The 55124-nt window shown below is 66.9% G+C and carries 55 protein-coding genes (2 of these 55 cut by a window edge); 33 read left to right on the top strand and 22 right to left on the bottom strand.

Translation table 11 applies throughout. The annotated features are described in order from the left end of the window. A protein-coding gene (gene ugpB / locus ILT42_RS12250) for a sn-glycerol-3-phosphate ABC transporter substrate-binding protein UgpB (RefSeq protein ID WP_204215896.1) crosses the window boundary here: on the bottom strand, positions 1-359 show its 5' end (the start). Its footprint begins 949 nt before the window's first position; the window shows 359 of its 1308 coding nt (coding positions 1-359); the start codon lies at positions 357-359; its stop codon lies beyond the left edge, outside the window. Positions 360-571: 212 nt separating this feature from the next. Here ugpB and ILT42_RS12245 point away from each other — a divergent pair, with 212 nt between their 5' ends. Beyond that, entirely contained in the window at positions 572-1279 is a 708-nt protein-coding gene (locus ILT42_RS12245) for a hypothetical protein (protein WP_204215895.1), read from the top strand. Positions 1280-1305: 26 nt separating this feature from the next. On the opposite strand, the gene ILT42_RS12240 is transcribed toward ILT42_RS12245, so the two are convergent. Then, a complete protein-coding gene (locus tag ILT42_RS12240; protein ID WP_204215894.1) occupies positions 1306-1731 on the bottom strand; it encodes an Lrp/AsnC family transcriptional regulator in 426 nt (141 codons plus the stop codon). Between the two features lie 117 nt (positions 1732-1848). On the opposite strand from ILT42_RS12240, the gene ILT42_RS12235 reads away from it, so the two are divergent. Together ILT42_RS12235 and amaB are read left to right on the top strand one after the other, a co-directional pair. Then, a complete protein-coding gene (locus ILT42_RS12235) occupies positions 1849-2961 on the top strand; it encodes a saccharopine dehydrogenase family protein (RefSeq protein WP_204215893.1) in 1113 nt (370 codons plus the stop codon). A 124-nt stretch (positions 2962-3085) separates the two neighbouring features. Beyond that, entirely contained in the window at positions 3086-4648 is a 1563-nt protein-coding gene (amaB, locus tag ILT42_RS12230) for an L-piperidine-6-carboxylate dehydrogenase (RefSeq protein WP_204215892.1), read from the top strand. 179 nt (positions 4649-4827) lie between these two features. On the opposite strand, the gene tal is transcribed toward amaB, so the two are convergent. The 3 genes from tal to ILT42_RS12215 all read right to left on the bottom strand — a co-directional run bounded on the left by tal (position 4828) and on the right by ILT42_RS12215 (position 7247). Next, positions 4828-5799, bottom strand: coding sequence for a transaldolase (gene tal, locus ILT42_RS12225; RefSeq protein ID WP_204215891.1), 972 nt, complete (start codon positions 5797-5799; stop codon positions 4828-4830). Positions 5800-5874: 75 nt separating this feature from the next. Continuing rightward, entirely contained in the window at positions 5875-6291 is a 417-nt protein-coding gene (locus tag ILT42_RS12220) for a hypothetical protein (protein WP_204215890.1), read from the bottom strand. A 65-nt stretch (positions 6292-6356) separates the two neighbouring features. Continuing rightward, entirely contained in the window at positions 6357-7247 is an 891-nt protein-coding gene (locus ILT42_RS12215) for a LysR family transcriptional regulator (protein WP_204215889.1), read from the bottom strand. A 111-nt stretch (positions 7248-7358) separates the two neighbouring features. Here ILT42_RS12215 and ILT42_RS12210 point away from each other — a divergent pair, with 111 nt between their 5' ends. From ILT42_RS12210 to ILT42_RS12185, 6 genes are all read left to right on the top strand, one after another. Beyond that, positions 7359-8855 carry a CoA-acylating methylmalonate-semialdehyde dehydrogenase gene (locus ILT42_RS12210; protein WP_204215888.1) on the top strand — a complete coding sequence of 499 codons (1497 nt, stop codon included), beginning with the start codon at positions 7359-7361 and terminating at the stop codon, positions 8853-8855. Positions 8856-9117: 262 nt separating this feature from the next. Next, complete coding sequence (locus ILT42_RS12205) at positions 9118-10269, top strand: isobutyryl-CoA dehydrogenase (protein WP_204215887.1); 1152 nt, start codon at positions 9118-9120, stop codon at positions 10267-10269. After that, positions 10266-10637, top strand: coding sequence for a DUF5367 family protein (locus ILT42_RS12200; RefSeq protein ID WP_204215886.1), 372 nt, complete (start codon positions 10266-10268; stop codon positions 10635-10637). The genes ILT42_RS12205 and ILT42_RS12200 overlap by 4 nt, the downstream gene beginning before the upstream one ends. Before the next feature lie 47 nt (positions 10638-10684). After that, on the top strand, positions 10685-11575 hold the full coding sequence (gene mmsB / locus ILT42_RS12195; RefSeq protein ID WP_204215885.1) for a 3-hydroxyisobutyrate dehydrogenase: 891 nt from the start codon (positions 10685-10687) through the stop codon (positions 11573-11575). 105 nt (positions 11576-11680) lie between these two features. Then, positions 11681-12928, top strand: a complete 1248-nt coding sequence (locus tag ILT42_RS12190; protein WP_204215884.1) for a hypothetical protein — start codon at positions 11681-11683, stop codon at positions 12926-12928. A 64-nt stretch (positions 12929-12992) separates the two neighbouring features. After that, on the top strand, positions 12993-14162 hold the full coding sequence (locus tag ILT42_RS12185) for a M20 aminoacylase family protein (protein WP_204215883.1): 1170 nt from the start codon (positions 12993-12995) through the stop codon (positions 14160-14162). Between the two features lie 176 nt (positions 14163-14338). Here the strand turns inward: ILT42_RS12185 and ILT42_RS12180 are convergent, their stop codons facing one another. After that, positions 14339-16030: an L-lactate permease gene (locus ILT42_RS12180; protein ID WP_204215882.1), complete on the bottom strand. Its 1692-nt coding sequence runs from the start codon at positions 16028-16030 to the stop codon at positions 14339-14341. Positions 16031-16201: 171 nt separating this feature from the next. After that, entirely contained in the window at positions 16202-17314 is a 1113-nt protein-coding gene (gene ribA / locus ILT42_RS12175; protein ID WP_204215881.1) for a GTP cyclohydrolase II RibA, read from the bottom strand. Between the two features lie 211 nt (positions 17315-17525). Between ribA and ILT42_RS12170 the strand changes: the two genes are divergently transcribed. Then, positions 17526-18479 (top strand): hypothetical protein, encoded by a 954-nt coding sequence (locus ILT42_RS12170; RefSeq protein ID WP_204215880.1) that lies wholly within the window; start codon positions 17526-17528, stop codon positions 18477-18479. Here the strand turns inward: ILT42_RS12170 and ILT42_RS12165 are convergent. Then, positions 18442-19395: a DMT family transporter gene (locus ILT42_RS12165; RefSeq protein WP_204215879.1), complete on the bottom strand. Its 954-nt coding sequence runs from the start codon at positions 19393-19395 to the stop codon at positions 18442-18444. The genes ILT42_RS12170 and ILT42_RS12165 overlap by 38 nt on opposite strands. Before the next feature lie 393 nt (positions 19396-19788). On the opposite strand from ILT42_RS12165, the gene ILT42_RS12160 reads away from it, so the two are divergent. Further along, positions 19789-20049 carry a hypothetical protein gene (locus ILT42_RS12160; protein WP_204215878.1) on the top strand — a complete coding sequence of 87 codons (261 nt, stop codon included), beginning with the start codon at positions 19789-19791 and terminating at the stop codon, positions 20047-20049. A 49-nt stretch (positions 20050-20098) separates the two neighbouring features. On the opposite strand, the gene ILT42_RS12155 is transcribed toward ILT42_RS12160, so the two are convergent. The 3 genes from ILT42_RS12155 to ILT42_RS12145 form a co-directional block, all read right to left on the bottom strand. Further along, positions 20099-20299 (bottom strand): hypothetical protein, encoded by a 201-nt coding sequence (locus ILT42_RS12155; RefSeq protein WP_204215877.1) that lies wholly within the window; start codon positions 20297-20299, stop codon positions 20099-20101. 52 nt (positions 20300-20351) lie between these two features. Further along, positions 20352-22130 (bottom strand): SLC13 family permease, encoded by a 1779-nt coding sequence (locus tag ILT42_RS12150; protein ID WP_204215875.1) that lies wholly within the window; start codon positions 22128-22130, stop codon positions 20352-20354. Between the two features lie 63 nt (positions 22131-22193). Beyond that, positions 22194-22652, bottom strand: coding sequence for a CAP domain-containing protein (locus tag ILT42_RS12145; RefSeq protein ID WP_204215874.1), 459 nt, complete (start codon positions 22650-22652; stop codon positions 22194-22196). A 174-nt stretch (positions 22653-22826) separates the two neighbouring features. On the opposite strand from ILT42_RS12145, the gene ILT42_RS12140 reads away from it, so the two are divergent. Both ILT42_RS12140 and recQ read left to right on the top strand, forming a co-directional pair. Beyond that, complete coding sequence (locus ILT42_RS12140) at positions 22827-24095, top strand: BaiN/RdsA family NAD(P)/FAD-dependent oxidoreductase (RefSeq protein ID WP_204215873.1); 1269 nt, start codon at positions 22827-22829, stop codon at positions 24093-24095. Next, positions 24092-25891, top strand: a complete 1800-nt coding sequence (gene recQ / locus ILT42_RS12135) for a DNA helicase RecQ (RefSeq protein WP_204215872.1) — start codon at positions 24092-24094, stop codon at positions 25889-25891. The genes ILT42_RS12140 and recQ overlap by 4 nt, the downstream gene beginning before the upstream one ends. A 39-nt stretch (positions 25892-25930) precedes the next feature. Here the strand turns inward: recQ and ILT42_RS12130 are convergent, their stop codons facing one another. From ILT42_RS12130 to ILT42_RS12115, 4 genes are all read right to left on the bottom strand, one after another. Further along, entirely contained in the window at positions 25931-27046 is a 1116-nt protein-coding gene (locus ILT42_RS12130) for a Gfo/Idh/MocA family protein (RefSeq protein ID WP_204215871.1), read from the bottom strand. Positions 27047-27308: 262 nt separating this feature from the next. After that, entirely contained in the window at positions 27309-28091 is a 783-nt protein-coding gene (locus ILT42_RS12125) for an ATP-binding cassette domain-containing protein (RefSeq protein WP_204215870.1), read from the bottom strand. After that, a complete protein-coding gene (locus ILT42_RS12120; RefSeq protein WP_204215869.1) occupies positions 28091-29230 on the bottom strand; it encodes an ABC transporter permease in 1140 nt (379 codons plus the stop codon). The genes ILT42_RS12125 and ILT42_RS12120 overlap by 1 nt, the downstream gene beginning before the upstream one ends. A gap of 72 nt (positions 29231-29302) precedes the next feature. Continuing rightward, the gene (locus ILT42_RS12115; RefSeq protein WP_204215868.1) at positions 29303-30244 is read right to left on the bottom strand and encodes a sugar ABC transporter substrate-binding protein; all 942 of its coding nucleotides are present in this window, start codon (positions 30242-30244) and stop codon (positions 29303-29305) included. A 276-nt stretch (positions 30245-30520) separates the two neighbouring features. Between ILT42_RS12115 and ILT42_RS12110 the strand changes: the two genes are divergently transcribed. Next, complete coding sequence (locus ILT42_RS12110; protein WP_204215867.1) at positions 30521-31369, top strand: MurR/RpiR family transcriptional regulator; 849 nt, start codon at positions 30521-30523, stop codon at positions 31367-31369. Between the two features lie 106 nt (positions 31370-31475). Here the strand turns inward: ILT42_RS12110 and ILT42_RS12105 are convergent, their stop codons facing one another. Both ILT42_RS12105 and iolG read right to left on the bottom strand, forming a co-directional pair. Beyond that, complete coding sequence (locus ILT42_RS12105; protein WP_204215866.1) at positions 31476-31916, bottom strand: GNAT family N-acetyltransferase; 441 nt, start codon at positions 31914-31916, stop codon at positions 31476-31478. Positions 31917-31961: 45 nt separating this feature from the next. Beyond that, on the bottom strand, positions 31962-32951 hold the full coding sequence (gene iolG, locus ILT42_RS12100; protein WP_204215865.1) for an inositol 2-dehydrogenase: 990 nt from the start codon (positions 32949-32951) through the stop codon (positions 31962-31964). Between the two features lie 145 nt (positions 32952-33096). Between iolG and ILT42_RS12095 the strand changes: the two genes are divergently transcribed. From ILT42_RS12095 to ILT42_RS12050, 11 genes are all read left to right on the top strand, one after another. After that, complete coding sequence (locus ILT42_RS12095) at positions 33097-35010, top strand: bifunctional 5-dehydro-2-deoxygluconokinase/5-dehydro-2-deoxyphosphogluconate aldolase (RefSeq protein WP_204215864.1); 1914 nt, start codon at positions 33097-33099, stop codon at positions 35008-35010. A 95-nt stretch (positions 35011-35105) separates the two neighbouring features. Further along, a complete protein-coding gene (gene iolD / locus ILT42_RS12090) occupies positions 35106-36953 on the top strand; it encodes a 3D-(3,5/4)-trihydroxycyclohexane-1,2-dione acylhydrolase (decyclizing) (RefSeq protein ID WP_204215863.1) in 1848 nt (615 codons plus the stop codon). Positions 36954-37136: 183 nt separating this feature from the next. Continuing rightward, on the top strand, positions 37137-38021 hold the full coding sequence (gene iolE / locus ILT42_RS12085; RefSeq protein ID WP_204215862.1) for a myo-inosose-2 dehydratase: 885 nt from the start codon (positions 37137-37139) through the stop codon (positions 38019-38021). Positions 38022-38041: 20 nt separating this feature from the next. After that, entirely contained in the window at positions 38042-38839 is a 798-nt protein-coding gene (iolB, locus tag ILT42_RS12080; RefSeq protein ID WP_204215861.1) for a 5-deoxy-glucuronate isomerase, read from the top strand. 125 nt (positions 38840-38964) lie between these two features. Further along, complete coding sequence (locus ILT42_RS12075) at positions 38965-39162, top strand: hypothetical protein (RefSeq protein WP_204215860.1); 198 nt, start codon at positions 38965-38967, stop codon at positions 39160-39162. A 208-nt stretch (positions 39163-39370) separates the two neighbouring features. Then, positions 39371-39502, top strand: coding sequence for a hypothetical protein (locus ILT42_RS23085; protein WP_267874454.1), 132 nt, complete (start codon positions 39371-39373; stop codon positions 39500-39502). A gap of 134 nt (positions 39503-39636) precedes the next feature. Continuing rightward, complete coding sequence (locus tag ILT42_RS12070; protein WP_204215859.1) at positions 39637-40362, top strand: FadR/GntR family transcriptional regulator; 726 nt, start codon at positions 39637-39639, stop codon at positions 40360-40362. After that, positions 40362-40901 (top strand): TRAP transporter small permease, encoded by a 540-nt coding sequence (locus ILT42_RS12065; RefSeq protein WP_204215858.1) that lies wholly within the window; start codon positions 40362-40364, stop codon positions 40899-40901. The genes ILT42_RS12070 and ILT42_RS12065 overlap by 1 nt, the downstream gene beginning before the upstream one ends. Beyond that, a complete protein-coding gene (locus ILT42_RS12060; RefSeq protein WP_204215857.1) occupies positions 40898-42181 on the top strand; it encodes a TRAP transporter large permease subunit in 1284 nt (427 codons plus the stop codon). Before ILT42_RS12065 ends, ILT42_RS12060 begins: the two co-directional genes overlap by 4 nt. A gap of 62 nt (positions 42182-42243) precedes the next feature. Beyond that, positions 42244-43257, top strand: coding sequence for a TRAP transporter substrate-binding protein (locus tag ILT42_RS12055; RefSeq protein WP_204215856.1), 1014 nt, complete (start codon positions 42244-42246; stop codon positions 43255-43257). Between the two features lie 76 nt (positions 43258-43333). Beyond that, positions 43334-44533, top strand: coding sequence for a mandelate racemase/muconate lactonizing enzyme family protein (locus ILT42_RS12050; protein ID WP_204215855.1), 1200 nt, complete (start codon positions 43334-43336; stop codon positions 44531-44533). 213 nt (positions 44534-44746) lie between these two features. Here the strand turns inward: ILT42_RS12050 and ILT42_RS12045 are convergent, their stop codons facing one another. Together ILT42_RS12045 and denD are read right to left on the bottom strand one after the other, a co-directional pair. Beyond that, entirely contained in the window at positions 44747-45499 is a 753-nt protein-coding gene (locus ILT42_RS12045) for an SDR family oxidoreductase (RefSeq protein ID WP_204215854.1), read from the bottom strand. A 36-nt stretch (positions 45500-45535) separates the two neighbouring features. Beyond that, positions 45536-46519 (bottom strand): D-erythronate dehydrogenase, encoded by a 984-nt coding sequence (denD, locus tag ILT42_RS12040; protein ID WP_204215853.1) that lies wholly within the window; start codon positions 46517-46519, stop codon positions 45536-45538. 164 nt (positions 46520-46683) lie between these two features. On the opposite strand from denD, the gene ILT42_RS12035 reads away from it, so the two are divergent. The 5 genes from ILT42_RS12035 to ILT42_RS12015 are packed head-to-tail and all read left to right on the top strand — an operon-like array spanning position 46684 to position 50769. After that, positions 46684-47514: an amidohydrolase family protein gene (locus tag ILT42_RS12035; RefSeq protein WP_204215852.1), complete on the top strand. Its 831-nt coding sequence runs from the start codon at positions 46684-46686 to the stop codon at positions 47512-47514. 21 nt (positions 47515-47535) lie between these two features. Further along, positions 47536-48279 (top strand): SDR family oxidoreductase, encoded by a 744-nt coding sequence (locus tag ILT42_RS12030; protein WP_204215851.1) that lies wholly within the window; start codon positions 47536-47538, stop codon positions 48277-48279. Between the two features lie 24 nt (positions 48280-48303). Further along, positions 48304-49293 carry an aldo/keto reductase gene (locus ILT42_RS12025; protein ID WP_204215850.1) on the top strand — a complete coding sequence of 330 codons (990 nt, stop codon included), beginning with the start codon at positions 48304-48306 and terminating at the stop codon, positions 49291-49293. Positions 49294-49303: 10 nt separating this feature from the next. Next, complete coding sequence (locus tag ILT42_RS12020) at positions 49304-49735, top strand: RbsD/FucU family protein (protein WP_204215849.1); 432 nt, start codon at positions 49304-49306, stop codon at positions 49733-49735. 20 nt (positions 49736-49755) lie between these two features. Beyond that, on the top strand, positions 49756-50769 hold the full coding sequence (locus ILT42_RS12015) for a zinc-binding alcohol dehydrogenase family protein (protein WP_204215848.1): 1014 nt from the start codon (positions 49756-49758) through the stop codon (positions 50767-50769). A gap of 22 nt (positions 50770-50791) precedes the next feature. Here ILT42_RS12015 and ILT42_RS12010 read toward each other — a convergent pair whose 3' ends face one another. Next, positions 50792-51091 carry a putative quinol monooxygenase gene (locus ILT42_RS12010; RefSeq protein ID WP_204215847.1) on the bottom strand — a complete coding sequence of 100 codons (300 nt, stop codon included), beginning with the start codon at positions 51089-51091 and terminating at the stop codon, positions 50792-50794. Between the two features lie 252 nt (positions 51092-51343). Between ILT42_RS12010 and ILT42_RS12005 the strand changes: the two genes are divergently transcribed. Both ILT42_RS12005 and ILT42_RS12000 read left to right on the top strand, forming a co-directional pair. Further along, positions 51344-51760: a helix-turn-helix transcriptional regulator gene (locus ILT42_RS12005; RefSeq protein ID WP_204215846.1), complete on the top strand. Its 417-nt coding sequence runs from the start codon at positions 51344-51346 to the stop codon at positions 51758-51760. A gap of 74 nt (positions 51761-51834) precedes the next feature. Beyond that, positions 51835-52311 carry a DUF6790 family protein gene (locus ILT42_RS12000; RefSeq protein WP_204215845.1) on the top strand — a complete coding sequence of 159 codons (477 nt, stop codon included), beginning with the start codon at positions 51835-51837 and terminating at the stop codon, positions 52309-52311. Here ILT42_RS12000 and ILT42_RS11995 read toward each other — a convergent pair. Then, positions 52286-53176 carry an alpha/beta hydrolase gene (locus ILT42_RS11995; RefSeq protein WP_229428614.1) on the bottom strand — a complete coding sequence of 297 codons (891 nt, stop codon included), beginning with the start codon at positions 53174-53176 and terminating at the stop codon, positions 52286-52288. The two genes, ILT42_RS12000 and ILT42_RS11995, sit on opposite strands and share 26 nt — an antisense overlap. Positions 53177-53189: 13 nt before the next feature. Then, positions 53190-54269, bottom strand: a complete 1080-nt coding sequence (locus ILT42_RS11990) for a calcium-binding protein (RefSeq protein ID WP_204215843.1) — start codon at positions 54267-54269, stop codon at positions 53190-53192. A 702-nt stretch (positions 54270-54971) separates the two neighbouring features. Here ILT42_RS11990 and ILT42_RS11985 point away from each other — a divergent pair. Then, positions 54972-55124, top strand: the 5' portion of a protein-coding gene (locus ILT42_RS11985) for a DUF2171 domain-containing protein (protein WP_204215842.1). Its footprint extends 105 nt past the window's final position; the window shows 153 of its 258 coding nt (coding positions 1-153); it begins with the start codon at positions 54972-54974; the stop codon falls past the right edge of the window.

The following is a 55124-nucleotide window of genomic DNA, read 5'->3' as shown; positions in this document are numbered from 1 at the left end:
TAGGCCTTCGGGTCGAACGTCTCGCCGGCTTCCTTCATCAGCTCCGCCACAGGCTTCACGGCGCCCTTGGCGCCCATCATGGTGGCGGTGCCGACCTCGAAGACCTGCAGGATGTGCGGGGCGCCACCGGCCCGGAAGGCCGCGATGCCGGCATTCAGGGTATCGGCGTATTGTCCCTTATAGGTGGGAACGACCTTGTAATCCTTCTGCGAGTTGTTGAACTCTTCCGCCAGCCGGTTCACGACGTCGTTGTTGGCGCCCGTCATGGCGTGCCACCACTGGATCTCGGTCTGTGCAAAAGCCGAAGTGCTCGTCGCGAGGCCAAGGGCCAGGGCGGCGAGAAATGCGCGGTTGGTCATCTCTTGTCTCTCCCATGCGTCCCGTCCGGGACGTTCTTGTCGTTCTGGCCATCCCTCTGCGAAAGGCGGATGACAGCGTTATGACGGAATCATGACAAGCATAGCCGGCTCCAAAATGGAAGCCCTTTCCTTGGGCAAGCTTAACGCCTGAAATGGGAACACCCACAGGTTCCCTTCGTTGGAAGGGGGTCTATCGCAACGGAAGAGTGCCCATGCCCCACTTCGTCACGGCCCTGTTCGACGACCACGCCAAGGCCAGCGCCGCCCTCCAGGCGCTGATCGAGATGGGCGTGACGCGAAATCACATTGTTGCCATCGGGCTGATGGACGGGCGCGATGTCTCCTCCATCTCGGGCTTCCGCAGCCTGTCCGCCCAGGAGGATCCGGGGACCGCCCTGAGCAGCCTCGGCCTCCCGGCGGACGACAGGGCCACGTTCGAGCGGGGCCTTCTGGCGGGCTATGCCCTTGTGGGAGGGCAGGTGACTCCGAGCGAAATGGACCGGGCGATCGACGTGCTCGACATGTTCGGGCCGCTGGAGCTCGACGGTCCCGCCCAGGACAGGCTGGCGAGCCGTCCCGCGGAAGCAGGCGACCTCGGACGCCCGCTCGCGGCCGGAATCACGGGCGGGAACGCCGAGGGCCAGACAAATACGGGCGCCCTCCCCGGCATGAAGTCCATGATCGACGGCAGCGACGATCTCGGCACCGGCGATCTCCAGACGGAGGAATCGGCCCGCTCCCAGGGCGGCGCGGGCAGCACGGTGTCGACCGGCGACCGTCGTGACGACCGGCGGACGGATCTTGAGGGCGTGACGGGTCTCGTGTCGCCCGACCCTGCACCGGTACCGGGCGGCGGCCCCATGCAGCGTGTGACCAATCGGGGCGGGCGGGTTTGGGCCTTCGGGACCCAGGACACCTGATCGCAGGGGACACCGGGTCGAAGCGCTCAGCGCTCGAATTTCGTGGACAGGATGATGGAGGATTGCGTGCGCTCGACGCCGTCGAGCGCCCCGATCCGGTCGATGGCGGCGTCGAGCAGCGGAACGTCCTCTGCCTCCACCTCCGCCAGGAGATCGAACGCTCCCGCCACAGAGTGCAGGGACCTCACCTCCGGCATCTTGCCCAAAGCCGATACCACGGCGGCGGACGCTTTGGGCGCCACCACGATGGTGATGTGAGCCCGCACCATGCGGCGGGTGATCTCCTCCGCCAGCCTGATCGTGTAACCTGTCACGATCCCCCGCCGCTCCAGGCTCTCCACCCGGGCCTGGACGGTGGTGCGCGACAGCCCCAGTTGTCGGGCCGCCTCCGCATGGCCGATCCGGGCGTTCCGGCGCAGGAGCGCGACCAAGGCCCGGTCGGTGGTATCCATCGGCATATTGCTCGACATATTCGGCATAATGCCGAAATCTATCCGGCTTCCCGTCAACATGTCTATGGCGATCTGCCCGGCTTTGCCGTTTCCTGGAGGTGAACACCGGAGGATTCCATGCATTCCATTCTCGTCATCGGCGCCGGCAAGATCGGCTCTACCATCGCCGACATGCTCCAGGAGACGGGCGACTTCACCGTCACGGTGGCCGACATGTCGGCCCAGGCCCTGGAGGCCGTGGCTCATGACGGGATCGGCACGGTCCAGCTCGATTTCAGCGACGCGGTGGCGCTCCAGGCGGCCCTCAAGGGCCATTATGCCGTGCTCAGCGCCGCGCCCTATCACCTGACCGGCAACATCGCCCAGGCCGCGCGGGTCGCGGGCGTGAACTATTTCGACCTCACCGAGGACGTGGCCACCACCCGCATGGTGAAGGAGCTGGCCGAGGGGGCGAATACGGCCTTCGTGCCCCAGTGCGGGCTGGCGCCTGGCTTCATCTCCATCGTGGCTCACGATATCGCCCGCCGCTTCGACAGCCTCGACACGGTGCGGCTGCGCGTTGGCGCCCTGCCGCAATTCCCGTCGAATGCCCTGTCCTATAACCTCACCTGGAGCACGGACGGCGTCATCAACGAGTATATCGAGCGCTGCGAAGCGATCGTGGACGGAAGCCTGCGCGAGGTTCCGGCCATGGAGGAGCTGGAGGAGTTTTCCCTCGACGGCACCCGCTACGAGGCCTTCAATACCTCCGGGGGCCTGGGCACCCTGTGCGAGACCCTGGAAGGCCAAGTGCGCAACCTGAACTACAAGACGATCCGCTATCCCGGCCATTGCGCCCTGATGCGGGTGCTCCTCAACGACCTGCAGCTGCGCCGTCGCCGGGAGGTCCTGAAGGACATCCTCGAGAACGCCGTTCCGGCCACCATGCAGGACATGGTGATCGTGTTCGTGACCGTGACGGGCCAGCGCGACGGCCGCCACGTGCAGGAGACCTTCGCCCGCAACATCTATGGCCAGGACGTCGCCGGGCGAGCCCGCACGGCCATCCAGGTCACCACGGCGGCCGGCATCTGCGCCATGCTGGACCTGCTGATCCAGGGCCAGATCCCGCAGACGGGCTTCCGCCGCCAGGAGGAGGTGCCCCTCGACCTGTTCCTCGCCAACCGCTTCGGGCGGGTCTATGCGGGGGAGCGGATCCGTCACGCGGCGCCCCTCGAGGCCGTGGCCTGAACCACCCGGAGCAACGCCTTCCGATTCCGCATGACCTTATGCCGGAATAGCGGTTTCCCGTTGCCCCTCTCATGCCTTAAGACGGGGGCAGCCTGACGCTGCCCTTTTTCCTGGGAGATCCTCCATGTCCGCCCGCGACCAAGCCGCCCTGAAGGCGGTCCCGTCCACCCCCGCCTCCGTGGCCGATGAAGCCCGCGCCATCCTGAAGCGCCTGGGCGTGCCCGAGGCCGCCTATGCGACGGGCGGCCACTCGACCCGCTCCCCCATCACGGGGGAGGCCATCGTGTCCCTGCGCGAGACGACGCCGGACGAGGCCAAGGCCGCCATCGGCCGGGCCCACGAGGCCTTCAAGGCTTGGCGCAAGGTGCCGGCCCCCAAGCGCGGCGAGTTCGTGCGCCTCATCGGCGAGGAGTTGCGCGCCGCCAAGGACGACCTCGGCCGCCTCGTCACCATCGAGGCCGGCAAGGTCACGTCCGAGGGGCTGGGCGAGGTGCAGGAGATGATCGACATCTGCGATTTCGCGGTCGGTCTCTCCCGCCAGCTCTACGGCCTGACCATCGCCACCGAGCGCGCCGACCACCGTATGATGGAAACCTGGCACCCCTTGGGCGTCTGCGGCGTCATTTCGGCCTTCAACTTCCCCGTGGCCGTCTGGTCCTGGAACGCCGCCCTGGCCTTCGTGTGCGGCGACCCGGTGGTGTGGAAGCCCTCCGAGAAGACCCTTTTGACCGCGCTCGCCACCCAGGCCATCGTGGACCGGGCCGCCGCCCGTTTCGGCGAGATGCCGGAGGGCCTGTCGCAGGTGCTCGTGGGTGGGCGCCATCTCGGTGAGATCCTGGTGGAGGACGAGCGCGTGCCGGTCCTGTCCGCCACGGGCTCCACCGCCATGGGCCGCCAGGTCGGCCCGAAGCTCGCGGCGCGCTTCGCCCGCGCGATCCTGGAGCTCGGCGGCAACAATGCCGCCATCGTGGCGCCCTCCGCGGATCTCGATCTCGCCCTGCGCGGCATCGCCTTCGCGGCCATGGGCACGGCGGGCCAGCGCTGCACGACCCTGCGCCGCCTCTTCGTTCACGAGAGCGTCTACGACCAACTCGTGCCTCGCCTGAAAAAGGTCTATGGCAACGTGACCATTGGCGACCCGCGCGCCGAGGGCGTTCTGGTCGGCCCGCTCATCGACAAGGCCGCTTTCGACGGCATGGAGCGCGCGCTCGACGAGGCCCGCGCGGCGGGCGGGCAGGTGACCGGCGGCGGCCGTCACGGCACCGACAACGCTGACGCCTATTACGCTCGTCCGGCCCTGGTCGAGATGCCAGAGCAGACCGGTCCGGTCACCCGCGAGACCTTCGCGCCGATCCTGTACGTGATGCGCTATACGGACTTCGACGCCGTGATCGAGGATCACAACGCGGTGGGGGCTGGCCTGTCTTCGTCGATCTTCACGCTCGACATGCGCGAGGCCGAGAGCTTCATCTCGGCGGCGGGCTCGGATTGCGGCATCGCCAACGTGAACATCGGCCCCTCCGGCGCCGAGATCGGCGGAGCGTTCGGCGGCGAGAAGGAGACGGGCGGCGGCCGTGAGGCGGGCTCGGATGCCTGGAAGGCCTATATGCGCCGCGCCACCAACACGCTCAATTACGGCAAGACCCTGCCGCTGGCCCAGGGCGTCACCTTCGACGTGGACGCGTAAGGAATCATCCTTTGCCGTCATGGCCGGGCTTGACCCGGCCACCCATTGGCCACCTCAAGACGTGGATGCCCGCCTTGGTCCTCGGATCAAGTCCGAGGAGGGCATGACGATGGAGAGATCAAACGAAAAGGGCGGTGGATCACTCCACCGCCCTTTTGCATTCAAGCCGAAGCGGCGGCTCAGGCCGCCTTCGCCTCATCGAGCCGCCGCGCCACGAGGCCCCGCAGCGAGCGCAGGTCCTTCACGAAGGAGTGGATGCCCTCGGCGAGCTTCTCGGTCGCCATCGCGTCTTCGTTCAGCGCAAACCGGAACGCCTTCTCGTCGAGACGCGGGAGGGGCGCGGTCCTGGCCACACCCTCGCCCGAGAGCTTGCGGGGCAACTCGCCCGTGTCCTTCGCCAGCTCGTCCAACAGGGCGGGCGAGATGGTGAGGCGGTCGCAGCCCGCCAGGGCCTCGATCTCGCCGATATTGCGGAAGGACGCGCCCATCACGACGGTGCCGATCCCTTGCGCCTTATACGACTCGTAGATCCTCCGCACGGAGAGCACGCCCGGATCGGTCTCGCCCGTATAGGGACCGCCGCCCGCCTTCACGTGCCAGTCGAGGATGCGGCCGACGAAGGGCGAGATCAGGAACACGCCGGCTTCCGCGCAGGCCTGGGCCTGGGCCTGGCAGAACAGGAGCGTCAGGTTGCAGTCGATGCCTTCCTTCTGAAGCACTTCCGCGGCGCGGATCCCCTCCCAGGTGGAGGCAATCTTGACCAGGATCCTGTCGCGCCCGACGCCCCGGGCCTCGTAGGCCTTGATGACGCCCCGGGCCTTCTCGACGGTGGCCTCCGTGTCGAAGGACAGGTCCGCGTCCACCTCCGTGGAGACCCGGCCCGGCACGATCCCGGCAAGCTCCGCCCCGAAGGCCACGGCGAGCCGGTCGCAGATTGCCCCGACGGCGCCCTCGCGGGAACCGCCCTGGCCCCGGCCCCAGGCCAGCGCCTCGTCCACGAGATGGGCATAGGCGGGGGTCTCGACCGCCTTCAGGATCAGGGTCGGGTTGGTGGTGCAGTCCTGCGGCTTCAGGCGCCGGACCGCATCGAGATCGCCCGTATCGGCGACCACGACCGTCATGGCACGCAGCCGGTCGAGCTTCGAGGTCATGGGACACTCCCTTGTCTGTTGCGCCAGCCTTAGCCCTTTGGGGGTCGGGCGTGAAGGGTGTTGTCAACGGAGCCACTAATTTGCATTCCGGCGGGGCGCGGCAGGACGCTGATAAGGGTTGAGCGGATAAGTGATCTCCCAGATGAAGCGCCGCCTGAATTCGGCGATCATCATGCTTGTTGGTATTCGACCATACGGGTCCGAGCTTGCATTGTGTCTCGGGTCGCTTTTAATCTGATCGAGCAATTTCCGAACTTCATTTTCTTCCGTCATGCAGTTGAGCGTGGCTGCTTCGGCATCGGCCTGCGCAGGTTTTTTGCCCCCGGCCAAGAGCTTGGCATTGGTGTTCAGACAATTGAACCATGCCTTGCCTCGTCTATCCGCTTCCTGGAATGATGGATCAGCCGTCCGCCCCTCTTGAGCCCATGCTGGCCACTGGCTGCCGGAGAATAAGGTTAGCGCGGCCGCGAAACCCACCCCAACAATCCGCATGATGTAACTTTCTAGCAAATAACATCTATAAACCACGCTAGAAATGGCAGGGCAAGCCGGCCCGATCACACAAAAATCCCCCGCTGCGCCTTCACCCGCTCGACGATGAAATCGTGCACCTCGGCGATGCGCTGGAGGCTGCGCACCTCCGCATGCGTCACGAGCCAATAGGTGCGGGTGAAGGACAAATCGGGCAGGACGACCCGCAGGTCCGGGTGCTGGCGGGCGGCGTAATCGTGCAGGATGCCGATGCCGACCCCAGCCCGCACCGCCTCGAGCTGGGCCACCACGCTCGCGACCTCGTAGCGGCGGGGCCCGTATTTCTCGAGCGCGCCGAAATAATCCAGCACCGGGCTGTAGACGAGGTCCATCACGTAGGTGACGAAGAGCCGCCCCCGCAGATCTCCCTGATCGGCCACCGGACCCTGGCGGTCGAGATAGTCCTTCGAGGCATACAGACGCAGGCGGTAATCCGTGAGCTTGCGTGAGACGAGACGGCCCTCGGTCGGCTGCTCCAGGGTGATCGCGATGTCGGCCTCGCGCTTGGAGAGGGAGAACACGCGGGGCAGGGCCACGAGCTGCAGCGTCAGGTTCGGGTGGAGCTCCGCAAGGCGACCGAGTTCCGGCGCCAGGAAGTAGGTGCCGAACCCGTCCGGCGCCCCCACCCGCACGGTACCGGAGAGCGCGAGATCCGAGCCGCCCACCTCCGCCGAGACCGCCAGGGCCTGACTTTCCATGCTCTCGGCCTTTGCCAGCAACCGCTCGCCCTGCTCGGTGAGGCCGTACCCTTGCGGCTTGCGCTCGAACAGCTTGGCCTGGAGCGCGGCTTCCAGGGACGCGAGGCGGCGCGAAACCGTGGTATGGTCGGCCCCGAGCCGCCGGGCCGCCACCGTCAGGCGGCCCGCGCGGGCGACCGCCAGGAAGTAGCGCAGGTCGTCCCAGTCGAATGCACTCATGAACCCTCTCCGGTATGGGGATTTTCGCACAGGCGCGCCTCACTTTCACCCATAGCCGTGCGATTTCGACAATGATAGGAGAGGCCAACCCAGCCAGGAGAGGATACGCCCATGCGCGAAGTCGGACATTTCATCGGCGGCAAGCACGTCGCCGGACAATCGGGCCGCACCACCGAGTTCTTCCAGCCCATGACCGGCGAGCCCATCGGCCGGGTGGCGCTCGCCTCCAAGACCGAGCTGCGCCAGGCGGTGGAAAACGCCAAGGCGGCGCAGCCCGCTTGGGCGGCCACCAACCCGCAGCGCCGCGCCCGCGTGCTCATGCGGTTCCTGGAGCTCATCGCCGCGGAGACCGACTCCCTCGCCGAGCTGCTCGCCCGCGAGCACGGCAAGACCATCTCGGATGCCAAGGGCGACATTCAGCGCGGTGTCGAAGTGGCCGAGTTCTGCACCGGCATCCCGCACCTCCTGAAGGGCGAGTTCACGGAAGGCGCCGGCCCCGGCATCGACATGTATTCGATCCGCCAGCCGCTGGGCGTGGTGGCGGGCATCACGCCCTTCAACTTCCCGGCCATGATCCCGCTCTGGAAGCTCTCGCCCGCCATCGCCTGCGGCAACGCCTTCATCCTCAAGCCCTCCGAGCGCGCGCCCGGCGTGCCGCTGCGCCTCGCCGAGCTGATGATGGAAGCGGGCCTGCCCGCCGGCATCCTCAACGTGGTCAACGGCGACAAGGAATCGGTGGACGGCATCCTGGACGACCACGACATCAAGGCCGTGGGCTTCGTGGGCTCGTCGCCGATCGCCCAATACGTCTATGCCCGCGCCGCCGCCAACGGCAAGCGCGCGCAGTGCTTCGGCGGCGCCAAGAACCACATGATCATCATGCCGGACGCCGACATCGACCAGGCCGCCGACGCCCTCATCGGCGCGGGCTACGGCTCGGCGGGCGAGCGCTGCATGGCGATCTCGGTCGCGGTGCCCGTGGGCAAGGCCACGGCCGACGCCCTCATGGACCGCCTCATCCCCCGCGTCGAGAGCCTGAAGGTCGGCCCCTCCACCGATCCGAGCGCGGATTTCGGCCCCATGGTCACGCGGGCCCACATGGAGAAGGTCCGCTCCTACGTGGATCTCGGCGTCCAGGAAGGCGCCAAGCTCGTGGTCGACGGCCGGAACTTCAAGATGCAAGGCTACGAGGACGGCTTCTATATGGGCGGCTGCCTCTTCGATGACGTGAAGCCGGAGATGCGCATCTACAAGGAAGAGATCTTCGGTCCCGTCCTGTCCGTGGTGCGCGCCGCGAACTACGACGAAGCCCTGCGGCTCCCCAACGAGCATGAATACGGCAACGGCGTCGCGATCTACACCCGCGACGGCGATGCGGCCCGCGACTTCGCGTCCAAGGTGCAGGTCGGCATGGTGGGCATCAACGTGCCGATCCCGGTGCCGCTGGCCTATTACACCTTCGGCGGCTGGAAGGCCTCCGGCTTCGGCGACCTGAACCAGCACGGCCCCGATGCGGTGCGCTTCTACACCAAGACCAAGACGGTCACGTCCCGCTGGCCGTCCGGCATCAAGGACGGCGCGGAGTTCGTCATCCCGACGATGCAGTAAGACGATGAGAAATGGCCGGGCTTGTCCCGGCCATTTCTCGTTTTCGGCGCCCTATAAGAATCCCCCAAACCTCATCCTGAGGAGCCGCGAAAGCGGCGTCTCGAAGGAGGGCTCCAGCGGAGTGCATCCGGTGCGAACTGGATCATCCTTCGAGACGGGCCTGCGGCTCTCTCAGAATGAGGTTTGCGGAATCACGGCACACTCTGCCTCTTCACCCAAAGTCGGGGTGCACGAACCAAAAAACACGCGCGATGGAGGAAGCATGAACTCCTTTTCCCTCACCGACGACCAGATCGCCATCCGGGACATGGCCCGCGACTTCGCGGCCGAGAACCTCGCGCCTCACGCCATCGAATGGGACGAGAAAAAGCATTTCCCGGTCGATGTGATGCGGGAAGCAGCCGCGCTGGGCATGGGCGCGATTTATGTCGGCGACGATGTGGGCGGTTCGGGCATGAGCCGCCTCGACGCGGCCCTGATCTTCGAGGCGCTGGCGACGGGCTGCCCGACGGTGGCGGCCTATATCTCGATCCACAACATGGCGGCCTGGATGATCGACCGCTTCGGTTCGGACGAGCAGCGGCACCGCTGCCTGCCGAAGCTCGCCACCATGGAGCATCTGGCGAGCTATTGCCTCACGGAACCCGGCGCGGGCTCGGACGCCGCGGCCTTGAAGACCCGCGCGGTGCGCGAGGGCGATCATTACGTGGTCAACGGCGTGAAGCAGTTCATCTCGGGCGCCGGCGTGTCGGACGTGTACGTCACCATGGTGCGCACGAACGAGAGCGGCGCGGCCGGCATCTCGACCCTGGTCATCGAAAAGGACACGCCCGGTCTCTCCTTCGGGGCCAACGAGCGCAAGATGGGCTGGAATGCCCAGCCCACCCGCGCCGTGATCCTGGAGGATGCCCGCGTGCCCGTCGCGAACCGTCTCGGCGAGGAGGGCATCGGCTTCAAGATCGCCATGGCGGGCCTCGACGGCGGGCGGCTCAATATCGGAGCGTGCTCGCTCGGCGGCGCGCAGGCGGCCCTCGACAAGTCCCTCGCCTACACGGCGGACCGCAAGGCCTTCGGCCGGAGCCTGTCGGACTTCCAGGCCCTGCAGTTCCGCCTCGCCGACATGGCGACGGAGCTGGAGGCCGCCCGTTCCTTCCTGTGGCGCGCGGCATCCGCCCTCGACGCCAAAGCCCTGGACGCCACCAGGCTCTGCGCCATGGCCAAGCGCGTGGCCACCGACCGCGGCTTCGAGATCGCCAACGACGCGCTCCAGCTCCACGGCGGCTACGGATACCTGGCGGATTACGGCATCGAGAAGATCGTGCGGGACCTGCGCGTCCACCAGATCCTGGAGGGCACCAACGAGATCATGCGGCTGATCGTGGCCCGCGATCTCGTGGGCCGCGGCAACCGATGATCCCCCGTTCGCTCGGCCTGGGCTTTGCTCTCGCGGCTGCCATCTTCGCCCTGTTCTCGTTCGCCGGACACCTGTTCTTCCTGGACGGACGGCGTCCGTTCCAGCTCAACTTCGCGGCGGGCGGGGCGCTGGGGCTCGCGCTCGGGTTCCTCGTTCACCGCATCCTGCGCATCCCGGCCGCCAAGGCCGTGACGGCGATGGCCCTCGTGGCGGTTCCGGGCATGCTGATCATGGCGGCGGTCGGCTCGCATTTCGCGGTCTTCTTCCCGGCCCTCGACCCCGCCCTCGACAAGGTTTTCGGCTCCCTCATGCTCTGGTTCTACGGCTTCGGCCTGGCCGGAGCCCTGTGGAGCGCACGCGGCGCATGACGGTGAGACGGCCGGCCATCACCAGACCATTCCAAGGGAGAATCACCATGACCAACATCGCCTTCATCGGCCTCGGCAACATGGGCGGCCCCATGGCGGCCAATCTCGTGGCGGCGGGCCACAGGGTTACCGGTTTCGACCTCTCGCCCGCCTCCTGTGACCAGGGCCGCGCCGACGGGCTGGCCATCGCGGGTTCGGCCGGCGAGGCCGTGCGGGACGCCGAGGTGATCGTCACGATGCTGCCCGCCGGAAAGCACGTGCTGGCCGTGTGGGGCGACATCCTGACGGCCGCGCGGGGCGATGCCCTGTTCATCGACTGCTCCACCATCGACGTGGACAGCGCCCGCAAGGCCCACGAGCTTGCCCGCCAGCAGGGCGTGCTGTCCCTCGACGCGCCGGTCTCCGGGGGCGTCGGCGGCGCCAAGGGCGCGACGCTGACCTTCATGGCGGGCGGTTCCAAGGAGGCCTTCGACAAAGCGGAGCCTTTCCTGTCCCAGATGGGCAAGAAGGTGGTCCATTGCGGCGAGGCGGGCGCCGGGCAGGCCGCCAAGATCTGCAACAACATGATTCTCGGCATCTCCATGATCGGCGTGGCCGAGGCCTTCGTGCTGGGCGAGAAGCTGGGTCTCTCGCATCAGGCCCTGTTCGACGTGGCCTCGACCTCCTCAGGCCAGTGCTGGTCCGTGACCACCTATTGCCCCGTGCCCGGCCCGGTGCCTGCCTCGCCCGCCAATAACGGCTACAAGCCGGGCTTCGCGGCGGCCCTGATGCTCAAGGACCTGAAGCTCGCCCAGGAGGCGGCGCTGGCCTCCGGAGCCGCCACGCCCCTCGGCGCGGAGGCCGCGCAGCTCTACGACCTGTTCAACAAGGCGGGCCATGCGGGCGCGGATTTCTCCGGAATCATCAACTTTCTGCGTGGCGAAAGCCCTCAGGGCTGAGGTCTGCTCTAAGCCGAAAGAGGCATGGGCCGGGATACATGTTCGCAGGGGTGTTGCAACACACCTACAGCTTTCAGGGGCGGCGTCGGCTAAGCTTCTGAAACGATGAACGTTCAATCGAAGATTGCCCGCCCCCGTCCCATGGCTCGCCTGTCCCCGACCCTGGCCGACCCGTCCTCCGATGCCGCAGCGGTCCTGAGGCGTCTGGGCTTCTGGCTGCTCTTCTTCGCCACCCCGCTGGCGGCCCTGTTCGCGCGCCGGGCCGTGGTGGTGGTCGCCCCCCTCGCCATCGGGCTCCTGGCCCTGGCGGCCGCCCTGGACGGGGGGTCAAAGCTCTCGGGGCCCCGCCTGCGGCATATCCTCGTCTCCCCCGGCAGCGTCGCGGGATTCCTCCTGCTGTTCTGGACCGTCCTGTCCCTGGTCTGGACCCCGTTCCTTCCCGAGGCGTCCGAGCGGCTGCTCAACATCGTCGGGATGCTGCTTCTGGCCGCCATCGGCTATCTGGCCCTGCCCGACCGGATGCGCTCGGCCAACCTCTACATCCTTCCCGTGGGCGTCGCCCTGACGGCCCTGGCGGCGCTCGGCCTCGCCCTTCGCCCTGCCCCCATGAGCGATCCGGACGGCCAGAGCCTGGAGCGCGGCCTCGTGGTGCTCGTGCTCTTCGTCTGGCCCGCGATCTCGTGGCTGCACTCCCGCGGCCGCAACATGGAGGCGCTCCTCCTGGCGGTGGCGGTCGCCCTCGCCTCCCTCGTCGCGCCGACGCCCCTGCCCTTCCAGGGGCTGGCGGTGGGCGCCCTGGTTTTCGCCGTCGCGGCGATCGCCCCGAAGACCGGCACCGTGCTGACGGCCTCGGTCATGGCGGGCCTGCTGCTGCTCGCGCCTCTGATCCCCTTCGTGCTGAAGCCGCTCGCGGCCGGTTTCCTGGGCACCCCCTCCGCACTGACGGCCGAGCTCGAAGTCTGGCGCTCCATCGTCCTGGGCGAGCCCTTGCGCCTCGTCACGGGCCATGGGCTGGAGACCGCCCTGCGGGGGCGGTTCGTCGGCCTCCTGCCGGCCAATGCGCCGAGCACGATCCTGTTCGAGATCTGGTATGAACTCGGCCTCGTGGGTGCCGCCGCGGGCGCCGTCGTGCTCTTCGCCGCAGTCACGGGGGCGGTGGGCGAGCGCCCGCCCCTGATCCCCGGCATCATGGCGACCTTCGCGACGGCCTATGCCTTCGGGTGCCTCGGCATCGGCACCGCCCAGGTCTGGTGGTTCACGGCCCTCGTGATCGTGGGGCTGATCTTCGTGGCCATCGAGCGCGGCCAGTTCCGCACCAAGCGTCCCAAGGCGATCCTGCGCACCGGGCGATAGAGGTTGACGCTGCGGCCGCTTCTCTGCTTCGCTGCGCCCTCCACTCGCACGAGCAGAGACGTCCATGCCCATCATCAACCGCGTCGCCGACCTCACCGATGAAATCACCGCCTGGCGCCGGGATTTCCACGAGAATCCGGAGCTTCTCTACGACGTCCACCGCACGGCCGGCATCGTGGCCGAGAAGCTGAAGGAGTTCGGCTGCGACGAGGTGGTCACGGGCCTCGGCCAGACCGGCGTCGTCGGGGTCATCAAAGGCCGGTCCAACGCCTCCGGCCGCGTGATCGGCTTGCGGGCCGACATGGATGCGCTTCCCATCGAGGAGGCCACGGACGTTCCCTACAAATCCAAGGTTCCCGGCAAGATGCATGCCTGCGGCCATGACGGCCACACCGCCATGCTGCTCGGCGCCGCGAAGTACCTTGCCGAAACCCGCAATTTCGACGGCACCGCCATCGTGATCTTCCAGCCCGCCGAGGAGGGCGGCGGAGGTGCGGCCGCCATGATGCGGGACGGCGTGCTCGACCGCTTCGGCATCCAGGAGGTCTACGGCATGCACAACATGCCCGGCATCGCGGTGGGCCAGTTCGCGATCCGGCCCGGCGCCATGATGGCGGCGGCGGACCGCTTCGTCATCACGGTGGAGGGCAAGGGCGGCCACGCCGCGCGGCCTCACGACACTATCGACCCCGTGGTGGTGTCGGCTCACCTGATCACCGCCCTGCAATCGGTCGCCTCGCGCAACGTCGATCCGCTCGAATCCGCCGTGGTGTCGGTGTGTTCGGTCAAGGCGGGCGATGCCTTCAATGTCATCCCGCAGACCGCGACCCTGCTGGGCACCGTGCGCACCCTCTCGCCCGAGGTGCGCGACCTGTGCGAGACCCGCATCAAATCCATCGCGGAGCATGTGGGCAACGCCTTCGGAGCCAAGGTCGGGGTGGAGTATGACCGGGGCTATCCGGTCACCATGAACGATCCGGACAAGACCGGGTTCATGGCCGAGGTCGCCAAGGCGGTGGCGGGCGAGAGCGGCGTCGACCTCACCGTGCCGCCCCTCATGGGCGCGGAGGACTTCTCGTTCATGCTGGAGGAGCGCCCGGGCGCCTACATCTTCATCGGCAACGGGGACACGGCGGGCGTCCATCACCCGGCCTACGACTTCAACGACGAGGCCTCGCCCTATGGGGTGTCGCTCTGGGCGAAGATCGTCGAGACCGGCATGCCGGCGCGCTAAATCTAACGCGACCTCATCCTGAGGAGGCCGTCAGGCCGTCTCGAAGGATGGTCCAGTTGGCACCGGAAACACTCCGCTAGAGCCCTCCTTCGAGACGCCGCTAAAGCGGCTCCTCAGGATGAGGTTGAACAAAAAGGCCGCCGGAAAACCTGGCGGCCTTCTTGCATCACTTGACGTCAATGCACCACCATGGCGGTGAACGGATACACGTAGGCCTGCAGCATCACGAGGCAGCCCACGAGGGATGCCAGCGCGATAGAGTGCCAGAACACGAAGCGCAGGATCTCGCTCTCGTGCCCGAACCAGTTGGTGGCCGTGGACGCCACGACGATGGACTGGGCGTCGATCATCTTGCCCATGACGCCGCCCGTGGAGTTCGACGCGCACATGAGGATCTCGGACAGGCCGAGCTGGCCCGCCGTCACCTTCTGCAACCCGCCGAACAGCACGTTCGAGGCCGTGTCCGAGCCCGTGAGCGCCACGCCGAGCCAGCCGAGCATGGCGGCGAAGAACGGGTAGAGAAAGCCCGTCTGCGCGAAGGCGAGGCCCAGGGTCGCGTCGACGCCGGAATAGCGGGTGAGCGTGCCCAGCGCCAGCATGGCCGCGATCGTGATCAGCGAGTAGCGCACCACCCAGATCGTCTCAAAATAGGCCGTGATGAGCCGCAGCGGCGAGAACCGCATCACGAGGCCCGACACGAGCGCGGCGAGCAGGATGCTCGTGCCCGTCATGGTCAGGATGTTGAAGTTGAACACCGCCGCCTCCTTGACCGGAGCCGCGACCACGGGGGGCACCTTCTGGATGAGGTTGTGCAGGCCCTCGAAGGTCCATTTCGGGAAGAAGAGCGGGTTCACGAGGTCCTTGAAGGTCTGCGTGCCCCACAGGAACACGAACCCGCACAGGATGATCCAAGGCAGCCAGGCCCGGAAGACTTCGCCGGAGCGATACTTCTGACCGCCGAGCATCTGGCCGGTCGCACCCGAGCTCAAGGAGGCGGGAGCGGGGCCCGTGGCGGCGGGCTCGCCGCCGCTGCGCAAGGCCGGGCTCGTCCAGATGGCGGCGGGCTGCCAGACCCTCAAGAAAGCCACGAGGGCCGCCATGGACACGAGCGACGCGATGATGTCCACGAGCCAGGGCCCGTGATAGTTCGAGACCAGGAATTGCGGGAACGCGAAGGCGGCGCCGCAAACCAGGATGGCGGGCCAGATCTGCACCATGCCGCGCCAGCCCGCGAAGGTCCAGATCAGCCAGAACGGCACGATCAGCGAGAAGAACGGCAATTGCCGTCCCGCCATCGCGCCGAGCGAGAACACGTCGAGGCCCGTCACGGCGCCCAGCGTCACGATGGGGGTGCCGAGCGCCCCGTAGGCCACGGGCGCCGTGTTGGCGATGAGCGACAGGCCCGAGGCCGCAAGCGGCGAGAAGCCGAGGCCGATCAGGATCGCGCCCGTCACGGCCACCGGCGTTCCGAAGCCGCCCGCGCCTTCGAAGAAGGCCCCGAACGCGAAGGCCACGAGGAGCAATTGCAGGCGCCGGTCGGGCGTGATCCCGGCGATGGAATCCTGGAGGACCTTGAACGAGCCGTTCTCCACCGTGAGCCGGTAGAGGAAGATCACGTTGAGAATGATCCAGCCGATGGGAAACAATCCCGTCAGCGCACCGAGCCCCGCGGACTGGAACGCCATGCCGGCCGGCATGCCGAAGGCCACGATGGCGATGAACAGCGAGACGGCGAGCGCGGCCAGGGCCGCGAGATGGGCCTGCATCTTGGCGAAGGCGATGAGGCCGAGCAGGCAGAAGATCGGCAAAGCCGCGACGATGGTCGAGAGCACGGCGCTCCCGAACGGATCATAGACCTGATTCCACATGAGAATCCTCCCGTGATCGCCGGAACCGGGCCGGCGGGTCGTGGAGGCGGTCAGGCCGAACGGGGCATGAGCCAGACGGACATTCACCAAGCGGACTTGGCCGCCACGAGAGAAATTAGGCGATCACGAGAATGTGACAAGCTGAACTTAAGGTGCAACCGCTGGCGGCAGTCAGTCCGGCTTGGAGCAGATCTGCGGCCCGTCGAGATCGATGAGGTGACCCGCCCGGTCCCGCTTCGAGGCCAGGTAGCGAACGTTCTCAGCGGTGCGGCGGCCGAAGACGCGCTCGTCCGACATGACGTCGAGGCCGGCCTTGCGCAGGGCCCGGATCTTTTCCGGGTTATTGGTCATGATCCGCACGGCCGAGACGCCGAGCTGCCTCAGCATGGCGGCCGCGAAATCGAAGCGGCGCTGATCGGCATCGAAGCCCAGAACCTCGTCGGCGTCATAGGTGTCGTAGCCCTGCGCCTGGAGCTTGTAGGCCCGGATCTTGTTGGCGAGGCCGTTCCCGCGCCCCTCCTGGTCGAGGTAGAGGAGAATTCCCCCCTCATGCTCGGCCATGAGGCGCACGGTCTCGCGCAGCTGGTCGCCGCAATCGCATTTCAGGCTGCCGAACAGGTCGCCGGTGAGGCAGGCCGAATGAAGCCGCACGGTGACGGGCTTGGCCAGGTCCGGCTTGCCCACGATGACCGCCACCTGGTCGCGCAGGCCCTCGCCACCGCGAAACACCGCGAACTCGCTCGCGGGAGCACCCTCCAGGGGCACGGGCGCCCGGCTGACGAGCTTCAGGTCGGTGGCCTTGGCGCGCCGGTAATCCCGGATCGCGGCGCCCGGCACCCGCAGGAGAGAGGGGTCGATCTCGATGCCGACCGAGACCGGCACCACCACCACGGCGGGCAGCACCAGGGACAGGCGGGCGAGTTCCAGGGCCTCCTCGTCGAGGCCGTCGGCGGGCTGGACGGGCGCATCGATACGGCTGTCGATCTTGAGCGCGAGATTCTCGATCCGGTCCCGGTCGACGCGAGGCAGAGCCACGCGGCCGGGAGTCTTTCGGTCGAGGCCCAGACGGCGCAGGCGAGCGGCGGGCAGGACCAGATGGGCATGCCCCCCGGCCACGGCCTCGAGGCGGCAGCCCATATCCCCGTCCAGGTGCTCGACGCCCACCACGAGGGCGCTGCCCGACGCACCGTCGATCACCACGGGCCGGGCGCTGCGGAACTCCATGATGGCCCGCTCGACCATGGTGGCGGCGGGATCGTCGGACAGGCTGAGAACTACACGCATCGTCGTCACTGCCAAAGGACCGGCGCGGCGGCCGGACGGATCGTGCCCCGCCATAGCACGGACGGCGGCGGGCCCCTAACCCTAGATGGGATGGCAGCCATGCCGGGGCAACGCAAGACCCCGCAAGCGCACCCTTCGCTCGACGCAAGGTTCCGCACGGGGTATGCCTTGCGCCAGCCAAGATCCACAAGCCTCCGGTGAGTTCTCCCTGATGCGCCTTGCCCTTCTCGCGACCTTCGGATTCCTCAACCTCGCGGTGCCGTCCATGGCCGCGACCCTCGATGGCTTGGCCGTGGACGTGACCAACACCAGCGAGCCGATCCTCTGCGCCGAGAAGGACAACGTGGCGATCAATTTCGCGTCGCCCGAGGTACGCAACTTCAAGATCGAAGCCGTTCATCCGGCCTATATCGGCAACATGCGCCAGGACCGCTGGGAGCCCGACTGGACCGCCTGCGAGGACATTTCGGAGGAGACCTCCAACCACACCCAGCCCCGCATGCAGATCCTCCACGAGGACGACAAGGTGCGGGTGACAGGCCTGTCCTTCCACTCCTTCTGGCGCCCCACCGACGTGACCGTGCGGGTGGGCGAGCGGACCGAGAAGGATATCCACATGATGCAGATCCTCGTGCGCCGGGAGGGCGAGTTCGAGGAGGTGGCCGTGCTCTATCCGGGCGACGGCTACTGGCGCATCCATCCCCAGGCGCCGGATCACCTGGGCTTCGTGGCCTACGGGTCGTCATTCCTGGTGGGACCTGTGGAATTCGACCAGCGCCCCGTGGTGAACATCAAGGAGGTGGTGTTCGATCCGAAGGCCATGACCTTCGCGCTCGCCTTCAAGGACGGCAGCAGCGGCCGCGTCGCTGTCGAGAACCTGAACACGGAGCGCCTGCGCCTCGACGTCACCTTCGACCGGCCCGTCAAGGACCGGCCCTTCGCGGCCCTGCGCTCCATGTACGTGACCGAGTTCAACGCGGACGTGGCCCGGATCGCGGCCCGCGAGGCGGGCGCCAAGTCCTGGCGGGAGGAGTCCGTGATGGGCTTCAAGGACGCCCGCGCGACGGATGTGTGGCTCGGCCGTCTCCTGCCGTCGCGCCATAACACGAGCGCGCCGGACATGATGTTCAACGGCTTCCGGGCCGAGCCGCGGCCCTCCCGCTAGGCTTCCACCCGCCGAAGACGCGCCCGTCCAGCACGACGAGCCCCGCCGCGATCAGCGCCATTCCGGCGATCTGGCGCGGCTCCAGGGCCTCGCCCAGAAGGAGCGTGCCGAACAGGATGGCGCTGACCGGGATCAGGAAGGTGACGAGACCGGTATTGGTGGCTCCGGTGCGGGCCAGGAGGCGGAAGAACAGGATGTAGGCGAAGGCGGTCGAGACCAGCGCGAGAGCGACGATCGACACGATTACGGACAGGCCAGGCGCCGGCAGGGACCAGGGCCGGTCGAGAGAGAGGGAGGCCGGCACCAGCACGAGGCTCGACATCGTCACCTGCCCCGCCGCAATGGTGACCGGCGCCACGCCCCAGGCCTTGAAGCGCCGCCCGAACACGCTCGCGAACGCATAGGACAGGGCCGCCCCCATGACGGCGCACTGCGCCAGGATGCCGGTATCGAACGCCTTCAGAGCCGCGCCGCCCAGCATCACCACGACGCCCGAGAACCCGACGAGGACGCCCGCCAGCCGCCGGGCCGTCATGGGTTCGTCCGGGGTGAGACAATGAGCCACGATCACGGTGAACAGGGGCGTGGTGGCATTCAGGATCGAGGCCAGACCGCTCGGGATATGGCCCTGCGCCCACACGATGAGCGTGAACGGGATCATGTTGTTCAACAAGCCCATGATCAGGAACGCGCCCCAGATGCGAGGCCCGCGCGGAAGGCTCGACCCCATCACGCGCAGCACGATCAGGAGCGCGACGGCCGCCAGGGCGACCCGCGCCGCCACGATGGTCAAGGGCGGAAGCTCCCCGACGGCGACGCCGACGAACAGGAAGGAGCCGCCCCAAACGACGGATAAGAGCCCCAGGAGCGCCCAGTCCGACGCCGCCATGGTGGTCCTGATGGCTTGCTTCGTCATGCCGTCCCCCGCGCTCCTAGGTGCAGTCTCGCGTTCGGGCACCGTACGCGATCCGATTCTTGCGCTGGATTCGTTGTTTCAGGTCGGATCATACCGGCTGCCATCCTCATCGCAGAGCGCCGCGTCGCCCTGGCGCATGTCGGATTCGTAATCACGGGAAAACCTCGGCCTCCACCTATCAAACGAAATATCATGTCGTAAGATGGCTTCAAACAAGGAGGCGGGTCCGGCGTGACCCGTCTCGCCAAGACCGCGCACCGGGACGGAAACCTTTGATTTACGAAGACCTTGAGTTCATGGGCGGAATTTACCGTCCCTTCACCGGCCGAGGTTCACCTGATCGGAGCGCGCGCAGACGGCGCGTGGTCCGCGTGGAGAGGTCAGGTCCCGCCCATGTTCGATGATGCTTCGATGCGCTCCTCGGCCCGTGCCGATCGGGAGGCCCGCCATGGGGGCCTGGATCTCGGGTTCCGATTCACGGCATCGTCCCGCCGCCCCGGCCGCAGGCTTTTCGCTCTGGCCGGTTCTCCCCTCCGGCCACGCCCGATCCTGTCCCAGCAGGAGCCCGACCGGCTCAACCGGCTCGCGCTCCTCGTGGCCCTGGCCTCTGCCGTGACGGGCCTTACGGTTCTGATCTCCGCCACCCCGTCCTGATCCGACAGTTTTCAACGAAAAGCCCGGCGGAAGGCCGGGCTTTTGCGCGTCACGCGATGGGGCTGGGATTGGGCTGCCCCGGATCCGGATTCGTCATCGGGCCGGCGGGGACCCGGTCCGGGTCGGTGGCCGGGATCTCGGACGGCTGCCGGAGGGGCACTTCCGTCGGGGTATGACCCGGCAGAACCGGGTCCGGATTGGGGCTCGCCGGTTTCGGCTGCGGGTCGTAGGGGCCTGGGCCTGGCTGCATGGGGCGGACTCCTCTGGTTGGAGAGTCAACAGGCAGCCTCCGGCTCCGTTCCTTACCGCAGCGGCCAGACCAGCATGATGAGCGGGATGCCCACCACGATCACGATGATCGACAGCGGCAGGCCCAGCCGCCAGTAATCCCCGAAACGGTAGCCGCCCGGACCCATGACCAAGGTGTTGCACTGGTGCCCGATGGGCGTGAGGAAGTCGCAGGCCGCTCCGATGGCCACCGCCATGAGGAACGCGTCCGGCCGGAAGCCGAGCTGCGTGGCGAAGCTCGCCGCGATGGGCGCCATCACCAGCACCGTCGCGGCGTTGTTCAGGAACGGCGTGACCGCCATGGCCGTGACCATGATCAGCACGAGGGCGCCCGTGGGCGGCAGGGCCCCGGCCGCCGCCGACAGCCAGCCCGCGATGAGATCGGTGCCGCCCGTGGTGCGCACCGCCTCGCTGACGGGAATCAGCGCGCCGAGCATCACGAGGATCGGCCATTCGATGGTCTCGTAGGCCTCCCGCAGGGTCAGGGCCCCGAACAGCACGAGCAGCACGCCCGCCCCGAAGAACGCGATGGCGACCGGCACCACGTCGAAGGCCACGAGCCCCATGGCGGCCGCCAGGACCGCGATGGGGATGAGGCTGCGCCGGGCGCTCCCGAGACGAATGTCGCGCTCGGCCAGGGGAAGGCAGCCAAGCTCCTTGAGCGTGTCGGGCAGCTTCTTGAGATTGCCCTGGAGCACGATCACGTCGCCGGGTTTGAGCGCGATGGTGCGCAGCCGCTCCTTGAAGCGCTGTCCCCGGCGGCTCACCGCGATAAGGTTCACCTGGAAGCGCTCGAACAGGCCGAGCCGCTCGGCCGAGCTGCCCGTGAGAACCGAGTTCGGCCCCACGACCGCCTCGATGACGCCGATCTCGTCCGTGGCTTCGTCGGTCGCGGGGATCCGGTGCTCGCGGCTGAGCCTGAGGCCGCCGCTGGCCACCGCGCGCTCGAGGGCCTCGGGTTCGCCCTCCAGCATGAGAAGGTCGTTCGCCTGCAGGGCCGCGTCCGGCAGCGGCTGGGCGCTGCGCTTCTCCTGCCGGATGATGGCCGTGACCTTGATCTCGTTGTTGGCGAGCTTGAGGAGGTCGGCCACGGTCGCGCCCGCGACCTCGGATTCATCCGTGACGCGGGCCTCGGTGACGTAGTCCTTGATCTCCAGCGCCGCATGAAGGGACGCCGCGCCCTTGCGGTCCTTCGGCAGGAGGCGATAGCCGAAGGCCAGGAAGGCGACGCCCGCGACCGCGATGCCGAGCCCCACGGGCGTGAAGTCGAACATCGTGAAGGGCTCGCCCAGGAGCTCGGCGCGCATGCGGGCCACGATGATGTTGGGCGAGGTGCCCACCAGCGTGACGATGCCGCCGAGCAGGGACCCGAAGGCCATGGGCATCAGGAACTGGGACGGGGACGTGTTGGTGCGCCGGGCGATCTGGAACGCCACCGGAATCATCATGGCGAGCGCCCCGATGTTCTTCACGAAGGCCGACAGGATCGTCACGGTGCCGACAAGCACAACGATCTGCATCTGGGTGGTGCGCAGGTAGGGCCCGAGGCGGTTGAGGCCGGCCTCCAGCACGCCGGACTTGGCCACCGCGGCGCTGACCAGGAGCGCGCTCGCCACGATCACCACGATGTCATCGCTGAAGCCCGAGAAGGCTTTGTCGGGCGGCACGATGCCCACGCCGACGGAGACCAGGAGGGCCAGGGCGGCCACCACGTCATAGCGGAAGCGGCCCCAGATGAAGAGCGCCATCATCCCGGCGACGACGGAAAAGGCGAGGATTTGGGGGAGGGTCATGCGGCCCGTTGAGGAAGAGATGCAACCTCTAACGCCGGACGCCCATCTTTGGTGCCAAGCTTCTTACTGTCCCAGCACGAGAGCCCAGTAGCGGCCGTAGCCGCCCTTGGCGTCGGCGCGGGCCAGGCCGATCTTGCGGGCCTGGGGCATCAAGAGGTTGCTGTTGTGGCCGGGCGAGGCCTTCCAACGGGCGATGGCGCCGTCCACCGTGGGCGAGCCCGCGCTCAGGTTCTCGGCCGAATAGCCCGCGATGCCATATTCATCCATGCGGCTCCCGAAATTGCCGTGGCTGAGCTTGCCCGCCCCGGCGACCGCGCGGGCCTGATGCTCGGCCGCCCGGTTGAGGCGGGAATCGACCGTGACGGGGCTCAACCCATGGGCGACCCGGTAGGCCGAGATCATGGTGGCGGCCGACCCGGCATCCGTGGTCGAGACCGCCGTCACGGTATCGCGTGGCGACAGGTCGGACGCGCAACCTGCCAGGGCCAGAACGGCCAGGGCTCCAAACGCAATGGCTTTCACGCGGCAATCCCTCGATGGACGAACAGCGATCGATCGCTGTTCCACTTGAAAATCTCGCGCCGGGCGGTCATGTCCGGGTGACCCGGAACCGCCCCGGCCGACGGCCGCTGCATGGCATGTTGCCGGGGCCCGGTCCAGAACCCTCCCGCCCTCATCGCCGCGTCAGCTGATCGCATGTCCGCCTCCTCTCCCTCCCGCACAGCCGCGATCGTCGGCGGCGGCCCCGCCGGGCTCATGGCGGCCGAGGCGCTGGCGTCCGCCGGCGTCGCCGTGACGGTCTATGACGCGATGCCGTCGCTCGGCCGCAAGTTCCTGATGGCGGGACGGGGCGGCCTCAACCTGACCCATTCCGAGGATCTGAGCCGTTTCCTGGCCCGTTACCGGGAGGGGCAGGCCCCGCTCCGTCCCATGGTGGAGACCTTCACGCCCGGCGATCTGCGCGCCTGGTGCGAGGGCTTAGGGCAAGAGACTTTCGTGGGGTCGAGCGGGAGGGTGTTTCCTAAGGCCTTCAAGGCCTCGCCGCTCCTGCGGGCCTGGCTCGCGCGCCTCGACGGGCTTGGGGTCCGTTTCGCCCTGCGCTATCGCTGGGAGGGCTGGGATCCGGATGGAGCCCTCGCGTTCTCGACACCCTCGGGTGAAACGACCACAGCCCGGCCCGACGCCACGATCCTGGCTCTGGGCGGTGCGAGCTGGCCCCGGCTCGGCTCGGACGGCGCCTGGACCCGCATCCTGGCCGGACGCGACATCGCCGTCGCGCCGCTCAAGCCTGCCAATATGGGCGTCACGGTGGCGTGGTCCGACGTGATCCGGGCCCGCTTCGAGGGTGAGCCTCTGAAACGGATCGCCCTGAGCTTCGCGGGCCGGACCGTGCGCGGCGAGGCCATCCTGACGGCGGACGGCCTGGAGGGCGGGGCCGTCTATGCCCTGTCGGCGGAGCTGCGCGAGGCGGTGCTGCGGGATGGGCAGGCCGTCATGCAGGTGGATCTCAGGCCCGACCTGACCCTGGAGGCCTTGGAAACCCGGCTCAAGACCCCGCGCAAAGGCCAGTCGGCCGCCACCTTCCTGCGCAAGGCGGCGGGCCTCTCGCCGGTGAGCATCGCCCTCCTGCGCGAGCCCGGCCCCTTGCCCGCCGAACCCGAGGCCCTGGCCCGGCTCGTCAAAGCCGTTCCGGTGACGGTGAAAGGGGTCAAGCCCCTCGACCGGGCCATCTCGTCAGCGGGCGGCATTCCCTTCTCGGAGCTGGACGGGCACCTGATGCTGCGGCGGATGCCCGGCGTGTTCGCGGCGGGCGAAATGCTGGACTGGGAGGCCCCCACGGGCGGCTACCTGCTCCAGGCGACCTTCGCGACGGGCCTCGCGGCCGCAAGGGGCGTTCTCGTCTATCTTGGGATTCCGATTGCCGCATTGACGGATTCGAGCCGCTCCGCCACACCCCTCCCGTGATCGACCCGCAGCAGATTCTCCACGACGTTTTCGGTTTCTCCACCTTCCGCGAAGGGCAGGAAGAGATCATTCGCGCCGTGCTGGCCGGTGAGGATGTGCTGGCCGTGATGCCCACGGGCGCGGGCAAATCCCTCTGCTTCCAGCTGCCCACGCTCGCCCGGGAGGGCCTGACGCTGGTGGTGTCGCCGCTGATCGCCCTCATGCGCGACCAGGTCTCGGCCCTGCGCCATTTCGGCATCGAGGCCGGGAGCCTGAACTCCGCCAACGACCAAGCCGAGAATCGCCGCGTGGCCGATGCGGTGCGCGACGGTTCCATGCGGCTGCTTTACGCCTCGCCCGAGCGCCTGGCGAACACCAACACCACCGAATGGCTCGCCCGCTCCGGCGTCAGCCTGCTGGCCATCGACGAGGCCCATTGCGTCTCGCAATGGGGCCACGATTTCCGTCCCGAATATGCGCTTCTGGGCGAGGTGCGCCAGCGGCTCGGCGGCGTGCAGACCATCGCGCTCACGGCCACCGCCGACGTGGCGACGCGGGGCGACATCGCCATGCGGCTGTTCGAGACCGAGCCGCGCACCTTCATCCACGGCTTCGACCGTCCCAACCTGCGCCTGGCCATGCAGGCCAAGGAGAATACCAAGCGCCAGCTCCTCGATTTCCTCGACAAGCACCGCTTCGAGAGCGGCGTGGTCTATTGCTCGTCCCGCAACCAGACCGAAAAGCTCGCCGAGAACCTGTCGCAGGCCGGCTACAACGCGCTGGCCTACCATGCGGGCATGACCCAGGACGTGCGGGCCAAGAACCAGGACACCTTCCTGCAGGAGGACGGGGTCGTGATGGTGGCGACGGTGGCCTTCGGCATGGGCATCGACAAGCCGGACGTGCGCTTCGTGGCGCACGCGGCCCTGCCGAAATCCATCGAGGCCTACTACCAGGAGATCGGCCGCGCGGGCCGCGACGGCGCGCCCGCCGACACGCTCACGCTCTACGGCCTCGACGACATGCGCCTGCGCCGCCTCCAGATCGAGGACAGCGACGCGTCCGACGACCAGAAGCGCATCGAGCGCCAGCGGCTCAACGCGCTGGTGGCCCTGTGCGAAGCCCCGAGATGCCGCCGCCAGACCCTGCTGGCCTATTTCGGCGAGACCACGGAGCCGTGCGGCAACTGCGACCTGTGCATCGACGGCGTCATGTCCTTCGACGGCACCGTCGAGGCCCAGAAGCTTCTCTCGGCCATCGTGCGCACGGGCGAGCGCTTCGGCACCGAGCACCTCATCTCGCTCCTCGTGGGCGAGAGCACCGATTCGATGCGCCGCTTCGGCCACGACAAGCTGAAGACCTTCGGGGTCGGCCAGGACCGGTCCAAGGCCGAGTGGCGCTCCCTGCTTCGCCAGATCTACGCCGCCGGGCTCGTGGCTCTCGAACTCTCCGAGTATGGCCGCTGGACCCTCACGGACAGGGGCGTGGCGGTGCTGAAGGGCCAGGAGGGGATCGAGCTGCGCTCCGACGTGCTCATGAAGCCCCGCGAGCGCCGCCGCCGTCGCGGCATGGTGGCGGAGGCGGCCGTGCCGAGCGACGATCCGCTGCTCCTCGCCCTCAAGGCCCTGCGCACCCGTTTCGCCAAGGAGGAGGGCGTTCCGGCCTACGTGATCTTCTCGGACCGCAGCCTCATCGACATGGCGGCCAAGCGCCCGACCTCGACCCGGGCCTTCGGCGAGGTGCACGGGGTCGGCCAGGCCAAGCTCGACCGCTACGCGGACGCTTTCCTGGACGTCGTGAAGGAGCACGCGGCCTGATCCGCTTCTCCACGCTCATGCGTCGCGGATCGCCAACGCTCAACCGACATCCACCCACGCTCCCGCATGCGCGCTGCGGGCCACCGCGTCCACGGTGCGCTCGATGCGGATGCCGTCCTCGAAATCGATCAGCACGGCGGGATCGCCGTCGATGCGGGCGATGAGCTGGCGGCATTCGACGATCTTCAGCTCGTTGAAGCCTAAGCCATGGCCCGGCGCCGGGATGAACCGGTCGTAGGGCGGGTGCTGCGGGCCCGCCAGGATGGTGCGGAAGCCCTGAGTCTCCCGGTCGCCGTCCGTCGTATAGAGCTGCACCTCGTTCATGCGCTCCTGGTCGTACGCGATGGTGCCTTTGGGCCCGAAGAGCTGGACGGCGATGCGCCCCTTGCGGCCCCAGGCGGAGCGGTTGAGGGCAATCATTCCGGACGCGCCGTTCTCCAGTTCGATCAGCGTGGTGGCGATGTCATAGGTCTCCACCGCACGCCGCCCGCCATCCGGCAGAGGCCTGTCCGGATAGGGCCTCGCCATGTGGCCGCAGACCCGGCGCACGCCGCCGAACAGGGTCCAGACGAGGCTGAGCGCGTGCACGCCGAAATCGTCGAGAGCCCCATGGCCCGAGGTCGCCTCGCTCTTCCAGTAGAAGAGGGCCTCCGGATCGGCCATGAAGTCCTCGTCCATCTCGATGCGAACGTGGTTCACCGGGCCGATGCGATCCTCATCCAGCAGTTTCCGGATGAGGCGGATGACCGGGTTCTGGATGTAGTTGTAGCCGAGCGCCGCGACCTTGCCCGACGCGCGGGCGGCGGCGAGCATGCGCTCCGCGTCGGCGAGCCCCGTCGCCATGGGCTTCTCGCACCAGACATGCTTGCCCGCCTCCAGCGCCGCAATCGCCATGTCGGGGTGGAAGGCGTTCGGCGTCGTGATCGATACCACGTCGACGGCTGGATCGCTGACCAGCGAACGCCAGTCGCCCGTCGCGCGCTCGAACCCAAGTTCCCGCGCCTTCGTTTCCGCCAGACCTTGTGAACTTTCCGCCAGAACCGCTAGGCGCGGGCGCGGCACGTCACCGAAGACGGGCGCGACCGCGTTCCAGGCCAGCGCATGGCACTTGCCCATGTAGCCCGTGCCGATGAGACCGATTCCGAGTGATTTCATGCGGCGCCCCTTCTTGATCGGTGAAAGTCTTCTTCGGCTCTCATGCTGAGGAGCCGCTTGAGCGGCATCTCGAAGACCTCATCCTGAGGAGGCCGGTAGGCCGTCTCGAAGGAGGGCTCCAGACGGCACTGGAAACACTTCGCTGGATCATCCTTCGAGACGCCCGCTGCGCGGGCCCTCAGGATGAGGCTTCGAGACCATGGCTCCGCCATTCCCTCAGGATGAGGCTGCGCGACGAGGGACGCGGATCCCCGAAAGAGACCTACACCATCCCGCCCAGCTCTTCCGACACCGCCTGCAGCTCCTTGCCGCCCGCCATCAGGTTCTGCAGCTCGTCGATCTTGATCTCGGACTTGGCGTGGGTGCCCAGCGTCTTGCCCCGGTTGAGCACGGTGAAGCGGTCGCCCACCGCGTAGGCGTGGCGAACGTTGTGGGTGATGAAGATGACGCCGAGGCCTTTGCTCCGCACCTGATGGATGTATTTCAGCACCATGGAGGTCTGCGCCACGCCGAGCGCCGAGGTGGGCTCGTCGAGGATCAGCACCTTGGCGCCGAAATAGACCGCTCGCGCGATGGCCACGCATTGGCGCTCGCCGCCCGAAAGCGTGCCGACCGCCTGGTGCGGGTCGCGCACGTCGATGCCGATCCGGTGCATCTCCTCGCGGGTCACCGTATCGCAATGGTCGAAATCCACGTAGCGGAAGGGCCAGACGCCCTTCACGGGCTCGCGGCCCATGAAGAAGTTGCGGGTCACCGACATGAGCGGGATCATCGCGAGGTCCTGGTAGACCGTGGCGATGCCCGCATCGAGGGCATCGCGCGGACTCGCGAAGGCGACGGACCGCCCTTCCACGAGATACTCGCCGCTGGTGGGCTTGTGAACGCCCGACAGAGTCTTGATGAGCGTGGACTTTCCCGCGCCGTTGTCGCCCAGCAGGCAGAGCACCTCGCCCCGGCCCACCGACATGGACACGCCCGACAGCGCGATGACGGAGCCGAAATGCTTGACGAGATTGCGGATCTCGATGAGCGGAGAATCTGCCATCACCGTTCTCCCGTGACCTTCTTGCGGATGAAGTTGTTGAACAGCACCGCCAGCAGCAGCATGCCGCCGAGGAAGACCTGGAACCAATCGGAATCGAAGCGCGTGTAGGTGAGCCCGATCGACACCATGCCGAAGATGATGGCCCCAAAAAACGCCCCGATGGCCGAGCCGTAGCCGCCGGTGAGCAGGCAGCCGCCGATCACCGCCGCGATGATGGCCTCGAACTCCTTCTGGAAGCCGCGCCGCGCGTCCGTCGAGCCCGCGTCGATCACCGTCAGGATGGCGACGAGCGCCGCCGCGCAGGCGGTGAGCATGAACAGCACTGTCTTCACCCGGTCCACCGGCACGCCGGAATTACGGGCCGCGTTGGCGTCGCCGCCCGCCGCAAAGATCCAGTTTCCGGCGCGGGTGCGCAGGAGCACCCAGGTGGCGAGGAGCGCCAGCCCGATGAACCACAGGATCGAAACCGGCACGCCCGTGACGGTGGGCGTGCCGTTGGGAAACTTGGCGATGATGTTGTTGGCCGCCAGCCACGAGAACAGGCCTTCCAGGGCGTTGCCGGAGAAGATTTCCCGCACGATGCCGTCGCCCGCCCGCTCACCCACACCGCGCAGCTGGGTCGAGCCGCCAGTGGCCCATTTGAGGCCCACGAGCGAGAGGCCGCGCAGGATGAACAGGAACGCCAGCGTCACGATGAAGGACGGCAGCCGGGTGCGGATGACGAGCTGCCCGTTGAGTCCGCCGAGAAGCGCCGCCACCGCGAAGGTGGCGGTGATAGCTAAGAGCAGCGGCCAGCCCGACAGCACGAGGAAGCCGCCGAAGATCAGGCCCGCGAAGGCCACCATGGAGCCGATGGAGAGATCGAACTCGCCCCCGATCATCAGGAGCGCCGCCGCGATGGCCAGGATGCCGAGCTGGGAGGCGGGGGACAGGATGTTCATGAGCCCCGCCAGCGAGAACATCGAGGCGTCGGCGGTGGACAGGAAGAAGATCGTCACGAGCACGAGGCCCGCCATGGCGCCGAGCTCGGGGCGGCGCATGATTTTCGTGATGAGAGAGACTTCCTTCAGGCGCTCATCCTGAAGGGCTTTGACAGTATTGGCGGGCGATGCGGCGGCGGGCTGACTGGCGGTGACCATGGACCCCTCCCCTGTTCGGACCGATCTGAATGAAAAAGGCCCGCGTCGCCCGGACGCGGGCCTCAAGAATCGTCAGCGGATGCCCTGCGCCGACAGGTCGACCACCTGGGCGGCCTTCTCCTTGGTGATCAGGTTCGGGCCGGACGGGACGTTGCCGCCGGGCACCAGGCCGTACTTGGCGTTGAGGGCCAGGAAGGTCACCGGCAGGTAGCCTTGCAGGTATTGCTGCTGGTCGATGGCGAAGGTGGCCTCGCCCGCCGCCACGGCCTTCAGGAAGCCTGCGGAGAGGTCGAAGGTCGCGACCCGCACCGCGCCCGTCTTGCCGACGTCCTTCACGGCCGCCACGGAGGGCTCGCCCGCCGTACCGGCGCCGAGCGCCAGAACTGTATCGACCGTTCCGTCAGCCGAGAGAGCCGCCTTGACCTTGGCGCGGATGTCGGTGGGATCGTTGGAGACCGGCAGCACCGTCACCTTGCCGCCGAAGCCTTCCGTGAAGCCCTTGCAGCGCAGGTCGAGGGAGACGTTGCCGACCTCCTGGTTGACGCAGATGCCGACCTTGCCGCCCATTTCCTTGAGCCGCGCGCCGGCGATGCGCCCGGCCTCGACCTCGTCCTGGCCCACATGGAGCAGGGCGCCGAGCTTCTTGGACACGTCCGAGCCCGAATTCATGGAGATGACCGGAATACCGGCCGCCACGGCCTTCTGGATCGAGGGACCCAGCGCCGAGGAATCCGGGATCGACACGATGAGGCCCGCGGGCTTCTGGTTGACGGCTGCGTCGATGAGCTGGGCCATCGCCACCATGTCGAAGGTTTCGGGCGCCCGGTAATCGACCTGGACGTTCATGTCCTTTCCGGCCGCCGCGACGCCGTTCTTGACCACGGACCAGAACGGGTCGTTGGCCTGCCCGTGGCTGACCACGATGATGCGCCCGCCCTGCTGGGCGGAGGCCGGAGCGATGGCCGCCAGCGTCAGTGCCGCCGCCGTCGCCAAGCCTGCTACGAATGCTTTCATGTTGTCCTCCCTGTGAAGCTGCCTCAGCGTGCGCCGGGCCGAGGCCGCGGGTTGTCCCGCGCGGCCTCGGTCATGTTCTCCGCGGAGGGCGTAGGCCGGTCCTTGGCCGAAAGGCCGCGACCGCTTTGGCTTTCCTCCGCTCTCCGCCCCTCCGGAATGGAATGAACAGGATTATTATTTCTTCTTATGGAATTTTTATTCCATTTATGTCGAAACGGTGTCAAGCTCCCCCACCTAAGCCTAAGGTAGGGCATCACGCGGAGCGGGACAGGACGGATGGAGGAGCAGGCGGAGACGATGCCGGGGGCAGCGCCGCAGGATTACGAGAGCCTTCGGGCTCTCCTGTCCAGCCGCCGGGACACCATGCCCAAGCGTCTCAAGCAGCTCGCCTCCTTTGCCATGCAGCACCCGGAGGAGGTCGCCTTTGGCACCGTGGCGGGGATCGCCGAGCATGCGGGCGTGCAACCCTCGACCTTGATCCGCTTCGCCAAGAGCCTCGGCTACGAGGGCTTCTCGCACCTCCAGCAGATTTTTCGCGACCGCCTGCGCGAGCGCTTTCCCGACTACCGCGAGCGGCTTCAAACCTTGCGCGAGACGGAAGGCCATCACCTGCACGCGGCCTCTCTCCTGGAGGGCTTCGCGGGCGCAGCCGTCGTCTCCTTGGAGAGGATGCGGGATTCCGTCAGCCTGGAGGAACTCTCCCGGGCCATCGAGACGCTGGCCAAGGCGGACACGGTCTACCTGCTCGGCGCCCGGCGGGTTTTTCCCATTGCGGCCTATTGCGCCTACGCGTTCGGCAAGCTCGGCGTGCGCGCCATCCTGATCGATCACATCGCCCAGCTCGGCCCTGAACAGCTCGCCACCGCAACGGACCGGGACGCGGTGCTGGCCATCAGCTTCACGCCCTACGCGCCCGTGACGGCGGACCTCGCCGCCGTTGCGGCCCGTCGCAACATCCCCGTGGTGGCGATCACCGACTCGGCTTTCTCGCCGCTCGTGACCAGCGCGGATGTCTGGCTCGAGGTCGCGGAAGCGGATTTCGGCGCGTTCCGGTCCCTGTCGGCGTCGTTCGCGCTCGCGATGGCGCTGGCGGTGGGCACGGCCGAGAAGCGGGCGGAGAGGTAGGGGATCGCGTCGGGACGCATGCGTCCATCCTCTCCTCAAAGAGGAAAACAAAAGCGCCTCGACCAAGGCCCGCTTCCTGATCGCCCTTACGGGAGAGGGAGACGCGCTACGGCAGCATCTTCCGGTATTGAATGAATCCGCTCTTGTCGGCGACCCGGTCGTAGAGCGCCATGGCGGTGGCATTGGTCCCGTGAGTCAGCCAATAGACCCGCGCGGCGCCGGCCTGTTCAGCCGCCTCGTACACGTGTTCGATGAGCGCGCGCCCGAACCCGGTTCCGCGCGCCGCATCGTCCACGAACAAATCCTGCAGGTAGCAATAATCGCCTGTCGTCCAGGTGGAACGGTGAAAGATGTAGTTCACCATCCCGAGCGCCCGCCCGTCCTTCCAGGCCAGCGCACTCCAGATCGGCTCAGCGGGATCGAGCATCCGCTTCCAGGTCGTGCGCGACACCGCGTCGGGGATCTCAGCCTTGTAGAAGCGCTGGTAGCCCTGCCACAGGGGCATCCAGGCGTCGAAATCGTCCGGGGTGACGGGGCGGATGGCCATGAATCCTCTCACCAAGAAGAAGGGCGCCGCAGCGCCCCTGTAGTCCTAAACCCTCACAGGCTTTCCGCTCTGGGCCGACTCGGTGGCGGCGTCCGCCAGCCGCTGCGCCATCAGGCCGTCGCGGCCCGTGGGCTCGCAGGTCTTGCCGTCGCGCACGGCGTTGAGGAACGATTCCAGCTCGTGCCGGTAGGCCTCCGCGTAGCGCTCCAGGAAGAAATCCTGCACCGGATCCGCCGCGATGCCGGAGGCGGTCGCCACCTCGACGGTGGTGCGGTGGATGTTGCCGGCCCGGATCATGCCCTTGGAGCCATGCACCTCCACGCGCTGGTCGTAGCCGTAGGTGGCGCGGCGGGAATTGGAGATCTGCACGATGCGGCCCTTCGCCGTCTTCAGCAGCACGGCGGCGGTGTCCACATCACCCGCCTGGCCGATAGCGGGATCCACCAGCGCGGACCCGACCGCATGCACCTCCACGGGTTCATCTCCCAGGAGCAGGAAACGCGCCATGTCGAGATCGTGGATCATCATGTCCCGGAACAGCCCGCCCGAGGTGGCGATGTAGCTCACGGGCGGGGGACCTGGATCGCGGGACAGGATCGTGACGAGCTCGACCTCGCCCACCTCGCCGTCCGCGAGGCGCTGGCGAAGGCTTGCGAAGTTCGGATCGAAGCGGCGGTTGAAGCCGATCATGAGAGGCGTGCGGGCCTTCTCGACCGTGGCGAGGCAGGCCTCGATGCGGGCGCTCGACAGGTCGACGGGCTTCTCGCAGAACACCGCCTTGCCGGCCTTGGCGCCCCGCTCGATGAGGTCCGCGTGGGTCGTGGTGGGCGTGCAGATCAGGATAGCGTCCACGTCGGGGCGCTCGACGATCTCATCGAGGGATGCCACCTCGGCGCCAGTGGCGCCGGCCAGCTCCGCGGCTGCCGGCGCATGCGGGTCGGCCACGGCCACGAGGCGCGCATCGGGATGGCTGGCGGCGTTACGCCCGTGAATGCGGCCGATGCGGCCCGCGCCGAGAACTGCGATCCTGATCATGCTTTCCCTCGAACTGTTTTGCCGGCTCAGGGCAATTTTGGAATTGATGTTCCGGCCCGAGGTGCTAATAGAATAAACGTTCCATAGCCGCAAGGGCCGCGACAAGGCCTGACATGCCGCCTCGCCCGCGGCCGGGAGGGATAACATGAAGCCGACCCTGGATGTCATCACCATCGGCCGCTCATCGGTGGATCTTTATGGCCAGCAGGTCGGCGGGCGGCTGGAAGACATGGCGTCCTTCTCCAAGGCGGTGGGCGGATGCCCCTCCAACATCGCCATCGGGACCGCGCGGCTCGGGCTGAAATCCGGCGTGATCACCCGGGTGGGCGACGAGGCCATGGGCCGCTTCATCCGCGAGCAGATGGAACGCGAGGGCGTCTCGACCCAGGGCATCGTCACCGACGAGGCGCGCCTGACCGCCCTCGTGATCCTCGGCGTGCGGGACGAAGACTCGTTCCCGTTGATCTTCTATCGCGACAACTGCGCCGACATGGCCCTCGACGAGGGCGATGTCGACGAGAGCTTCGTGGCCTCCGCGGCCGCCGTCGTGGTCACGGGCACTCACTTCTCCCGCGAGAACACGGCCGCCGCGCAGAAGAAGGCGATCCGCATCGCCAAGGCGCATGGTCGCCGGGTGGTGTTCGACGTGGATTACCGGCCCAATCTCTGGGGCCTGCTCGGCCACGGCGCGGGCGAGTCCCGCTATGTCCGGTCCGACACCGTCACCGAACTGCTCAAGCCCATCCTGCCCGATTGCGACCTCATCGTGGGCACCGAGGAGGAGTTGCACATCGCAGGCGGCTCGGAGGATACCCTCACGGCGATCCGCGCCATCCGGGCGATCTCGAAGGCCACCATCGTGTGCAAGCGCGGCCCCATGGGCTGCGTGGTGTTTCCGGGCGAGATCCCGGATTCGCTCGATGCGGGCGTAAAGGGGCCGGGCTTCCCGGTGGAGGTCTACAACGTGCTCGGCGCGGGCGACGCCTTCATGTCGGGCTTCCTGCGCGGCTGGCTGCGCGACGAGCCCCTGGAGACCGCCTGCGCCTATGCCAATGCCAGCGGGGCCTTCGCGGTGTCGCGCCTGCTCTGTTCGCCGGAGATCCCGACCTTCCCGGAGCTGCAATATTTCCTGAAGACGGGAAGCCGCCACAAGGCCCTGCGTTTCGATCGGGACATCAACCACATCCACTGGGCCACCACGCGCCGTCCTGCGAGCGACACCCTGATGGCGCTGGCCATCGACCACCGGATGCAGTTGGAGGCGATGGCCAAGGAGGTGGGCGCCCCCGTCGAACGTGTGCCGGACTTCAAGGTCCTGGCCGTCCAGGCTGCCGCCCGGGTGGCGGACGGGCGCCCCGGCTTCGGCATGCTCATCGACGGCACCTATGGGCGCGAGGCGCTGTTCCGCGCCGCCGATCACCCGTTCTGGATCGGCCGTCCGGTCGAGCTGCCGGGATCGCGCCCGCTCGATTTCGAGAACGGCGGCTCGCTCGGCGCGCAGCTCATCGAATGGCCCGTGGGACACACCATCAAGTGCCTGTGCTTCTACCATCCGGACGACCCTCCGGAGCTGAAGGAGCAACAGGAGCGCGAATTGCTGCGCCTCTACGATGCGGCGCAACGCGTCGGGCGCGAGCTCCTGGTGGAAATCATCGCCGGCAAGCACGGGCCTTTGAAAACCGACACGGTGGCGGGGATCCTCCAGCGCCTGTACGATCTCGGCATCAAGCCCGATTGGTGGAAGCTGGAACCGCAGAGCGACGTCGCGGCCTGGCGCGCCATCGGCCGCGTCATCACGGCGAACGACCCCTTTTGCCGGGGTATCGTCCTCTTGGGGCTCGAGGCGCCGGAGGCGGAGCTCGAAGCCGCCTTCGCGGCCGCCGCCCAGGAGCCGCAGGTCAAGGGCTTCGCGGTCGGGCGCACGATCTTCAACGACGCAGCGCGACGCTGGCTCAAGGGCGAGATCACGGACGAAGCCGCCATCGCCGACATGGCGGGCCGGTTCCAGCGCCTCGTCGATGCCTGGGAGCGCGTGGCCGCGCGGGCGAAGGCGGCCTGACCGCCTCACCCTTTCGGCTGACTGACAAGAGCCTGCCTCCCCTCTAAAAGCGGCTGCCGCGGTACGAGACGGCGCCAGTTTCCAACGGAGCAATCATGAGCACGATCCGCCTCACGATGGCGCAAGCGATCACCCGCTTCCTGGCGGCCCAGAAGACCGAGATCGACGGCAAGGTTCTGCCGCTCTTCGGTGGGGTCTGGGCCATTTTCGGGCACGGCAACGTGGCCGCCATGGGCGAGGCCCTGCACGGGATGCGCGACACGCTTCCGACCTTCCGGGGCCATAACGAGCAGGGCATGGCGCACGCGGCCGTGGCCTTCGCGAAAGCCTCGCGGCGGCGCCGCATGATGGCCTGCACCACCTCCATCGGTCCGGGCGCCACCAACATGGTGACGGCCGCCGCCGTGGCGCACGTGAACCGCCTGCCGGTGCTGCTGCTGCCCGGCGACGTGTTCGCCAACCGGTTGCCCGACCCGGTCCTGCAGCAGATCGAGAATTTCGGCGACGGCACGATGTCGGCCAACGACTGCTTCAAGCCCGTCTCGCGCTATTTCGACCGCATCGCGCGCCCCGAACAGATCATCCCGGCGCTCCAGCGCGCCATGGCGGTGCTCACCGATCCGGCCGATTGCGGGCCCGTGACGCTGGCGCTCTGCCAGGATACCCAGGCCGAGGCCTACGACTACCCCGAGAGTTTCTTCGCCGAGAAGACCTGGACGCCGCGCCGCATTCGCCCGGACGCCGAGGAGCTGCGCCGGGCCGCTGACCTCATCCGCAAGGCCAAGAAGCCGTTCATCGTATCGGGCGGCGGCGTGCTGTATTCGGCCGCCGATGCTGCGCTCGCCGAGTTCGCCACCCGTCATGGCCTGCCGGTGGGCGAGACCCAAGCCGGCAAGTCGAGCCTGCCCCACGATCACGCGGCCAATCTCGGGGCGCTCGGCGTCACGGGCACCGCCGCCGCCAATGCGCTGGCCGAGGAGGCCGACGTGGTAATCGCGGTGGGCACGCGCCTGCAGGATTTCACCACCGGGTCCTGGGCCCTGTTCAAGAACCCGGACCGCCGCATCGTGGGGCTCAACGTGCAGGCGTTCGACGCCACCAAGCACAACGCCCTGCCGCTCGTGGCGGATGCGCGGGCGGGCCTTGAGGAGCTGAGCGCGGCGCTCGCCGGCTGGAAGGCGCCCGCCTCCTGGACCGCCAAGGCCGCCGACGAGAAAACGCGCTGGTTCGAGATCGCCGCGCGCTTCACCGACCCGACCAATGCGGAGCTGCCCTCCGACGCGCAGGTGATCGGTGCCGTTCAGCGCGCGAGCCAGCCCACCGACGTGGTGGTCTGCGCGGCGGGCGGGCTGCCAGGCGAGCTGCACAAGCACTGGAAGGCGAGCCAGGCGCTGGGCTACCACATGGAATACGGCTTCTCGTGCATGGGCTACGAGATCGCGGGCGGACTTGGCGTCAAGATGGCGGATCCGTCCCGCGAGGTGATCGTCATGGTGGGCGACGGCTCCTACCTGATGATGAACTCGGAACTGGCCTCCTCCGTGATGCTCGGCCAGAAGCTGACCGTGGTGCTGCTCGACAATCGCGGTTATGGCTGCATCAACCGCCTCCAGCGCGCCACCGGCGGCGAGAGCTTTAACAACCTGCTGAAGGACACCAACCACGTGGCCCTGCCGAACGTCGATTTCGCCGCCCATGCGGCGAGCCTCGGCGCGCAATCCTTGAAGGTTTCAAGCATCGCGGATCTGGAAGATGCGCTGAAAAAGGCGCGGGCGGCCAAGACCAGCACGGTGATCGTCATCGACACCGATCCGCTCGTGATCACGGATGAGGGCGGGCATTGGTGGGACGTGGCGGTGCCGGAAGTCTCCGTGCGCAGCCAAGTGAACGAGGCTCGCAAGAATTATGAAGTCGCCCTCGCCGATCAGCGGGTGGGCGATTGATGATCGCTCTCAATACACACAGTCCTCATCCTGAGGAGGGCCTTCAGGCCCGTCTCGAAGGAGGGCTCCAGCGAAGTGTTTCCGGTGCCAACTGGATTCATCCTTCGAGACGAATTGCTTCGCAATTCCCTCAGGATGAGGCTGTGAAAAGCTTTTGAATAATATAAGCAAGGACAAACAATCATGACGATCCGCATCGGGGCCAATCCCATCGGCTGGTCCAACGACGACATGCAGGAACTCGGCGGCGAGACGCCGCTGGAGGTATGCCTCGGCGAGGCCAAGGAGGCCGGCTTCGAGGGCATGGAGCTCGGCAACAAGTTTCCGCGCCAGGCCGACGCCCTGAAGAAGGCCCTGGCGCCCTTCGGGCTCGCCTGCGTGTCGGGCTGGTACTCGGCCGAACTCTTGAAGCGCGACGCCGACGAGGAGATGAAGCACCTGCGGCCGCATCTCGACCTGCTCAAGGCCATGGGCTCGAACGTGCTGGTCTTCGCCGAAACGTCGAACGCCATTCACGGCGACCGCTCCAAGCCGCTCTCCGAGAGGCCTGTCATGAAGGACGGCGATTGGGCCGAATGGGGCCGCCGCGTCACGCAGGTGGCCGAGAAGACCCTCCAGGAAGGCGTGCGCCTCGTCTACCATCATCACATGGGCACCATCGTGGAATCGCAGGCCGATATCGACGCCTACATGGCCAACACGGGCGAGGCCGCGCATCTGCTGCTCGATACGGGCCACGCCACCTGGGGCGGGGCGGATCCGGCGGCATTGGCGCGGCGCTATCGCAGCCGCATCAGCCACGTGCACACCAAGGACGTGCGCAAGGCCGTCATGGAGCGGTCGAAGGCCGGGAACTGGAGCTTCCTCGATTCTGTCATCGAGGGCGTCTATACGGTGCCGGGCGACGGCATGGTGGATTTCGTGTCGGTGTTCAAGGAACTGCCGGGCTATAGCGGCTGGGTGGTGATCGAGGCCGAGCAGGACCCGAAGAAGGCCCATCCGCTCACCTATGCCAAGATGGGCTACGCCAACCTGACCCGCTATCTCGCGGAAGCCGGGCTGCGCTGACAGGACAAGGACGCAAGACGATGTCGAACCTTCTCGTAAAGCCGAGCCAGCCGGACGCCCATGGGCGCATCCACTCCGTCACGCCGGCCTCCGCCGGCTGGACCTATGTGGGCTTCGAGGTCTACCGCCTGGGGGCAGGCCAGACCTTAAGCCAGGACACCGGCGACCGGGAGGCCTGCATCGTCATGCTGTCCGGACAGGCGCGCGTCGGCGCCGGAGGTCAGGATTTCGGCGTGATCGGCGGGCGCGCCTCGCCCTTCGAGCCGGACCCGTGGTCTCTCTACGCGCCCGCGCGCTCGTCCTGGACGCTTGCGGCCGAGACCGATTGCGAGATCGGCGTGTGCACGGCGCCCGCCGAGGGCAAGCTTCCGGCCCGCATTATCCGGCCCGATCAGGTCGGCCAGGAGACGCGCGGCAAGGGCACCAACACCCGCCACGTGCGTAACATCCTGCCCGAGACCGAGCCCGCCGAGAGCTTGCTCGTGGTGGAGGTGATCACGCCTTCGGGCAACTGGTCGAGCTATCCGCCGCACAAGCACGACCGGGACGCGCTGCCCAACGAATCCTTCCTGGAAGAGACCTATTATCACCGTCTTAACCCGCCTTCCGGCTTCGCGCTGCAGCGGGTCTACACGGACGACCGATCGCTCGATGAGACGCTCGCGGCGTCCGACGGCGACGTGGTGCTGGTGCCCAAGGGCTATCACCCGGTCGGTGCGCCGCACGGATACGATTTATACTATCTCAACGTGATGGCGGGCCCGAAGCGGATCTGGAAGTTTCACAACGATCCGGCCCATGCCTGGATGGTGGCCTGATCGACGAGAGGCCATGGAAGCTTCTCGCGCCGCCGGCGTCTGCGTCTTGCGGCCGCCGCGCCTCGTGGCCTAAAGGGATTCCCGAGAGGATCGCGGGCCCGCGATCCCGTCACGTCCGGCGTTTCATGACCCTGCCCGACATCGCCACGCGCCTGTTCAAGTCCGTTCTCGCCCTCGTGGGGGCGATTGCGATGGACTACGCCTTTCTTCAGGGCCGCATGACCCGGCAGGCGGTTGCAGGCTTCGAGCGCGCGGCGGCCGACGCACCCGTTCTGGTCGACCGCCTTTTGACCAGCATCAGGACCATACGGTTCGACCGCTGATCGCCTTCCGCCCGTCACGCCGTGGAACTTCAGGCTCGGGTCCCGTCTCCTCCGGGGTATGCTTTCGGGAGGGCTACGGCCTTCCGCCATCTGCGAATGCTGGGCTTTCGGCGCCGCCTTAACTTTTGACGTCACGACGGGCCCGTTGCCGGGATGCGAGGCAGCCTATAACTCTTCCCCAACGACAACCGGGAGGACATCAACCGCCATGCCGCAGCGATCCCGATCCGCGCGCCCCATCATCGACCGGCCGCATGTGCGCCGCATGGCGATCTTCGTCCTGGCCGTGACCGCGGGCGCCCTTGCCACCTACGGCTATCGGTTCTGGTGGCTGCAGTAGTTTTCAGGACCTTCCGTAGATGACTCCCTAGCGTCGATGGAAAGCCGCGCCGTGCATCCAAAGTCTAAGGGGGCTTTCGTTGCGGTGCACGACAACCGCCTTGCCGCGCTTTCATAGTACCATAAGATGATTGCATGGGAGTTCGAACCGCACACCGGGCCGTCGTCGATGCCATAGCCTCCGACATCGCTGCCGGGCGCTATCGGCCGGGTGACACCTTGCCGGTGGAACAGGACCTGTGCGCCGCGTTCTCGGTCAGCCGCACGACGATCCGCGAGGCGCTGAAAACGTTGAGCGCCAAGGGGATCGTGTCCGTGAGACCCAAGACGGGCACCCGCATCCTGCCGCGCGAATGCTGGAGCCTGCTGGATCCCGACGTGTTCGCCTGGCGCATGTCCGGCATCGTGGACGACGAGCTGATCCACGATCTCATCGACACCCGCTTCGTCATCGAGCCCGAGGCGGCGGCGCTGGCCGCCAAGCGTGCCACGCCGGACGACCGCGCGGCCCTTCAGGCGGCCTTCGATGCCATGACGACGGCGGCCTACGGCGAGGGCAGCTACGTCGACGCCGACCTGCAGTTCCATACGCGCCTGCTCCACGCGACCCACAACCAGTTCCTGATGCAGCTCGTGCCGGTCATCGCCAACATGCTGCGCTTCTCCTTCAGCCTGTCGATCCTGTCCCGCGCCACGGCCATCGCATCCCTGCCCCTGCACGAGGCGATGCTGTCCGCCGTGATGCGGGGCGAACCGGCGGCAGCCCGCGAGGCCACCCGGGTGCTCATCGGCAGCGCCGAGGTCGACATCCGGAACCGGACCGGGTCCCTGTCCGACAACGTCCACGCATGGGAGGCTTGATGGCTCGCGGGATCGATTGGTTCTTCAAGGCCCTGGAGGCTTTGCTCGTCCTTCTCCTGGCCGCCATGGTGGTCATGGTCTTCGGCAACGTGGTGCTGCGCTATCTGTTCGATACGGGCATCGACGTCTCCGAGGAGCTGTCGCGCTATTTCTTCGTGTGGCTCACCTTCATCGGCGCTGTGGTGGTGGCACGGGAGAACGCGCATCTGGGCGTGGAAACCCTCGTGGTGCGCTTCGGTGACCGGGGCCGCAAGGTCTGCATGGTGCTCTCCGACATCTTCATCGTCATCTGCTGCGCCGTGTTCTTCTGGGGCACCTGGCAGCAGGCGGAGATCAACGCCACGAACTACGCGCCCATCACCGAGATTTCCATGCTGTGGGTCTACGGGGTCGGGTACTTCACCAGCATCGGACTCGGTCTCATGGCGGTGCTGCGCATCCTGCGGGTCCTGACGGGACGCCTCACCGAGAGGGAGCTCAACGCCTTCGCGGGCCAGTACGACGAGGAAACCGCCGCCATCAAGGAGCGGCTCGAATGACCATCATCGTCTTCCTGTTCTCCCTCCTGGGCGCCATGGCGCTCGGCATGCCCATCGCCTTCGCGCTCATCGTCTGCGCGCTCGCCCTCATGATCTGGCTCGGCAATTTCGACAGCCAGATCGTGGCCCAGAACCTGATCATCGGCGCCGACAACTTCCAGCTCCTGGCCGTGCCATTCTTCATCCTGGCCGGGGAGCTCATGAATGTGGGCGGGCTTTCCAAGCGCATCGTCGCCTTCGCGCTTGCCTGCCTCGGACACTTCCGGGGCGGCCTCGGCTACGTGGCGATCGCGGCGGCCCTGATCCTGGCGGCCCTATCGGGCTCGGCGGCGGCCGACACGGCGGCGCTGGCCGCGATCCTGATCCCGATGATGCGAAATGCCGGCTACGACCTCCCGCGCTCCGCCGGCCTGATCGCGGCGGGCGGCATCATCGCGCCCGTCATCCCGCCTTCCATCGGGTTCATCGTGTTCGGCGTCGCCGCCAACGTGTCGATCTCGCAGCTCTTCCTGGCCGGCGTCTTTCCGGGCCTCCTGATGGGCCTGTCCCTCGTGGTGGCGTGGGCCATCGTCAGCCGCCGCGACAAGGTCGCGACCCTGCCCCGCGCCACCATGAAAGAGCGCGGCAAGGCCTTCGTGGACGGCTTCTTCGCCCTGCTCATGCCCGTCATGATCCTGGGCGGCATCAAATGGGGCATCGTGACGCCCACCGAGGCCGCCGTGCTGGCCGCCGTCTACGCGCTGCTGGTGGGCATGTTCATCTACCGCGAGCTGAAGATCTCCATGCTCTACGGCGTCTTCCTGGCCGCGGCCAAGACCACAGCCGTGGTGATGTTCCTGGTGGCGGCCGCCCTGGTCTCGGCGTGGCTCATCACCCAGGCCAACATTCCGGCCGAGGTGAGCGGGCTCATCGAACCGCTGCTCGAGCACAAGACTCTCCTGATGTTCGCGCTGATGTTCCTGGTGCTCATCGTCGGAACGGCCCTCGACTTCACGCCGACCGTACTGATCCTGACGCCGGTGCTCATGCCCATCGTCAAGCAGGCCGGGATCGACCCGGTCTATTTCGGGGTGCTGTTCATCATGAACAATGCCATCGGGCTCATCACGCCTCCCGTGGGCATCGTGCTCAACGTGGTGAGCGGGGTCGCCCGCGTGCCGATGGGCGCCGTCATCCGGGGTGTCAATCCGTTTCTGATCGCCCAGACGATCGTGCTCTTCCTGCTCATCATCTTCCCCGAACTCGTAACGGTGCCGCTGGCCTTTTTGCGAGGACGATGAGGATGAGCCGGTTGCCAAGGAGCCAACAGAGTACCAACGACCAAAACTGGAGAGGAACCACCATGAAAGCACTCAAGTTCACCCTCGCGGCCGCGACGGCCGCAGCCGCCCTCACGGCCCTGCCGGCCATGGCCCAGTTCCAGGAGCGCAACATCCGCATCTCGAACGGCGTGAACGAGGACCATCCCAACGGCAAGGGCGTCCAGGTCTTCCGGGCCTGCCTCGCGGAGAAGTCCGGCGGCAAAATGAAGGTACAGGGCTTCTGGGGCGGCGCCCTCGGCGGCGACCTTCAGGCCACCCAGGCCCTGCGCTCCGGCACCCAGGAGATGGTGGTGACGTCCTCGTCGCCCCTGATCGGCATCCTGCCGGAACTCGGCGTGTTCGACCTGCCCTTCCTGTTCACCAACGAGAAAGAGGCCGACACGGTTCTCGACGGCTCCTTCGGCAAGCACATCAGCGACAAGCTCCAGACCGTCGGGCTCGTCAACATCGCGTATTGGGAGAACGGCTTCCGCAATATGACGAACTCGCGCCGTCCCATCGACAAATGGGAAGACTTCAAGGGCATGAAGGTGCGCGTCATGCAGAACAACGTGTTCCTCGACACCTTCAAAAACATGGGCGCCAACGCGGTGCCGATGGCCTTCGGCGAGGTGTTCACGGCCCTGGAGACCAAGGCCATCGACGGGCAGGAGAATCCCTTCGTGACCATCGACACCTCGAAGTTCTACGAGGTGCAGAAATACCTCTCGGTCACCAAGCACGCCTACACGCCGTTCCTCGTCCTCTATTCCAAGAAGCTGTGGGATGGACTCTCGGCCGATGAGCAGAAGGCCCTGACGGATTGCGCCGTGCTGGGACGCGACGAGCAGCGGAAGCTGGGACGCGAATTGTCCGCCAAGTCGCTCGCCACCATCAAGGGTGGCGGCACCATCGTCAACGAGCTTAACGCGCAGGAGCAGGAGCGCATGCGCGAGCAGGCCAAGCCGGTCTGGGAAAAGCACGCGCCGACCATTGGGGCGGAAACCGTCAAGCTGATTCAGGACGAGATCGGCAAGATGCGCAAGACGAACTGAACCTTCGACGCATGCCCGCGCCCCGGACGTTTGCGGGGCGCGGCTTTTTTCCATCCCTCAAGGTCCTCGCGATTCCATGAAGATCACTGCCGTTGAAACCATCCGTCTGACGGAGTTTTCCAACATCATCTGGATCCGTCTTCACACGGACGAGGGCTTGGTGGGATTGGGTGAAACCTTCATGGGGGCCGAGGCCGTCGAGGCCTATCTGCACGAGACGGCGGCGGTCAAATTGCTGGGACACGATCCCCTGCGGATCGAGGGCATCAACCGCGATCTCCAAAATTACCTCGGCTGGCGATCCGCCGGCGTGGAGACCCGGGGCAACTCCGCCATCGACATTGCCCTCTGGGACCTGTTCGGCAAGGCGCATGGCAGGCCCGTCTGCGACATGTTGGGCGGTCGCTCCCGGGACAAGATCCGCGTCTACAACACCTGCGCGGGCTATCGCTACATCCGTGACAGCCGCGCCCAGAAGGTGGCGAACTGGGGCACGGGCGAGACCGGCGGTCCTTACGAGGATCTCGACGGCTTCCTGTACCGCGCCGACGAGCTGGCGCATTCTCTGCTGGAGCAGGGCATCACCGGCATGAAGATCTGGCCCTTCGACATGGCGGCCGAGCGCACCCACGGCTACGACATCTCACCCGCGGAGTTGCGCCACGCGCTGGAGCCCTTCGCCAAGATCAGGAAGGCGGTGGGCGACCGCATGGACATCATGGTCGAGTTCCACTCCCTGTGGAGCCTGCCCATGGCCAAGAAGCTCGCTCATGCGCTGGCGGATTACGACACCTACTGGCACGAGGACCCGTTCCGCCTCGACAATGTGGGCGACCTCAAGGATTACGCGCAGCACTCCAAAGCCTGGGTCTGCGCCTCGGAAACCCTGTCCTATACCCACGCCTTCCGGGAATATCTGGAGACGGGCGCGGCGGGCGTGGCCATGCTGGACCTGTCCTGGTGCGGCGGCCTCACGGAAGCGCGCAAGATCGCCGCCCTGGCGGAGGCCTGGCACGTGCCCGTGGCGCCGCACGATTGCACCGGCCCCGTGGTCTATGCGGCGTCCTGCCATTTCTCGCTGCACGCCCGCAATGCACTGATCCAGGAGAGCGTGCGCGCCTTCTACACGGGCTGGTACACGGAGCTCGTCACGGATCTTCCCGTCGTCACGAATGGCGAGGTGACGGTGAACATGCAGCCGGGCTTAGGCATCGAACTGCTGCCAGGGCTGACGGAACGCCCCGACGCCATCGTGCGCGTGTCGCAGATGACGTGAGGGGCATGTCTATCCTCCCCACAGATATCGGGCCTGCCCGATATCTGCATCCAAGTGCGCAAGTCGGAAACATCCGACTTGCGCCGGGGGAGGATCGGCCAATGGCCGAGGTGGGGTGGGAAACACGACATCTCAGAGCGTAGCGTTTCCCACCCCATCCCGCCGCTTCGCGGCGACCTTCCCCCTCAAGGGGAAGGTGAGTGGCCGCATTGCTCACCCCCGACCAATGAACGGCATCTTGGTGGCCATCACGGTGAGGAACTGCACGTTCGCGTCGAGCGGCAAGCTCGCCATATAGACCACCGCGTCGGCCACGTGCCGCACGTCCATGGTCGGCTCGGGCCGGAGGGAACCGTCGGCCTGGGGCACGCCCTTGGACATCTTCTCGGTCATGTTCGTGGCGGCGTTGCCGATGTCGATCTGTCCGCAGGCGATGTCATAGGCGCGCCCGTCGAGGGAGGTCGATTTGGTCAGGCCCGTGATGGCGTGCTTGGTGGCCGTGTAAGGCGCCGAGAAGGGACGTGGCGCATGCGACGAGACCGAGCCGTTATTGATGATCCGCCCGCCGCGCGGGTTCTGGTCCTTCATGATCCGGAAAGCCTCCTGGGTGCACAGGAACGCTCCGGTGAGGTTCGTGTCCACCACAGCCTTCCACTGCTCGTAGGGAATATCCTCCAGGGGCACCGCCGGGGCGCCGACACCCGCGTTGTTGAACAGCAGGTCGAGACGTCCGAACGTTTTCCTTACCCCGGCGAACATGGCCCGCACCGAGGCCGGATCCGTGATGTCTGCCGTCGCCACGTGGGTCCTGGCCTGCGGGTGTTCCGCCGCCGACTGGTCCAGCGGTTCGCGCCGCCGTCCGGCCAGCACGACCGCGTAGCCCGCCTCGATCAACCCATGGGCGACGGCCTTGCCGATCCCCGTTCCGGCGCCCGTGACGAGCGCAACCTTCTGTACAGCTTCCATGGATGGTGTCCTCGATGATGGGCCAGTCTTGCGCGATCAGGCGACCCAGGTTCCGCCCAGTTCGTCGTCGATGTGGGCACGCACGATCTCCTCGAACGACCGCTCGGCCGTGAAACCGAGGGTTTCGGCCCGCCGCGCGTCGAACCGGCGCGGCCAGCCCGACACCATGCGCATGATCGCCGGATCGGGCTCGCGCCGGATACGCCCCGCGACGCCCTCCCCGGCCACCCGGCGCAAGGTCTCGATCTGCTCCGCCACGGTGACGGAGACGGATGGCATGGTGAGGCTGCGCCTGGGCCCCAGGGCCTCGCCGTCGAGGGTGGCCGCATGGATCAGGAAGTTGACCGCCGAACGGGGCGATGCATGCGCGTGGCGCACATCCTCCGGCACGGGCAGAATCGCGTCCTGGCCGTTGAGCGGCTCGCGGATGATGTTGGAGAAGAAGCCTGACGCCGCCTTGTTGGGCTTACCCGGCCGCACGCAGATCGTCGGAAGGCGGATGCCGACCCCGTCGAAGAAGCCGCGCCGGGTGTAGTCGGCCAGCAGCAGCTCGCCGATGGCCTTCTGGGTGCCGTAGCTCGTGAGCGGCGTGAGGAAGAACTCGTCGCCGATGGCCTCAGGATAGGGCGCGCCGAACACCGCGATGGAGGACGTGAACACGACCCTGGGCTTGTACCCGTCACCGATCCGGCGGATCGCTTCGAACAGGTCGCGCGTTCCGTCGAGGTTGATGCGATAGCCTTTGTCGAAGTCCGCTTCAGCCTCCCCGGACACGATGGCGGCCAAGTGGAAGATCACGTCCGGGCGGCTGGCCACCAACGCATCGGCAGCACCCGGGACGGCAAAGTCGGAGATCAGGGTCTCGACCGGGAATTCGGCGCCCGCTGGCGCCTGCGGCTCGACCACGTCATGGAGGGTGAGATGCCCCACAGGACGACCACCCAGCGCGCCGTCGCGCGCCAGACGCTCGGCGAGCTTGCGCCCGACCATGCCGCCGCCGCCGAGAATCAGAATCCGCATGCCCGCTCACTCCGCCAGATGGGTCCGCCGCCTTTCTAGAGCATCCTCGCCCTGATCCGACAGGCCCGAACCCTCTTCCACAGGCTAGGCCCTTAGTATACTGCCATGGGGCGAGCCGGTTCGCATCGGGCCTGTTCGCTTCGGACCATGGGAGCGCGGGGTTCATGATCGTCGATGCCCATCAGCATTTCTGGTCCCTCGGCGCACCGTATTTCGACTGGCCGACACCCGATCTCGCCGCGATCTACCGGGATTATGATCCCGCCGACCTGGATGCCCTGATCCGGCCCGCGGATGTGGACAAGACCATCCTGGTGCAGGTGGCGCCCCGCACGGAGGAAACGACGGTCTTCCTCGACCTCGCGGCGCGCACGGATTTCGTCGCGGGCGTCGTGGGCTGGGTGGATCTCGATGGAGACGCAGACCGAGAGACGCTGCAGCGTTTCGCAGTTCATCCGAAATTTCGGGGCGTGCGGCCGATGCTTCAGGCGATCCCGGACGTGGACTGGATCCTGCGCCCCGGACTCGAGCCCATGCTGGCCGAGGTGCAACGCCTGGGGCTGACCTTCGATGCCCTGGTGAAGCCGCCTCATCTCGACGCCCTGACCACCTTCATCGATCGTCATCCGAACCTAGCCGTCGTGGTGGATCACGGAGCCAAGCCCGAGATCGCGCGGGGCCGGGAGGGCTTCGACGTCTGGGCGCCGAAGATCACCGCGATCGCCGAGCGCCCACAGGTTCATTGCAAGCTGTCCGGCCTCCTGACGGAGGCGGGGACCCGCACCGGCGCGGAGGACCTGCGCCCCTTCGTCGAGCACCTCGTTGCCTGCTTCGAGCCGAGACGCCTGATGTGGGGATCGGACTGGCCCGTGGTGGAACTCGCCGCTCCGTACGGAGGCTGGCTCGATCAGGCCAAGGCCCTAGTCGCAAGGCTGTCCAGGGACGAGCAGGCCTGTATTCTGGGCGGAACCGCCCGCCGGTTCTATCGGATCTGACGGCACAGGAGATCATGAATCATGGGCAAGCGCCTGGAAGGAAAATCCGCCATCGTCACGGCCGCCGCGCAAGGGATGGGTCAGGCCGCAGTTCTGGCGCTTTCCCGCGAGGGAGCGGAGGTGGTCGCAACCGACATCAACGCCGAGGCCCTCAAGATGCTCGATGGGCGCCCTGGGGTCAAAACCCGAGTCCTCGACGTGCGCGACAGCGGCGCCGTTCAGGCCTTCGCGGCCGAGCAGCCAGCGCCCGGTATCCTCTTCAACTGCGCCGGGATGGTTCATAACGGCACGATCCTCGACTGCGACGAGGCCGGATGGGACCTGTCCTTCGACCTCAACGCCAAGTCCATGTACAGGATGATCCGTGCCCTCCTGCCGGGCATGCTGGAGAAGGGCGGTGGCTCGATCATCAACATGTCGTCGGTGGCCTCCTCCCAGATCGGCGTGCCGAACCGTTTCGCCTACGGGGCCTCCAAGGCGGCCGTGATCGGGCTGACCAAATCCGTCGCGGCGGATTTTGTCACCAAGGGCATCCGCGTCAACGCCATCTGCCCCGGCACCGTGGACAGCCCGTCCCTCCAGGACCGGATGCGGGCCGGCGGCACCTACGAGGCCACCCGCAAGGCCTTCATCGAGCGCCAGCCGATGGGACGCCTCGGAACGCCCGAGGAGGTGGCCGAACTGGTCGTCTACCTCGCCTCCGACGAATCCTCCTTCATGACCGGACAGGCCATCGTCATCGACGGCGGCTGGACGACCTTTTGAACCCTGCCATCCAAGGACCCTGCCATGAACCGTCGTCGCATCGGCGAGACCTCCCTCGAAGTCACCGAGATCAGCTTTGGCGGCGCCGCCATCGGCGGGCTCTACCGCGCGGTGGACCGCGACAGCGCCGAGGCGACCTTCAACCTCGCCTGGGATGCGGGCATCCGCTACTTCGACACGGCGCCGTTCTACGGGTTCGGCCTGTCCGAGCGCCGCATGGGCGACGGCCTTCGCGGCAAGCCACGTGATTCCTACGTTCTGTCCACCAAGGTCGGGCGTCTCCTCCGGCCCGTACCGGAGGACCAGATCCCCGACTACAGCTACGTGGACCCGCTGCCCTTCACGGTGGATTACGACTACAGCTACGACGGCATCATGCGGTCCTTCGAGTTCAGCCATGCGCGCCTTGGCCTGAACAAGATCGACATCCTGTTCGTGCACGATATCGGCGCCTACACGCACGGCGAGGAGGCCAACGCCAAGCACTTCAAGGACCTGATGGACAGCGGCCTCAGGGCCCTGGAGGAACTCAAGAGTTCGGGCGCCATCTCGGCCTTCGGCCTGGGCGTCAACGAGGTGCAGGTCTGCCTCGACGTGATGGAACGCGCCTCCATCGACTGCATCCTGCTGGCGGGCCGCTATACGCTCCTGGACCGCGACGCGACGCGCACGCTCCTGCCCCTGTGCGAGCGGACGAAGACCTCCCTCGTGGTGGGCGGCGTGTTCAATTCCGGCATCCTGGCCACCGGGCCCGTGCCAGGGTCCCACTTCGATTACGGCCCGGCGAGCCCCGACATCCTCGACCGCGTCGGCCGCATGGAGGGGATCGCGAAGGAGAACGGCATCCCGCTCGCCGCCGCGGCACTCGAATTTCCCCTGCGCAACCCGAACGTGGCGACCGTGCTCATCGGCACCGCGAAGCCCTCGAGCCTCCAGCGCAATCTCGACATTCTCGGAACGCCCGTTCCCGACGAGGCCTGGGCGGCGTTCGACGCCCAGGCGATCAACACCTGAGGAGCCTATCATGCTGCGTGGCATTCATCCGATCCTCGGCCCGGATCTTCTGCACGCTCTGCGAAGCCTCGGACACGGCGACGAGGTCGTGATCGCGGACGCGAATTTTCCGGTTCATTCCATGGGTCCGCGCGTGGTGCGGCTCGACGGGGTCGACGCCGTGACGGTGGCGGACGCGATCCTGACCCACCTACCCCTCGACACCTTCGTGGACCAGGCCGCCTTCCGCATGGAGGTGGTGGGCGACCCGAAGGCGGTCCCGCCGATTTGCGAGACCTTCGCGGATCTCGTGCGCAGCCTTGCGGGAACGTTCGAGATCACACCCCTGGAACGCTTCGCATTCTACGAGCGCGCAAAGCAGGCCTCTCTCATCGTCGCCACGGGAGAGCGGCGCCTCTACGGCAACCTCATCCTCAAGACCGGCGTGCTGGCACCGGAATAACACTTCCCAGGGAGAACGCCATGAAGGCCGTGATCTGTCAGGAGCCGGGTCGTCTCGAGGTTGTGGACCGCCCCGGTCCGGGCGCGCCTCCGGAGGGGTTCGCGACCGTTGATATCCGCCATGTGGGCATCTGCGGCACCGACTATCACATCTTCGAGGGAAAGCACCCCTTCCTCGAATACCCGCGCATCATGGGGCACGAATTGTCGGGCGTGGTCGCCGCGTCCGGTTCGGGCACCAGCCTGCGGCCCGGAACGCCCGTCATCGTCAACCCCTACCTGGCCTGCGGCACCTGCGTGGCGTGCCGGAAGGCCAAGCCGAATTGCTGCACCCGTATCCAAGTTCTCGGTGTCCACACGGACGGGGGCATGTGCGAGCGCATCGTGGTCCCGGAAGGCAACCTCTATCCGGCGGAAGGCCTGTCCCTTCGCGATGCCGCCATGGTGGAGTTCCTAGCCATCGGGGCTCATGCGGTCCGCCGCTCCCTGGCGCCCGCGGGGTCCCGCGCCCTCGTCGTGGGGATCGGTCCCATCGGGCTCGGCACGGCAATCTTCGCCCGCATCGCGGGTCATGACGTGACGCTTCTGGACACCAGCGCCGAGCGCCTGGCCTTCGCGGACGAACGGCTCTGGTTCGGGGTCGGTGTCAGGGCCGGGGAAGGGGCGAATGCCGCTCTCATGGCCCTGAGCGACGGTGACGGTTTCGACGTGGTGTTCGACGCCACCGGACATGCGGGCTCCATCCGGAACGGCTTTGCCCTCGTGGCGCACGGAGGCGCCTACGTGCTGGTGAGCGTCGTGAAGGACGACATCGCGTTCTCGGATCCGGAGTTCCACAAGCGCGAGATGATGCTCATCGGCAGCCGCAACGCGGGACGCGCGGATTTCGAGCACGTGATCGCGTCCATCCGGTCCGGGCTGGTGCCTCTGGACGCACTGGCGACCCACACGACGTCTCTGGATGAGGCTCCGGCTGCCCTGGCGCGCTGGTCCCGCGACAAGAGCGGCCTGATCAAGGCCATCGTGGCGGTCTGACCGCCGCCGCGTGCGCCGCGACCTAGGACGCTTGGCCGGCCAGGATATCCAGGCGCTGGAGTTCGGGCGGATCGACGAAAAGCTCCGGCGCCCGCTGAACCAGGGCGACGATCGCCGGCCCCTCCAGATAGGAATCGCGGGTAGCCTCATCCGGGAAAGCTGCGAAAACCGCGAAGCTGTTGCGGTCGAACCGAACCACGTACCATGTCGCCGCACTCGTCGCCCTGCTGGAGGCCGGGAAGGCCGTGCGCAGGAAGTCCTCGACCTGCTCCTCCCGTCCGGGCTGGGCTTCAAGGGACACGTAGAGGGCAAGCTTAGTCATCGAAACATCTCCGGCGGGTCGAACGACAAGGAAGCTAGTCGCCGCGCTCGAGCTGTCCAGACAGCAAACCTGTGGGCCGTCTCACTATAGCGGCCGCAACTGTTGAGGATCGCAAGACTTTAGACTTGGGCTTCCGGCAGCCGGAAGTCCACTAAGCCAGAATAGTCTGAGCGGGAGAGAATTCGCGCAGTCTAAATTAAAGCCTCCGCATTGCATGTGATTCGCCGCACCGGCGGAATCGGACAACGCTCCATGACCGACAGCCCACGCCTTCTGACGCGTTTCCAAGCAGCCCGTTACTGCGGCCTCTCCCCGTCGGGATTCGGCAAATGGGTGGCGGCGGGTCGGCTTCCGCGGGCGATCCCAGGAACGCGGCGATGGGACAGGCACGCCGTGGACGCGGCCCTCGACCGGATCATGGCCCAGCAGGTCGAGTTGGCCCACAAGGAAAACCGGATCCCGCTGTCGACACAAGAGGATGAGCGGCTGGAGGTGTCCGAGCCCGATGCGGACGAGATGGATTTCGAGCGCTGGCTTCACAGCGAACGCTCCGAGGGTGGCGTCAATGGCCATGCGGTGCCGCCGGGGCCGGGCCCCGATCCCATGGGCGCCCCGCTGCATCCCTTGAGCCCGTTTTCCCTCATGCGCGCGCTGCGGCGCAAAGCCTAGGCGACGGGAAACGCGCGCTCCTTCTCCCGTTGTTCTGGATCAGCTAAGCTTGGGCTCGGTTCCGGAGGCCAGGCATGTATGCCCTCTTTGTCATCGCCACGACGGTCGTGCTGCCCATCCTGTCCACCGCGGCCGAAGCCGTGTTCCGCCCAGACACCTCGCTGCTCTTTCTTCTCGGAAAGTGGTTCGTGGTTTGGGCTGTCGGAGTCCGCCTGTTTCTGGCTGGTTTGCGGCAGGCGACGCAGCCCGGCTTCACCGCGTCCGAGATCCTGGGCATAAAGGCCCCAGGCGCCGAGACGGTCGTGTCCGAACTGGGCTTCGCCAATCTGTCACTCGGTCTCGTCGGTCTTCTCAGCCTTCTGTGGCCCGAATGGACCGCGCCGGCCGCCCTGGCCGGAGGAATGTTTCTCGGACTGGATGGCGTTCAGCACGCGAGACGTGGGGGACGAAACGCGAAGGAGACCATCGCCATGGCCACGGACCTGTTCGTCGCCGCGGTTCTCGCCGTCTCCTTCCTGGCATGGCTCATCGGGCGAGATGGCGCCGCATGAAATCGCCCGCGCTGGTCAGCGCCTGGCGGCCCGGTTCCAGGCGCGCATTCCACAAGGACCACGCATGGATCATGTGGGGCCACACCTCCAGGGTCACGGCGACATCCGCAGCGCCGGCCGCTGCAGCCATGCGCGTGGCGTCCGCGAGCAGAGTCTCGGCCGAGCCCACCTGGATCAGAAGCGGCGGCAGGCCGCCCGGATCGGCGAAGAGGGGCGACACGCGCGGATCGGCGCGGTCGATGTGCCCCCCCAGATAGGCCTCCGCCAATTCGCCGAGATAGCCCTTGTGAATGATCGGATCGACAGGATCCTTGCTCGTGAGGGTGTCGCCCGACAGGGTAAGGTCGGTCCAGGGCGAGATGAGCCAGGCGCAGGCGGGAAGCGCCTCACCGGCGTCGCGCAGGCGGTTCGTGTGTGCGAGGGTCAGGCCGCCGCCTGCGCTGTCGCCGCCAATCACGATGGACGAGGGCCCGTAGCCTTGCGTCAGCAGGAAGCGCCAAGCGGCCATGGCGTCCTCCTGCGCGGCCGGAAAGGGATGCTCCGGCGCCAAGCGATAGCCCACCGCCAGCGTGCGAATCCCGGCCGCCCGGCCAGCCTCCGTCACGAGGCGCCGGTGACTGAGGATCGAGCCGGAGCAGTAGCCTCCGCCATGGAAATACAGGAGCACGCGCGAGTCGTCGCTCCCGGGCGCGAGAGACCATTCGGCGGAAATGCCGCCCAGGTCCACAGGCTCCAGCGCGATATCCTCCGCCACTGGCCAAGCCGTTCCGATCTCGTCGAGCCGCCGTCGTCGTTCAGCCCATCCCACGGGCCGCGGCTTGGAGCCGAGCATCGCCCTGATCGCGTCGATCTCGCTCAAAGCCAAGCTCCCGGGTTCCTCAGACGACGAAAAAATCCTTGTGGGTCATCTTCAAGTTCGGCTTGAGCGCCGCAATCTGAACCTGCGCGGCGGCACCAGCGCCGTCGCGATCATAATATAAGGCGCCCGTCGACTTGTCGTAGATTACGAAGTCGTTGCCGTCCTGGGCTGTATCGCTCACCGCGAAGGCATCCTTCTTCAGCTTGCCGGGGTCGAACTCGGTGCCTTGACCGAGCTTCTTGAACACCTTGTTGTCGAGCCAGATGCTGTCGAGGCGCACCGAGAAATCCATGACCTTGTCGACATTGCCCCGGCCTGGCCTGGTGTCGAACACGAAAACGTCCCGGCCGCCGCCGCCGTAGAGCGTGTCGCGGCCCTGCTGCCCGTAGAGGATGTCGTGGCCCGCGCCGCCCCGCACGATATCGTTGCCGGCGGATCCGTAGAGCACGTCGTTGCCGGCGCCCAAATGGACGTTCAGGCCCCGGCCGAGTTCGATCCGATCGTCGCCCGGCGTGCCCGCGACGGTCAGGCCGGTCTTCACCGGCGCGGCGCGGATATCGGATACGGTGACGATGACCTGGTCGTTCCCGCCGCCTGCGTCGCCGAAATAGAGGTAGCGTCCGGCGGGAGCCACGGAGGCATTCAGGAGAAGCGTCACCTGACCGCCCTCGCCCAGCGACAAGGCACCGCCCAGGCTCGAAAAGCCGCCGTCGCGCACGTTGAGGGTCGCCTGCGCGGGATCGTAGACGTTGCCCCACGTCGTACCGTCGAGCCAGCTGCGGTTCCAGCTCGCCTCGTCACCGGGCCGGACAGGCTGCAGGAAGCCGGGCTGGAAGACCACGCCGCCGGAGCCGAAGTCGAACACGGCCTCGCCTGCAAGCGACGCCGCCCCGGACGCACTGGACGTGAGGATGGTCGAGAGGCGGACGAAGTCGAGGTCGAAGCCGGATACGGCTCCGGTCCCGCCCGAGATGACCCTGTCGTCGCTGATCGTCACGGCCGCCACGGATGCCAATCCGCTTTGCCACAGATCGACGCGGTAGATCCCCGTCGAGCCGGTTTGTCCCAGATACTGGGCCGCAAGTGTGACAGCTGTCATTCGATCCTCACGAAATGATCCGGACGGGACGCAACCAGCCCAAGCTTAGCAGCCGGGGGGCTTGCTCCGGCAGCGTCTGGACGGGTCGGTGCTGCGCTATTCCTGAGTAGTCCCTTCGCACGAGCTTCGCCGATGTCCGACGCCGCTTGTGGATCCGAGGCCTTTCCGGCTGCCCCCGTCCCCATCGAGCCCTTTGACCATCCTCCGAATGGGGCGGCAGGCGCCTTTGATCGGACAACATCGACTTGCGGCTCCGCCACTAAGGGTGCGTAAGGATCAACCCTAACTGGCACATGACAATCCACTGAAGTGTGAAGTTTTTCACATCACTCCAGGAAACCTCAGGCCAACAAGAGCTGGACGTCGCAAACCTTTCTCTCTGACCGTCGCCGGCACCAACGGCTCGGAACCAAACGGGTAGAAAGGAGTCATCTCAGCACACCTAGGAATTTGTACATGCCCAGTTCTGCCGATTACGATCCCACGCTGCGAGTGGACACTGATCAGACCGTGCGCAAGGAGTTGCCGGTAGCGATCCGGGTCTTCGGCTTGGGGGTCGTGCTTGCGGCACTTGGAACCGCAATTGTCGTTACGCTTCAGTCGGTATGATTTCTGAAGCCTCCCCTTGCCTGCCCCATGTTTCCGTTGCGTTCTGCTCTTTTCGTTCACTCAGAACGAACCGAATCCAGATTGGAGATATCGATGACGGACATCAGCCAGATCAAAGAGCATATGGAAGTTATCGGCGCTGACGGGACCCATGTCGGAACGGTGGACCGCGTCGAGGGCGAGCGCATCAAGCTGACGAAGAAGGACAGCGGCGAGGGCTCTCATAAAGGCCATCACCATTACATC

Origin of the sequence: Microvirga pudoricolor (assembly GCF_016892705.1) — a bacterium.
GTDB classification, from domain to species: domain Bacteria; phylum Pseudomonadota; class Alphaproteobacteria; order Rhizobiales; family Beijerinckiaceae; genus Microvirga; species Microvirga pudoricolor.
The sequence above is the reverse complement of the archived record's forward strand: the minus strand, read 5'-3'. Positions and strand labels throughout refer to the sequence as shown.

Excerpts from the sequence above, each read along its gene's own strand:
- ILT42_RS12245 (WP_204215895.1), top strand. The coding sequence starts at position 572 with ATGCCCCACTTCGTCACGGCCCTGTTCGACGACCACGCCAAGGCCAGC.
- ILT42_RS12240 (WP_204215894.1), bottom strand. The coding sequence starts at position 1,731 with ATGGATACCACCGACCGGGCCTTGGTCGCGCTCCTGCGCCGGAACGCC.
- ILT42_RS12235 (WP_204215893.1), top strand. The coding sequence starts at position 1,849 with ATGCATTCCATTCTCGTCATCGGCGCCGGCAAGATCGGCTCTACCATC.
- amaB (WP_204215892.1), top strand. The coding sequence starts at position 3,086 with ATGTCCGCCCGCGACCAAGCCGCCCTGAAGGCGGTCCCGTCCACCCCC.
- tal (WP_204215891.1), bottom strand. The coding sequence starts at position 5,799 with ATGACCTCGAAGCTCGACCGGCTGCGTGCCATGACGGTCGTGGTCGCC.
- ILT42_RS12220 (WP_204215890.1), bottom strand. The coding sequence starts at position 6,291 with ATGCGGATTGTTGGGGTGGGTTTCGCGGCCGCGCTAACCTTATTCTCC.
- ILT42_RS12215 (WP_204215889.1), bottom strand. The coding sequence starts at position 7,247 with ATGAGTGCATTCGACTGGGACGACCTGCGCTACTTCCTGGCGGTCGCC.
- ILT42_RS12210 (WP_204215888.1), top strand. The coding sequence starts at position 7,359 with ATGCGCGAAGTCGGACATTTCATCGGCGGCAAGCACGTCGCCGGACAA.
- ILT42_RS12205 (WP_204215887.1), top strand. The coding sequence starts at position 9,118 with ATGAACTCCTTTTCCCTCACCGACGACCAGATCGCCATCCGGGACATG.
- ILT42_RS12200 (WP_204215886.1), top strand. The coding sequence starts at position 10,266 with ATGATCCCCCGTTCGCTCGGCCTGGGCTTTGCTCTCGCGGCTGCCATC.
- mmsB (WP_204215885.1), top strand. The coding sequence starts at position 10,685 with ATGACCAACATCGCCTTCATCGGCCTCGGCAACATGGGCGGCCCCATG.
- ILT42_RS12190 (WP_204215884.1), top strand. The coding sequence starts at position 11,681 with ATGAACGTTCAATCGAAGATTGCCCGCCCCCGTCCCATGGCTCGCCTG.
- ILT42_RS12185 (WP_204215883.1), top strand. The coding sequence starts at position 12,993 with ATGCCCATCATCAACCGCGTCGCCGACCTCACCGATGAAATCACCGCC.
- ILT42_RS12180 (WP_204215882.1), bottom strand. The coding sequence starts at position 16,030 with ATGTGGAATCAGGTCTATGATCCGTTCGGGAGCGCCGTGCTCTCGACC.
- ribA (WP_204215881.1), bottom strand. The coding sequence starts at position 17,314 with ATGCGTGTAGTTCTCAGCCTGTCCGACGATCCCGCCGCCACCATGGTC.
- ILT42_RS12170 (WP_204215880.1), top strand. The coding sequence starts at position 17,526 with ATGCGCCTTGCCCTTCTCGCGACCTTCGGATTCCTCAACCTCGCGGTG.
- ILT42_RS12165 (WP_204215879.1), bottom strand. The coding sequence starts at position 19,395 with ATGACGAAGCAAGCCATCAGGACCACCATGGCGGCGTCGGACTGGGCG.
- ILT42_RS12160 (WP_204215878.1), top strand. The coding sequence starts at position 19,789 with ATGTTCGATGATGCTTCGATGCGCTCCTCGGCCCGTGCCGATCGGGAG.
- ILT42_RS12155 (WP_204215877.1), bottom strand. The coding sequence starts at position 20,299 with ATGCAGCCAGGCCCAGGCCCCTACGACCCGCAGCCGAAACCGGCGAGC.
- ILT42_RS12150 (WP_204215875.1), bottom strand. The coding sequence starts at position 22,130 with ATGACCCTCCCCCAAATCCTCGCCTTTTCCGTCGTCGCCGGGATGATG.
- ILT42_RS12140 (WP_204215873.1), top strand. The coding sequence starts at position 22,827 with ATGTCCGCCTCCTCTCCCTCCCGCACAGCCGCGATCGTCGGCGGCGGC.
- ILT42_RS12130 (WP_204215871.1), bottom strand. The coding sequence starts at position 27,046 with ATGAAATCACTCGGAATCGGTCTCATCGGCACGGGCTACATGGGCAAG.
- ILT42_RS12125 (WP_204215870.1), bottom strand. The coding sequence starts at position 28,091 with ATGGCAGATTCTCCGCTCATCGAGATCCGCAATCTCGTCAAGCATTTC.
- ILT42_RS12120 (WP_204215869.1), bottom strand. The coding sequence starts at position 29,230 with ATGGTCACCGCCAGTCAGCCCGCCGCCGCATCGCCCGCCAATACTGTC.
- ILT42_RS12115 (WP_204215868.1), bottom strand. The coding sequence starts at position 30,244 with ATGAAAGCATTCGTAGCAGGCTTGGCGACGGCGGCGGCACTGACGCTG.
- ILT42_RS12110 (WP_204215867.1), top strand. The coding sequence starts at position 30,521 with ATGGAGGAGCAGGCGGAGACGATGCCGGGGGCAGCGCCGCAGGATTAC.
- ILT42_RS12105 (WP_204215866.1), bottom strand. The coding sequence starts at position 31,916 with ATGGCCATCCGCCCCGTCACCCCGGACGATTTCGACGCCTGGATGCCC.
- iolG (WP_204215865.1), bottom strand. The coding sequence starts at position 32,951 with ATGATCAGGATCGCAGTTCTCGGCGCGGGCCGCATCGGCCGCATTCAC.
- ILT42_RS12095 (WP_204215864.1), top strand. The coding sequence starts at position 33,097 with ATGAAGCCGACCCTGGATGTCATCACCATCGGCCGCTCATCGGTGGAT.
- iolD (WP_204215863.1), top strand. The coding sequence starts at position 35,106 with ATGAGCACGATCCGCCTCACGATGGCGCAAGCGATCACCCGCTTCCTG.
- iolE (WP_204215862.1), top strand. The coding sequence starts at position 37,137 with ATGACGATCCGCATCGGGGCCAATCCCATCGGCTGGTCCAACGACGAC.
- iolB (WP_204215861.1), top strand. The coding sequence starts at position 38,042 with ATGTCGAACCTTCTCGTAAAGCCGAGCCAGCCGGACGCCCATGGGCGC.
- ILT42_RS12075 (WP_204215860.1), top strand. The coding sequence starts at position 38,965 with ATGACCCTGCCCGACATCGCCACGCGCCTGTTCAAGTCCGTTCTCGCC.
- ILT42_RS23085 (WP_267874454.1), top strand. The coding sequence starts at position 39,371 with ATGCCGCAGCGATCCCGATCCGCGCGCCCCATCATCGACCGGCCGCAT.
- ILT42_RS12070 (WP_204215859.1), top strand. The coding sequence starts at position 39,637 with ATGGGAGTTCGAACCGCACACCGGGCCGTCGTCGATGCCATAGCCTCC.
- ILT42_RS12065 (WP_204215858.1), top strand. The coding sequence starts at position 40,362 with ATGGCTCGCGGGATCGATTGGTTCTTCAAGGCCCTGGAGGCTTTGCTC.
- ILT42_RS12060 (WP_204215857.1), top strand. The coding sequence starts at position 40,898 with ATGACCATCATCGTCTTCCTGTTCTCCCTCCTGGGCGCCATGGCGCTC.
- ILT42_RS12055 (WP_204215856.1), top strand. The coding sequence starts at position 42,244 with ATGAAAGCACTCAAGTTCACCCTCGCGGCCGCGACGGCCGCAGCCGCC.
- ILT42_RS12050 (WP_204215855.1), top strand. The coding sequence starts at position 43,334 with ATGAAGATCACTGCCGTTGAAACCATCCGTCTGACGGAGTTTTCCAAC.
- ILT42_RS12045 (WP_204215854.1), bottom strand. The coding sequence starts at position 45,499 with ATGGAAGCTGTACAGAAGGTTGCGCTCGTCACGGGCGCCGGAACGGGG.
- denD (WP_204215853.1), bottom strand. The coding sequence starts at position 46,519 with ATGCGGATTCTGATTCTCGGCGGCGGCGGCATGGTCGGGCGCAAGCTC.
- ILT42_RS12035 (WP_204215852.1), top strand. The coding sequence starts at position 46,684 with ATGATCGTCGATGCCCATCAGCATTTCTGGTCCCTCGGCGCACCGTAT.
- ILT42_RS12030 (WP_204215851.1), top strand. The coding sequence starts at position 47,536 with ATGGGCAAGCGCCTGGAAGGAAAATCCGCCATCGTCACGGCCGCCGCG.
- ILT42_RS12025 (WP_204215850.1), top strand. The coding sequence starts at position 48,304 with ATGAACCGTCGTCGCATCGGCGAGACCTCCCTCGAAGTCACCGAGATC.
- ILT42_RS12020 (WP_204215849.1), top strand. The coding sequence starts at position 49,304 with ATGCTGCGTGGCATTCATCCGATCCTCGGCCCGGATCTTCTGCACGCT.
- ILT42_RS12015 (WP_204215848.1), top strand. The coding sequence starts at position 49,756 with ATGAAGGCCGTGATCTGTCAGGAGCCGGGTCGTCTCGAGGTTGTGGAC.
- ILT42_RS12010 (WP_204215847.1), bottom strand. The coding sequence starts at position 51,091 with ATGACTAAGCTTGCCCTCTACGTGTCCCTTGAAGCCCAGCCCGGACGG.
- ILT42_RS12005 (WP_204215846.1), top strand. The coding sequence starts at position 51,344 with ATGACCGACAGCCCACGCCTTCTGACGCGTTTCCAAGCAGCCCGTTAC.
- ILT42_RS12000 (WP_204215845.1), top strand. The coding sequence starts at position 51,835 with ATGTATGCCCTCTTTGTCATCGCCACGACGGTCGTGCTGCCCATCCTG.
- ILT42_RS11990 (WP_204215843.1), bottom strand. The coding sequence starts at position 54,269 with ATGACAGCTGTCACACTTGCGGCCCAGTATCTGGGACAAACCGGCTCG.